At 59.8% G+C, this 57671-nt stretch carries 52 protein-coding genes (2 of these 52 running past the window's edge); 22 read left to right on the forward strand and 30 right to left on the reverse strand.

From position 1 onward, the window contains the following. Both ACILSR_RS19345 and ACILSR_RS19350 read left to right on the forward strand, forming a co-directional pair. Positions 1-1479, forward strand: the 3' portion of a protein-coding gene (locus ACILSR_RS19345; RefSeq protein ID WP_395751444.1) for a DUF1549 domain-containing protein. The gene continues 729 nt to the left of window position 1, outside the view; 1479 of the gene's 2208 nt are visible here — the last part of the coding sequence; the start codon falls outside the window, past its left edge; the stop codon is at positions 1477-1479. A 46-nt stretch (positions 1480-1525) separates the two neighbouring features. Beyond that, positions 1526-2824 (forward strand): DUF1501 domain-containing protein, encoded by a 1299-nt coding sequence (locus ACILSR_RS19350; protein WP_395751445.1) that lies wholly within the window; start codon positions 1526-1528, stop codon positions 2822-2824. 207 nt (positions 2825-3031) lie between these two features. Here the strand turns inward: ACILSR_RS19350 and ACILSR_RS19355 are convergent, their stop codons facing one another. Continuing rightward, positions 3032-4111 (reverse strand): hypothetical protein, encoded by a 1080-nt coding sequence (locus tag ACILSR_RS19355; protein WP_395751446.1) that lies wholly within the window; start codon positions 4109-4111, stop codon positions 3032-3034. 178 nt (positions 4112-4289) lie between these two features. On the opposite strand from ACILSR_RS19355, the gene xseB reads away from it, so the two are divergent. The 3 genes from xseB to ACILSR_RS19370 all read left to right on the forward strand — a co-directional run bounded on the left by xseB (position 4290) and on the right by ACILSR_RS19370 (position 8013). Then, complete coding sequence (gene xseB, locus ACILSR_RS19360) at positions 4290-4637, forward strand: exodeoxyribonuclease VII small subunit (protein WP_395751447.1); 348 nt, start codon at positions 4290-4292, stop codon at positions 4635-4637. Between the two features lie 5 nt (positions 4638-4642). After that, positions 4643-6535 (forward strand): 1-deoxy-D-xylulose-5-phosphate synthase, encoded by a 1893-nt coding sequence (gene dxs, locus ACILSR_RS19365; RefSeq protein WP_395751448.1) that lies wholly within the window; start codon positions 4643-4645, stop codon positions 6533-6535. A 680-nt stretch (positions 6536-7215) separates the two neighbouring features. Continuing rightward, entirely contained in the window at positions 7216-8013 is a 798-nt protein-coding gene (locus tag ACILSR_RS19370) for a formylglycine-generating enzyme family protein (protein ID WP_407073046.1), read from the forward strand. A gap of 12 nt (positions 8014-8025) precedes the next feature. Here ACILSR_RS19370 and ACILSR_RS19375 read toward each other — a convergent pair whose 3' ends face one another. Genes ACILSR_RS19375 through scpB form a run of 3 tightly spaced genes read right to left on the reverse strand, consistent with a single transcriptional unit; the run spans position 8026 to position 10465 of the window. Beyond that, positions 8026-8631, reverse strand: a complete 606-nt coding sequence (locus ACILSR_RS19375; RefSeq protein WP_395751449.1) for a CAP domain-containing protein — start codon at positions 8629-8631, stop codon at positions 8026-8028. Positions 8632-8647: 16 nt separating this feature from the next. Beyond that, the gene (gene pheA, locus ACILSR_RS19380; RefSeq protein ID WP_395751450.1) at positions 8648-9733 is read right to left on the reverse strand and encodes a chorismate mutase; all 1086 of its coding nucleotides are present in this window, start codon (positions 9731-9733) and stop codon (positions 8648-8650) included. Positions 9734-9754: 21 nt separating this feature from the next. Beyond that, the gene (gene scpB, locus ACILSR_RS19385) at positions 9755-10465 is read right to left on the reverse strand and encodes an SMC-Scp complex subunit ScpB (RefSeq protein ID WP_395751451.1); all 711 of its coding nucleotides are present in this window, start codon (positions 10463-10465) and stop codon (positions 9755-9757) included. A 134-nt stretch (positions 10466-10599) separates the two neighbouring features. Between scpB and ACILSR_RS19390 the strand changes: the two genes are divergently transcribed. Then, complete coding sequence (locus ACILSR_RS19390) at positions 10600-11820, forward strand: hypothetical protein (RefSeq protein ID WP_395751452.1); 1221 nt, start codon at positions 10600-10602, stop codon at positions 11818-11820. Between the two features lie 16 nt (positions 11821-11836). Here the strand turns inward: ACILSR_RS19390 and ACILSR_RS19395 are convergent, their stop codons facing one another. Then, complete coding sequence (locus ACILSR_RS19395; RefSeq protein ID WP_395751453.1) at positions 11837-12250, reverse strand: cupin domain-containing protein; 414 nt, start codon at positions 12248-12250, stop codon at positions 11837-11839. Between the two features lie 74 nt (positions 12251-12324). Next, positions 12325-12585, reverse strand: coding sequence for a hypothetical protein (locus ACILSR_RS19400; protein WP_395751454.1), 261 nt, complete (start codon positions 12583-12585; stop codon positions 12325-12327). Positions 12586-12634: 49 nt separating this feature from the next. Here ACILSR_RS19400 and ACILSR_RS19405 point away from each other — a divergent pair, with 49 nt between their 5' ends. Beyond that, complete coding sequence (locus tag ACILSR_RS19405; RefSeq protein WP_395751455.1) at positions 12635-13597, forward strand: phosphoglycerate dehydrogenase; 963 nt, start codon at positions 12635-12637, stop codon at positions 13595-13597. 16 nt (positions 13598-13613) lie between these two features. Here ACILSR_RS19405 and radC read toward each other — a convergent pair whose 3' ends face one another. The 9 genes from radC to ACILSR_RS19450 all read right to left on the reverse strand — a co-directional run bounded on the left by radC (position 13614) and on the right by ACILSR_RS19450 (position 20151). Continuing rightward, on the reverse strand, positions 13614-14309 hold the full coding sequence (radC, locus tag ACILSR_RS19410) for a DNA repair protein RadC (protein ID WP_395751456.1): 696 nt from the start codon (positions 14307-14309) through the stop codon (positions 13614-13616). A 47-nt stretch (positions 14310-14356) separates the two neighbouring features. Next, on the reverse strand, positions 14357-15367 hold the full coding sequence (locus ACILSR_RS19415) for a polyprenyl synthetase family protein (protein WP_395751457.1): 1011 nt from the start codon (positions 15365-15367) through the stop codon (positions 14357-14359). Positions 15368-15467: 100 nt separating this feature from the next. Next, positions 15468-16085, reverse strand: coding sequence for an N-acetylmuramoyl-L-alanine amidase (locus ACILSR_RS19420; RefSeq protein WP_395751458.1), 618 nt, complete (start codon positions 16083-16085; stop codon positions 15468-15470). Between the two features lie 6 nt (positions 16086-16091). Further along, positions 16092-16589: a LysM peptidoglycan-binding domain-containing protein gene (locus tag ACILSR_RS19425; protein ID WP_395751459.1), complete on the reverse strand. Its 498-nt coding sequence runs from the start codon at positions 16587-16589 to the stop codon at positions 16092-16094. A gap of 39 nt (positions 16590-16628) precedes the next feature. Continuing rightward, complete coding sequence (locus ACILSR_RS19430; RefSeq protein ID WP_395751460.1) at positions 16629-17036, reverse strand: hypothetical protein; 408 nt, start codon at positions 17034-17036, stop codon at positions 16629-16631. Between the two features lie 149 nt (positions 17037-17185). Next, positions 17186-17608, reverse strand: a complete 423-nt coding sequence (locus ACILSR_RS19435) for a type II secretion system protein (RefSeq protein WP_395751461.1) — start codon at positions 17606-17608, stop codon at positions 17186-17188. Between the two features lie 156 nt (positions 17609-17764). Further along, positions 17765-18502, reverse strand: a complete 738-nt coding sequence (locus ACILSR_RS19440; RefSeq protein WP_395751462.1) for a TlyA family RNA methyltransferase — start codon at positions 18500-18502, stop codon at positions 17765-17767. Positions 18503-18514: 12 nt separating this feature from the next. Further along, complete coding sequence (locus ACILSR_RS19445; protein ID WP_395751463.1) at positions 18515-19084, reverse strand: hypothetical protein; 570 nt, start codon at positions 19082-19084, stop codon at positions 18515-18517. A 47-nt stretch (positions 19085-19131) separates the two neighbouring features. Further along, positions 19132-20151 carry a hypothetical protein gene (locus ACILSR_RS19450; RefSeq protein WP_395751464.1) on the reverse strand — a complete coding sequence of 340 codons (1020 nt, stop codon included), beginning with the start codon at positions 20149-20151 and terminating at the stop codon, positions 19132-19134. 191 nt (positions 20152-20342) lie between these two features. Here ACILSR_RS19450 and ACILSR_RS19455 point away from each other — a divergent pair, with 191 nt between their 5' ends. From ACILSR_RS19455 to ACILSR_RS19465, 3 genes are all read left to right on the forward strand, one after another. Further along, positions 20343-20606, forward strand: a complete 264-nt coding sequence (locus tag ACILSR_RS19455) for a hypothetical protein (RefSeq protein ID WP_395751465.1) — start codon at positions 20343-20345, stop codon at positions 20604-20606. A gap of 86 nt (positions 20607-20692) precedes the next feature. Further along, positions 20693-21952: a hypothetical protein gene (locus tag ACILSR_RS19460; protein WP_395751466.1), complete on the forward strand. Its 1260-nt coding sequence runs from the start codon at positions 20693-20695 to the stop codon at positions 21950-21952. Beyond that, positions 21949-22719 (forward strand): carbon-nitrogen family hydrolase, encoded by a 771-nt coding sequence (locus ACILSR_RS19465; protein WP_395751467.1) that lies wholly within the window; start codon positions 21949-21951, stop codon positions 22717-22719. Before ACILSR_RS19460 ends, ACILSR_RS19465 begins: the two co-directional genes overlap by 4 nt. Positions 22720-22725: 6 nt before the next feature. Here ACILSR_RS19465 and gmk read toward each other — a convergent pair whose 3' ends face one another. Continuing rightward, positions 22726-23328: a guanylate kinase gene (gene gmk / locus ACILSR_RS19470; RefSeq protein WP_395751468.1), complete on the reverse strand. Its 603-nt coding sequence runs from the start codon at positions 23326-23328 to the stop codon at positions 22726-22728. 91 nt (positions 23329-23419) lie between these two features. On the opposite strand from gmk, the gene ACILSR_RS19475 reads away from it, so the two are divergent. Continuing rightward, complete coding sequence (locus ACILSR_RS19475; RefSeq protein WP_395751469.1) at positions 23420-24769, forward strand: Gfo/Idh/MocA family oxidoreductase; 1350 nt, start codon at positions 23420-23422, stop codon at positions 24767-24769. 68 nt (positions 24770-24837) lie between these two features. Here the strand turns inward: ACILSR_RS19475 and ACILSR_RS19480 are convergent, their stop codons facing one another. The 3 genes from ACILSR_RS19480 to ACILSR_RS19490 form a co-directional block, all read right to left on the reverse strand. Next, entirely contained in the window at positions 24838-27951 is a 3114-nt protein-coding gene (locus tag ACILSR_RS19480) for a protein kinase domain-containing protein (RefSeq protein ID WP_395751470.1), read from the reverse strand. A 43-nt stretch (positions 27952-27994) separates the two neighbouring features. Continuing rightward, on the reverse strand, positions 27995-28723 hold the full coding sequence (locus tag ACILSR_RS19485; RefSeq protein ID WP_395751471.1) for a sigma-70 family RNA polymerase sigma factor: 729 nt from the start codon (positions 28721-28723) through the stop codon (positions 27995-27997). Between the two features lie 95 nt (positions 28724-28818). Continuing rightward, positions 28819-30093: an efflux RND transporter periplasmic adaptor subunit gene (locus tag ACILSR_RS19490; RefSeq protein ID WP_395751472.1), complete on the reverse strand. Its 1275-nt coding sequence runs from the start codon at positions 30091-30093 to the stop codon at positions 28819-28821. Between the two features lie 123 nt (positions 30094-30216). Here ACILSR_RS19490 and ACILSR_RS19495 point away from each other — a divergent pair, with 123 nt between their 5' ends. Continuing rightward, the gene (locus tag ACILSR_RS19495) at positions 30217-31020 is read left to right on the forward strand and encodes an alpha/beta fold hydrolase (protein WP_395751473.1); all 804 of its coding nucleotides are present in this window, start codon (positions 30217-30219) and stop codon (positions 31018-31020) included. A 131-nt stretch (positions 31021-31151) separates the two neighbouring features. On the opposite strand, the gene ACILSR_RS19500 is transcribed toward ACILSR_RS19495, so the two are convergent. The 11 genes from ACILSR_RS19500 to ACILSR_RS19550 all read right to left on the reverse strand — a co-directional run bounded on the left by ACILSR_RS19500 (position 31152) and on the right by ACILSR_RS19550 (position 49415). Further along, complete coding sequence (locus tag ACILSR_RS19500; RefSeq protein ID WP_395751474.1) at positions 31152-34631, reverse strand: PAS domain S-box protein; 3480 nt, start codon at positions 34629-34631, stop codon at positions 31152-31154. A 58-nt stretch (positions 34632-34689) separates the two neighbouring features. Next, positions 34690-35556, reverse strand: a complete 867-nt coding sequence (locus ACILSR_RS19505) for an alpha/beta hydrolase (RefSeq protein WP_395751475.1) — start codon at positions 35554-35556, stop codon at positions 34690-34692. Positions 35557-35578: 22 nt separating this feature from the next. Beyond that, positions 35579-36865 (reverse strand): hypothetical protein, encoded by a 1287-nt coding sequence (locus tag ACILSR_RS19510; RefSeq protein ID WP_395751476.1) that lies wholly within the window; start codon positions 36863-36865, stop codon positions 35579-35581. Between the two features lie 65 nt (positions 36866-36930). After that, a complete protein-coding gene (locus tag ACILSR_RS19515; protein ID WP_395751477.1) occupies positions 36931-37503 on the reverse strand; it encodes a hypothetical protein in 573 nt (190 codons plus the stop codon). A 62-nt stretch (positions 37504-37565) separates the two neighbouring features. Further along, entirely contained in the window at positions 37566-43556 is a 5991-nt protein-coding gene (locus tag ACILSR_RS19520; RefSeq protein WP_395751478.1) for an alpha-2-macroglobulin family protein, read from the reverse strand. 87 nt (positions 43557-43643) lie between these two features. Further along, a complete protein-coding gene (locus ACILSR_RS19525) occupies positions 43644-44285 on the reverse strand; it encodes a hypothetical protein (protein ID WP_395751479.1) in 642 nt (213 codons plus the stop codon). Between the two features lie 41 nt (positions 44286-44326). Then, positions 44327-45469, reverse strand: coding sequence for a 1-deoxy-D-xylulose-5-phosphate reductoisomerase (locus tag ACILSR_RS19530; RefSeq protein WP_395751480.1), 1143 nt, complete (start codon positions 45467-45469; stop codon positions 44327-44329). 19 nt (positions 45470-45488) lie between these two features. Then, complete coding sequence (locus ACILSR_RS19535) at positions 45489-46403, reverse strand: phosphatidate cytidylyltransferase (RefSeq protein ID WP_395751481.1); 915 nt, start codon at positions 46401-46403, stop codon at positions 45489-45491. A gap of 238 nt (positions 46404-46641) precedes the next feature. Beyond that, a complete protein-coding gene (locus ACILSR_RS19540) occupies positions 46642-47631 on the reverse strand; it encodes an aminoglycoside phosphotransferase family protein (protein WP_395751482.1) in 990 nt (329 codons plus the stop codon). A gap of 65 nt (positions 47632-47696) precedes the next feature. Further along, a complete protein-coding gene (locus ACILSR_RS19545; protein ID WP_395751483.1) occupies positions 47697-48626 on the reverse strand; it encodes a sugar phosphate nucleotidyltransferase in 930 nt (309 codons plus the stop codon). Positions 48627-48671: 45 nt separating this feature from the next. Then, positions 48672-49415 (reverse strand): hypothetical protein, encoded by a 744-nt coding sequence (locus ACILSR_RS19550; RefSeq protein WP_395751484.1) that lies wholly within the window; start codon positions 49413-49415, stop codon positions 48672-48674. Between the two features lie 152 nt (positions 49416-49567). Between ACILSR_RS19550 and ACILSR_RS19555 the strand changes: the two genes are divergently transcribed. The 10 genes from ACILSR_RS19555 to ACILSR_RS19600 form a co-directional block, all read left to right on the forward strand. Continuing rightward, the gene (locus ACILSR_RS19555; RefSeq protein WP_395751485.1) at positions 49568-49822 is read left to right on the forward strand and encodes a hypothetical protein; all 255 of its coding nucleotides are present in this window, start codon (positions 49568-49570) and stop codon (positions 49820-49822) included. 201 nt (positions 49823-50023) lie between these two features. After that, positions 50024-50212 carry a hypothetical protein gene (locus ACILSR_RS19560; RefSeq protein WP_395751486.1) on the forward strand — a complete coding sequence of 63 codons (189 nt, stop codon included), beginning with the start codon at positions 50024-50026 and terminating at the stop codon, positions 50210-50212. A 163-nt stretch (positions 50213-50375) separates the two neighbouring features. Further along, positions 50376-50816, forward strand: a complete 441-nt coding sequence (locus tag ACILSR_RS19565; RefSeq protein ID WP_395751487.1) for an Rrf2 family transcriptional regulator — start codon at positions 50376-50378, stop codon at positions 50814-50816. Between the two features lie 21 nt (positions 50817-50837). After that, entirely contained in the window at positions 50838-52214 is a 1377-nt protein-coding gene (locus ACILSR_RS19570) for a hypothetical protein (protein WP_395751488.1), read from the forward strand. Positions 52215-52262: 48 nt separating this feature from the next. Continuing rightward, the gene (locus ACILSR_RS19575) at positions 52263-52679 is read left to right on the forward strand and encodes a toxin-antitoxin system YwqK family antitoxin (RefSeq protein ID WP_395751489.1); all 417 of its coding nucleotides are present in this window, start codon (positions 52263-52265) and stop codon (positions 52677-52679) included. A gap of 49 nt (positions 52680-52728) precedes the next feature. Beyond that, the gene (locus tag ACILSR_RS19580; RefSeq protein WP_395751490.1) at positions 52729-53439 is read left to right on the forward strand and encodes a TrkA C-terminal domain-containing protein; all 711 of its coding nucleotides are present in this window, start codon (positions 52729-52731) and stop codon (positions 53437-53439) included. Continuing rightward, a complete protein-coding gene (locus tag ACILSR_RS19585) occupies positions 53436-54146 on the forward strand; it encodes an SDR family oxidoreductase (protein WP_395751491.1) in 711 nt (236 codons plus the stop codon). The genes ACILSR_RS19580 and ACILSR_RS19585 overlap by 4 nt, the downstream gene beginning before the upstream one ends. Positions 54147-54294: 148 nt before the next feature. Further along, the gene (locus ACILSR_RS19590; RefSeq protein WP_395751492.1) at positions 54295-55089 is read left to right on the forward strand and encodes a DUF1080 domain-containing protein; all 795 of its coding nucleotides are present in this window, start codon (positions 54295-54297) and stop codon (positions 55087-55089) included. A 22-nt stretch (positions 55090-55111) separates the two neighbouring features. Further along, positions 55112-56416: a M20 family metallopeptidase gene (locus ACILSR_RS19595; RefSeq protein WP_395751493.1), complete on the forward strand. Its 1305-nt coding sequence runs from the start codon at positions 55112-55114 to the stop codon at positions 56414-56416. Between the two features lie 32 nt (positions 56417-56448). Next, positions 56449-57671, forward strand: the 5' portion of a protein-coding gene (locus tag ACILSR_RS19600; protein ID WP_395751494.1) for an MBL fold metallo-hydrolase. 709 nt of this gene lie beyond the right edge of the window; the window shows 1223 of its 1932 coding nt (coding positions 1-1223); it begins with the start codon at positions 56449-56451; its stop codon lies beyond the right edge, outside the window.

Below are 57671 nucleotides of genomic sequence, written 5' to 3' on the forward strand. Positions count from 1 at the left end.
GCTGGCATGCCGCTCGACAACCTGGCCAACACCCTCGCCGTGTTCCTCGGTACGGACGTTGCCTGCGCCCAGTGCCATGACCATCCTTTCTCTGACTGGACCCAGCACCAGTTCTATGAAATGGCCTCCTTCTTCGGCGCCACCACCACCAACATGCGCGCGAAGGAAAACCGCAAGAGCAAGGATTCCGGCATGACCGCGATGAACGCCATGCGGGACCTGATGCCCAAGATCGAAGAAATGGTCACCAAAGGCGGCGGCGACATCAAGCGCATCCGCAATGGCATCCAGAACTACATGGGCGCCAACCGTTTCATCGTCGGTGACACTGACACCAACAACATGAAGCTGCCCCATGACTACAAGTATCCGGACGCCAAGCCCAACGACCCCGTCGAGCCCAAGTTCATCATGTGGAGCAAGAACGACAAGAATCTTCCTGCCTACAAGCAGAAGATGAAGTCCGCTGAAGAGCTCCGCCCCGCCTTCGCCAAGTGGGTCACCGACCCAACCAACCCTCGCTTCGCGATGGCCATCGCCAACCGCATGTGGAAGCGTGCTTTCGGCCAGGGCATCTCCGAGCCTGTCACCAACATCGACGATCCAAAGCAGTCGGTGAACCCTGAGCTCCTCATCCATCTGGCCGAGGAAATGAAACGCGTGAAGTTCGACATCAAGGCTTTCATGCGCATCATCTACAACACCCGCGCCTACCAGTCCGAAGCCACCTCCGAGAAGATCGCCATGGGCGAGCCTTACTACTTCCAGGGCCCCCTTCTCCGCCGCATGAGCGCTGAGCAGGCCTGGGATTCCTACATGACCCTCGTGCTCGGCGACCCCGACAAGTATGCCAAGCCCCTCGAAGACCTCTACAGCCGCTCCATCGACCTCGATCTTAGCAATCCTAAGCTCGACGCCCAGACCGTGCTGATCAAGTATGACGCCTTCCGCAAGATGGCCGAGAAAGAGCGCGCCCTCAACGGCGGTTCCCTCGCTGATGCCGGCGGCGACGACATGATGATGGACACCAAGGCCAAGGGTAAAGGCAAGGCAGACACCAAGCCTGCAGGTGACATGATGGAAAACGCCACCCTCACCTACAACGGCATGATCCTCCGCCGCGCCTCCACCCTGGAGCAGCCTGCCCCCAACGGTCACTTCCTCATCGACTTCGGCCAGTCCCCCCGCGCCCTCATCGACGGCAGCGTCAAGACCGGTTCGGTTCCACAGGTTCTGATGATGATGAACGGCAAGGCTCAGCAGATGCTCACCAGCAGCGATTCTCTGATCTTCCGCACCATGGAAAAGGTGAAGTCCCCGCCTGAGAAGGTTGAGGCTCTCTTTGTTTCCGTCCTCAGCCGCCGCCCAACGCTCGCGGAAAAGGACATCGCCAAGCGCGCCCTCTCCGGTGGAGATGACGGCTACGCCAACATGATCTGGGCTCTCATCAACACCCGCGAGTTCATCTTCATCCAGTAATTTCAAACAGACCAAAACACTAATACAACGCGCTTAATTACACCCTATGAAATCCGAACTTAACAAGCTCAACCCTATCGCTCGTCGTGACTTCATGATGCGCACCGCCCAGGCTGCTCTCGGCGTGACCGTCATGCCCGCCTTGAATCTGGCTGCCGCTGGCAGCACCACCGGTGCCGGCACCCCCGGCTTCGGCAAGGCCAAAAACGTCATCTTCCTCTGGATGGGCGGCGGCATGACCCACATCGACACCTGGGATCCCAAGGACGGCCCGACCAAAGGCCCGACCGATCCGATCAAGGCGAATTCGGGTTCCGGCAACATGGACCGCCTCGGCGGCACCATGGTGAAGATGGCCAAGGTGGCGAACAAGTTCTCCATCATCCGTTCCATGAGCTCCAAGACGGGCGTGCATGACCAGGGCACCTATGTGATGAAGACCGGCTACGAACCCCGTGGCACGATCGTCCATCCTTGCATCGGCGCCTGGGCCTCCCACTTCCTGGGTCGTATCAAGGGACCAACCCTCCCGGACAGCGTCGTCGTGAACAGCGGCAACGCCTTCCCCGGCGCGGGCTTCTTCCCCACCACGATGAGCCCCATCCCGATCTCCAATCCGGAGTCCGGCCTGCAGAACATCAAGCCCACCACTTCTGACGATCAGTTCAAGAAGCGTCTGTCCCTGACCGACGAGTTCGACACCTCCTTCCGCAAGAAGTTCCAGTCCGACGATGTGAAGTCCTATTCGGAATTCTACGACGAAACCGTCAAGCTCATGAAGAGCGAAGACCTCAAGGCCTTCGACCTCAGCCAGGAGCCTGCCGACCTTCGCGCCAAGTATGGCCGCAACAACTTCGGCCAGGGAGCCCTCCTTGCCCGTCGCCTCGTTCAGGCCGGTGTCCGTTTCGTGGAAGTCCAGGCCGGCGGCTGGGACATGCACAACACCATCGACACCGCTCTCGGCAATACCGCCGCGAACATGGACAATGTCTTCGCCACTCTGATCGAAGACCTTGAAAGCCACGGTCTCCTCTCCTCCACGCTCATCGTCATGGGCTCCGAGTTCGGCCGCACTCCTGACATCAACGAGAACGATGGTCGTGACCATTATCCTCTCGCTTACTCCACCGTCTTCGCAGGCGGCGGCGTCAAGGGCGGCTTCGTTTACGGTGCCACCGACAAGGAAGGCCGTCGTGTCGCTGACAAGCAGTGCACACCGCAGGACTTCCAGGCCACCATCGGCCACGCCATGGGTCTTCCTGTGGACGAAGTCGTCATGTCCCCCTCCAACCGTCCGTTCACGGTCGGCGACAAGGGCGTGCCCGTCCTCGACATCTTCGCGTAATCCCGCGCAGGATCACCTCCTCAATGAGAACACCCGGTCGCAAGACCGGGTGTTTTTTTGTGCCTGCCCTCCGGCTCCACAGGCCGGGCGGCTTTAAACGTAGGGCGCACACAAAGGTAAGGCTCACACAAAGGTAGGGCGCTTGGTCCTCCAAGCGCCTCCGGACGTCTCCCCGCCCCCACATCGCCCAGCCCCTCCCGAGCAAGCTCACCGCCTTCTCCGCGGCATACCCAGCAGCACCGCGCCCAGCACCACCAGCACGACACCCCCAGGCTCCGGTACCGGCGTCACGGCAAAGTTAAAATCGTCAAAGCTGTGGATGTAGCTCACCGCACCATTGTCCAGCGAACCGCCCCGAAGGTCCCACTGCAGCCCCGTCAGCGCGCCGCTGACCACCCCAAGAGCCTGCTGGCTTAGCACGCTCGTGTCGCCTCCCAGCAGGGAACTGTTGTCATTGTAGGCGCTGATGTCCAGGCTGGCGGTATTGTTAAAGGTGTCCAGCAGCACGGTGATCTCAGAATACCCTGCACTGCCCATCTGATAGGCCGTGGTCTGCCAGGCGCCGCCAGTCAGGCGATACTGCAAAAAATTGTCCCCGGTGTATCCGATTTCAAACACGGGCTGGTTCGCCGCGTCCATCAGCGACAGCCCAAAGAGATTGCCTGTGTCAGGATCATCCCAGTCAGTGGGCTTCACCCAGAACGACATCTGAATCGCAGCGCCCAGCGTGCTCGCCGGATTGATCCCGCCCAGGTCGCGAGAATCAAGGCTGTAGCGGTAGCTCAGGTTCTCATCCATGGCCATCAGGTTCAGAGTCTGCGATCCCCCGTGCGGTGTGGTGTTGCGGTAGGCTACGATCGAATCCCGCGTGAACTGGCCCCCATAGTAGTAGGGCGCATCAGCATCTTCGTTCAGCCTTCCGCCGCTCATCGCTTGCCAGAGGCCTGTGTTGTCCCCAATGTCCGCTGCCGCTCCGCCCGGACCGCCATTGTTCGTTCCAAACTGCCCCGCATTGTAGCGCGTCACGTCCGGACCGTTGGTTCCGTCGCTGAAGGTGTTGGGGTAGGCGCCCCACGGCACCACGCCTGTGTAACCGCTGCCAGGGTTGTTGTTGAAATAGAACTGGGCATCCCCTGCGAACGATCCTGAAACGATCTGCCCGTTGAGCGGTATCCGGTAGCCGTCCTGCTCCTCAAAACCACCCAGATAGGCCTGGGCGTCCGGGGAGCAGGCAAAGGCTCCAAAGACGCATGCAAGGAGGCTGAGTCTGGGTACGATTTTCTTCACGGGCTAAAGCTAACCTTAGTCGCCCTGAATATAAATTCAATAATTATTGAATTATTCCATAGGTTACCCACTTCCTCCTTCTGCACCTTGTCATGCCCGGCTTTTCCTGCTTGCGGCCACCTGCGAAGCCCTGATAATGGCCGCCCTTCCTTGCCTTCTTTGGCACCGATATTGTCCCATGAGCAAACCCTCCCCCCAGTCCGACGAACCTTCCTTTGAAGACGCCATGCAGCGTCTTGATGAAATCGTCGCCGGCATGGAGGACGGCCAGCTTTCCCTGGAGGAAATGATTTCCAGCTACGAGGACGGCGTCCGCCTCCTCAAGCTCTGCCGCCAGCGCATCGACGGCGCCCGCCGCCGCGTCGATCTCATCAGTGCCGATCTCGAAGGTGGCAAAGCCTCGCTCACATCATTTGACGATGGCGAGGATAACGACGACAACGCCGAAGACACCGAAAAGCCCCGCCCTCCAGCCCGCCGCCGTAAAAACGCCGAGACAGAAGGTGGAGAAATCCGACTTTTTTAAGACCTGTGGATACCCAACTGCCCGACATCATCTCCCCCGCCGACCTCAAAGCTCTCCCGCTTGAGAAACTGCCCGTCCTTGCCGAGAAGATCCGCAAGACGCTCATCGAGACCCTCAGCCAGACCGGCGGCCACCTCGGCCCCAACCTCGGTGTCGTGGAGTTGACCATCGCCCTGCATCGCGTGTTCGACACGCCCAAGGATCGCTTCGTCTTCGACGTCGCCCACCAGGGTTACGTCCACAAGATGCTCACCGGCCGCTGGGACCGCATCCACACCATCCGCCAGCACGATGGACTGAACGGTTTTCTCCTCCGTACGGAAAGCGAGCACGACAGCTACGGCGCGGGCCACGCCGGCACCGCCCTTTCCGCCGCCCTGGGCATGGCCACCGGTCGTGACCTCGTGGGTGGAGACGAAAATGTCATCTGCGTCGCCGGAGACGCCGCCTTCACCTGCGGTCCTGTGTTTGAAGCGATGAACAACGTCGCCGCGCACACCAAACGCCTGATCTGTGTGCTCAACGACAACGAGTGGTCCATCGACCGTAACGTCGGCGCCATCGCCAAGTACTTCAATACCATCGCCACCCACCCCGCCTACGCCAACCTTCACCAGAAAGCTGGCAAGCTGCTCGAGTTCATGCTCGGCGAAGACGTGCGCCGCATTGCCAAAAAGGTCGAGGACCACGCCAAAAACATCCTCCTCCCCCAGAGCCAGACACCCTCCAACCGCAGCTCCCTCTTCGACGAGTTCGGCATCCGCTACTACGGCCCCATCGACGGCCACAACATCCCCCTCCTCATCCAGACCTTCGAGTTCCTCAAAACTCAGGATGAGCCGGTGATCCTCCACATCATCACCGAAAAAGGCCGCGGCTACACCCCTGCCCTCAACGACCCCGGCAAATTCCACGGCCTCGGCAAATACACCATCGAAACCGGCGAAACCCCCGCCAGCGACAAGCCCACCTACTCCCAGGTTTTCGCCCGCAGCGTCACCGATTTTGCCAAATCCGACACACAAATCGTCGCCATCACCGGTGCCATGCCCGGTGGAACCGGCCTCAGCGTCTTCAAAAAAGAGATCCCGGAACGCTACTTCGACGTCGGCATTGCCGAAGAGCACGCCGCCCTCTTTGCCTGCGGCCTCGCCACCCGTGGCCTGAAGCCCTTCCTGACCATCTACTCCACCTTCATGCAGCGTGCGTTCGACATGATCGTGCATGACATGGCCATTCAGAGCCTCCCGGTGCGCCTTTGCATGGACCGTGGCGGCCTCAGCGGTGACGATGGTCCCACGCACCACGGCCTCTTTGACATCGCCTACCTCCGCGGGATCCCCGGCATCGTCCACATGCAGCCGCGAAACGAAGATGAATTCGTGGATATGCTCTGGACCATGGCCCACTACGAAGCCGGCCCCATTGCCATCCGCTATCCTCGTGGGAATGGCCCGGGCATCATGCCCAAGGACAAGCCCGTCCGCCTCGAAATTGGCAAGGCTGAAGTCATTGCTGATGGCAACGACGTCGCTCTCATCGCCCTCGGAGACATGTTCCCGGTGGCTGAAGCCGCGAAAAAAGAACTCGAAGCCAAGGGCCTCTCCGTGGCGCTCATCAATCCGCGCTGGATCAAGCCTCTCGACATGGACTGCTTCAGTTCCTTTGCGAAAAAGGTCAAGGTCGTCTGCACGCTTGAAGACCATGTCCTGCGCAATGGCTTCGGCGCGGGTGTCATTGAGCAGCTCAGCGACGCCGGCATCCACACCCCGGTGGTGCGTATTGGCTGGCCCGACCAGTTCGTCGAGCACGGCACTCCGTCTGTTCTGCGGAAAAAGCATGGTCTCAGCGTCGAAAACACTGTCGCAAAAGTGCTCGAAGCGCTCGCAAAGGCGTAGTCCGACCAGAGCAAGGATTTGTAGAAAACGATGTCCCGGGGAAGTGTTCCCCGGACATTTTTTCTCAAAGTTTTCGTGAAAAGCACCTCGGGCAGCGCTAAGTGTTAGTATCATTCCTCTAAGGGAAAACTGGCGCAGAAGTGCTCAAGAATTATCACCTCCCGAACTACTCCATCGTCATGCTCTCCCAAGATGATGCAGCAGACTCTTCGCAACTCGTTCCTTCGAGTGATGGGGATCACTGTCGGCAGGAACCGGTTTGCAGTGAGAAGAAGGCGTCCTTGGATATTGAATCCGTGGTCGAAGAGGTGAGGCCATTCTACAGCCGTCCGTCGATGCGCAACAGGCGCAGACTGATTCCGTCCTGGCTTTTGGTAGCAAGCATTGCGGTATCGGCACTGCTTGGTTACTTCGCCGGGGGTCGTAATCCGCAGCAAAAGGTGCAACTGGTAGCAGCCACCCCAGCCCCCGCCACCCTTCCTCCCCCAGCCGCCGTTCCTCCGCCTGCTGCCGCCCCTGTCCCCGTTGCCGCCCCTGTTCTTGTCCCGGCACCCGTTTTTGTCTTTATCCCTGTCATTGTCCCCGCCCCTGCCGACCCAGTCCCTGCAAAGCCGGTGAAACCTGCAGCTCCTCAGCCAGCTGAACCGGAACTGGTTGCGATTATTGGGGGAGATTTTTTGATGGGAGATGTGCTGGACGACCTGGCGGATGCGCGGCCTCACAAGGTCAGCCTGTCCAAGTTCATGATCGGCAGACACGAAGTCACTCTGGAGCTATGGGACAAAGTGATGTTATGGGGGCGGGAACACGGTTATCCAGACATCCCAGCCGGGATTGGCAAAGCGTTAAACCATCCTGTCTATGGCGTGAAGTGGGGAGACGCGATCAAGTGGTGCAATGCCTTCAGTGAGAAAGAAGGACTTACACCTTGTTATTACATGGAAATCAGCCGGCAGAGGGTCGTTCGGAGCGGGCTGGCCGATGTGGGAAACCAGCAGGTCAACTGGAAGGCCAATGGATATCGCCTGCCCACGGAGGCAGAATGGGAGTTTGCCGCCCGTGGCGGCCAGGCCGGCATGCGGTTTCCGTGGGGCAACGAAATCACGCAGGAGCAGGCCAACTACCATGGATCTCCGGCCATACCGTATGACAAATGTCAGCGCACCGGTGTCTCCGCCGCCGCGCTCAGCAGCCCACCCTACACCATGGCGACAGGCATGTTTCAGCCGAACAAATTCGGCCTCTTCGACATGGTGGGCAACGTGGCTGAATGGTGCTGGGATTTTTATGAACCCAAGTACGGCAGTACTGTGGAAGTGAGCAACAACCCCCATGGCCCCGACCTGGGCAAAACCTGCGTCATCCGCGGCGGCAGCTGGCGGCATACAGCCGGCGAAGGCCGCTGTGCGAGCCGTTTCAGCCTTCCCGGAGACAGTCCGACCTCTTATGTCGGGTTTCGAGTGGCCCGAAGCCGTTGATCTTCCGCAGCCTCACGGAACGACCGACGCAAAATTCTGCGTGGCATAGATGTGAAATTTGGCGCAGGTGCAGGGACTCACACCGCAGCCGAGGAAAAGCAGGTTGGGGTTCAGGATCGTGGCCCTGTGGCTCTTCGAATTCATCCACAGTTTCACGATCTCCTCCGCGAACGCGAGATAGGTCAGGCCGTTCGAGGTGCGCATGGCGATGTTTTCCGCCCTCTCACCACTTTTCACCCCTTTGGCATCCATGCGCTGCCACGGGGTGCGCTTCTCGGATTCGAACGGATTTTCATGGGCAAAGAAATTCTCCGTCGCCATGTCCTGCGAATGCCCGTAGGCGCATGCCCTCAAGGCAAGCGACGTCTGAAACAGCGGCAGCTGGTGCTTCTCACGCTCTGCATTGGTCAGATAAAAAATCGCCGCGCTCAGCAGGCCCAGATCCAGCCTGTCACGCTGCATCACCCGCAGCACTGGCGGATGCAGGCGAAACGTCTCCGAAGTGAAACGCCCGTAGTCCTCCGTCTTCCACGGAGCGGCTTTTTCCAAAGGCTTCTCCGTGTCTTCCGCTCCCAGCGGCAGCGTGAGGAAAAGCAGGGGGAGAATCCAACGCATCATGGCGGGTTTGAATTCGTCACCTTTCTTCCACCCAGCCTGGGGCCGGATAGCTGCCGAGGACTTTGACCTGCACAGCGATGCCTTCGATTTCGAGGGCGGTGATGGCCTGCCTGAGAGTGGTGTCGGAGTGATGGCCGCTGATTTCGAGGAAAAAGCGGGCCTCATTGCCGCTGGTGGTGGGGCGGTTTTCGATCTGGCGGACGTTGACGTTGCGGGAGGCGAAGACCTGCAGGACCTCCATCAGCGCGCCCACGCGATCCTTGGAATGGATCATGAGCATCGTGTTGTCATTGCCTGAGGGCGGGCCGGAACGGCGGCCAAGGATGATAAAGCGGGTCTGCGTGGCGTATTCGCGCGGGGAGGTGGCAATGACGCGCAGATCGTGCAGCTCCGCACTCAGGGGGGTGCCGAGGGCGGCCACGGAGGGATTCTGCGCGGCAAGGGTGGCGGCGGCGCTGGAGCTGGCGGATTCGACCAACCGGGCGCCCGGAAAGCTCTGGGAGAGCCAGGGACGGCAATGGGCGAGCATCTGCGCACGGCCATGGATTTCCGTGATATTGCTGTGCGGACCCTGGGCCATGACGGCGGCATCTGCCTTCCACAGAATCTCGGCGTAGATCTGCAGAGCGCTGTCCGCCAGATGGTCCAGTGTATGATGCACCGCACCTTCGGTGGAGTGCTCGATGGGCAGCACCCCATAGTCGGCCGTCTGCGTGGCCACGCAGCCAAAGACGCCTTCGGTGCTGGCTTCCGCGAGGTATTCGACGCAGTGGCCAAATTTATTCACTGCGGCCTGATGGGTCCAGGAACCCGTGGGGCCGAGGTAGGCGATTTTGAGGCTGTCTTCCAACGCGAGAGCGGCGCTCATGATCTCCCGATAAATGGCGCGGATGGCCCGTTCGGTCAGGCGGCCGTTTTGCGCGCGGTTGATCTCGGCCAGCTTGCGCAGGAGCTTGTCTTCGCGGCCCGGCACGTAGATGTCGAGGTCATCCTTGCGTTTGATCTCCCCCACGGCATGGACGAGTTCGGCGCGTTCGTTCAGCAAACGGAGCAACTGCTGATCGATGCTGTCGATCTTGTTGCGGACTTCTTCGAGGGACATGGGCCGCAGGAGAAAAAAGGGTTAGGACTCCTCCGACGCGGCAGGAGCGACTGGTGCCAGAGAGAGCTGGTGCTCCTGTGGCTGATCGGCGGCAGGGGCTGATTCCTCAGCGGTCGGCAGCTTGACCCGGCGGAGTTCGGAGGCATTCGGCATGTCATCCAGGCTGCGGACGCCAAAGTGATCGAGGAAGGCTTCCGTGGTGCCATACAGCAGCGGACGGCCCGGGAGGTCGGCACGGCCTTCGATTTTCATCAAACCGCGGTCGATGAGCTGCTGCACCATGGCATCCACCGAGACGCCACGCACGGCTTCGATGCCCGCCTTTGTGATGGGCTGACGGTAGGCCACGATGGCGAGAGTTTCCAACGCGGGCTGGCTCAGGCGCTGCACCTTCTTGCCGGGGTAAAGCGCACGGCACCACTCCGCATACTCGCCACGAGCGGCGATGCGCCAGCCGTTGGCACGCTCCACGAGGGTGAAGGCATGCTTTTCCGCTGCGTAGCGCGCGATCAGTTCATCGAGAATGGCACGAACCTGCTCCTCTGTCGTTGCAGCCAGCGGGGCCACCCAGTCCGGGATCTGCATCTGCGGCCGTCCATCCTCACCGGCGGACTCGGCAGCTGCATCGAGAATGTCCTTGGCCGTGTCTTTGACGGCGGCACACATCTGCGGCACACCCAGGGGCTCCTGGGTGGCAAAAAGAAGGGCTTCGACGATCGAGATCAGTTCCATGGCGCGGACGGGCAATCTCAAGCGAGCCAGAGGGGAGAGTCAAGCCGTGGAACGCCTTTCGCGCCGACGGTCGAGGGCGCAAGAATTCCGCCTTGCTCTTGACACTTCAGTCCAGCCCGCGCTCTCATTAGCCCATGGCCCTGCGTCTGGACACCGCCGTCATCCGTGGCGAAATCGACAACACCACCCGTGGCAACGTGCGCGGCAAGCTCTGGCTGGTCGGCCGGGAGGATCCCGTCCTCATCGACCTGCGAGGAGACGCGTGGCGTGACGTGGCCGGCTGCAAAGTCATTTTCACCAACCCCAATCCTTCCCGGCAGTCCGCCGCCGCCAGCTTGCAGCCGAGACAGAAGGGGCATGTGGGAGACATCACCGCCTCCCGCAAAATGAAGGTACACACCGCACCGGAGGAACAGGACAAGGACAGCGCAGAGGAGGAGGACGAAGATGTGATCGGCCCTGCCTCCGCGTGGTACAACGCACTGTACATCGAGTGGTTCTCTGCAGAGAACGGCCGCGTGTTCATCGAGAGCACCGATTTCAAGATCAGCATTTCCGCGTGGGTCTGGGAGATGGACGAGGCGCAGGAGGATGCGCAAAAGATGAGCAACCTCCACGCCATGCGCGAATGGCTGGCGGGCATCATCCAGCGCCCGGAGCCGAAGGAGGAGGAAGAAGGGGTGTTCGATGACAGTGAAGAATCATGGGAGGACTCGCTCAAGCAGTCGGACCGCCTTACCGATGCAAACATGGAGGCGATCGACAAATACGGCATCGACGGGCTCCATGATGACCGCATCGCCTTCGTGATGGGCTGGGACCACATGCTTGGCGGAGGCAAAGAAAGCGGCTACGAGGAGGAGGATGAGGAGGACGCAACTGAAGCCTGGAAAGAGGACGATGAAGCGCTCCCAGAGATGGAGCCGTTCGAAGACGATGAATTCGAAGAAATGCTGGAAAAGGAAGACCGTGAAGCCCACCCGCTGCAAACCATGGCCCGAGACTTCGTCATGCGCCTGCTGACGGAGATGCCGGAAGAACGCTCCGAAAACGCCGCCACGAGCGACGGGAACACCGCGCTGGACCGATTCATCCGCAACTCCATGAACATCAGCGGGAAGCTGGCCGGCGTGCTGGGTTTTGAGGATATTGACGGTTCATCCCACACCGGCCACACCCTGGCTGTGCTACGGCGCTGCCTGAACTGGGCCAATGAGGCTTTCGCCGCGCTGAACGAACTGATGGAAGACCCGGAGTGGAACGGCCGCCAGGAACTGCTCAATGAATTCCGCAACGAGCTTTTTGCCATCCGTGACGGCATCAACGACCTGCGCAAAACTTTGCGCGCGCCGTAGGCGCCAGCCTGTGAATTTACTGCCGGAGTGACTTCCAAGGCTCTTCCTGGCTGTGATCCACAAGGCCGGGTTCATCCGCCCTGGCCGGTGAAAGAATGGCCAGGAAAACGAGCATTTCGTCCCCCACGTTCCAGGTGCCGTGGATTTCTCCCATGGGAATGAAGGCAGTGTCTCCCGGGCCGAGGATTTTTTTCTGCTGGCCGACCCATTGCTCAGCCTTGCCGGAAATGATGTAGATCATCTCCTCACGGGTGGGATGGGAATGGAAAGGGTGGCTGCGCCCCGGCTCCATGTTGGCCCGCACCATCATGAGATGCTCGTTGTTTACGATGTCACTGCGGCAAATCCATTCCTCCAGTGTCCATGGGGAGAGAAAGTCGATCTTTTCGGCAGAAGTGACGAAACGGCGGTTGGCAATGGCGTCGGACATGATAGGGGATGCTAGCGTGATGAAATGACCACGGCAAGCTGGGCGATGCACCTGCTGCTATCCGTTTTGCTCCATCAATAGGTAAACAAATCCTTCACCCCGAATGAGCGCTCGATCTCCACACCCTTCTGCTTCAGGAGGAGATTCAGGGCATCTGCCATGCGCTGCTTCATGTGCTTGGTGAGGCGGCGCCCCTTGCGGGCGCGCTGGACGGCTTTGTGGGTCATGGGCTCCGAACTGGCGGTGACCAGGTCATGATTTCCCAGCTCATGCTCCGTCATGATCCCGTCCAGAGGCTGCACGCCCAAGTTGCGTTCGATTTCGTCTTGTCCCATGTTCATTCTCTGCTTCCGCAAACCGACCTCTGCAATCTGAATTCCAGCCATGCGCATCCTTCTCACCACCACCAGCTACCAGGACACCCCCGGCGACCATCACGCCCTGCTCGCCGCACAAGGTTATGAGGTGCACCGGGAGCGCGGCCCGCTGCCTGAAAGCCGCATGCTCGAGCTGGCCGGCGACTTCGACGCCTTTCTCTGCGGCGATGATGAGATCACCCAGGCTGTTTTGGATAAATCTCTGCCCCGCCTGCGCGTGATTTCGAAGTACGGCATCGGCCTGGACAAAATCGACGTGACGGCCTGCACGGAGAAAAAGCTGCCCGTGCTCTTCACCCCCGGCGTGAACCACACCACCGTGGCCGAGCACACCTTTTGCCTCCTCCTCGCCCTCGTCCGCAATCTCGTCGATTCCGCCAACTCCGTGCGCAACGGCCAGTGGAAGCGCGTCACCGGTCATGAAATCTGGAACAAGACCATCGGCATCGTCGGCCTCGGCCGCATCGGCCAGGAAGTGGCCAAGCGCGCCGCCGCCTTCGGCATGAACATCCATGCCATGGACCTGCCGCAATACTGGCCCAAGGCCTTCGCAGATATTCACGGCATCACCCAGCACGAGCAGATCGAGACGATGCTGCCGCACATCGACGTCCTGAGCCTGCACGCCAACCTGAGCGAAAGCACGCGTAACCTAGTCAACGCCGAGCGCCTGCAACTCGCCAAGCCAGAGCTCCTGGTGGTGAACACGTCGCGCGCGGAACTCGTCCACATGCCCGACATGATTGCGGCTTTGGACGAAGACAAGGTCGGCGGATACGCGACCGACGTGCTCGACGTGGAGCCTCCGCCCGCCGACCACCCGCTGCTCAAGCATCCCAAAGCCCTGATCACGCCGCATATTGGCTCCCGCACCTATGAAAGCGTGCCGCGTCAGGCGATGCGCGCCACCTTGAATCTCGTGAACTACCTCAAGGGAGAGAAGGACGTGATTCAGGCGAACAAGTGGTGACACCCGTCACCGAGATTCACAGCATCCCATGCTCCTTGAAGCTGAAGTAGGGCAGCGCCCGTGACTCTGACGGAGTGCCGATGATCAGGTGATCCTGGAGAAACAACCCCGTGGCTTCAGAGGCTTCGCGGAGACGACGCGTGAGGCGGCGGTCTGCCTCGCTGGGGGTGGGATCTCCGGAGGGATGATTGTGAACAAGGATGTAAGCGTAGGCGTTATGAATGAGCACTTTTCGCAACAGGTCACGAGGGTGCGCCACGCACTCATTCAGACTGCCCTTGAATGCTTCTTCGCTGCGCATCACTGCAAGCTTGGTGTTCAGCAGGATGATGCGCACGGATTCCGTGCCGAGCGCCTGCATCTCAGAACCGATGTATTCATAGATGCGCTGAGGACGGTCGAGCACGACCTCCGCGTGCGAGGGCTCCTGCGCGGAACGCCGGCCCAGTTCAAAAGCAGCTGAGAGCAGGGCGGTCTTCGCAGGTCCCAGGGCCTTGATCTTTCTCAACACCGCCGGCTCCAGGCGCGAAAGGTCGCGCAAAGATTTGTAGTCCCGCAAGATGCGCTGGCCGATCTGCAGGGCATTTTCCCCTTTGGTGCCGGTGTTGATGAAGAGGGCGAGCAGCTCGGCGTCTGAGAGAGCCTGCGGCCCCAGGCGAAGCAAACGCTCGCGCGGGCGGTCATTTTCCGGAATGTCATGGATGCGGCTCATGAGTCGGTTCGCTGTTCTCAGTTCACCGTTTACCGCGATTCAAATTCTCAATGAATGGCCCGGCACTGGTCCAGGAGGCTGTGGAGGTAGCCGACGATGTCCTCAAGCGCCTGACGATGCGAGGAAGCACCGAGGCACATCAAATCCGCGCGGGCTTCCAGCAGCATGTTTTGCGCAAACTTTACCGCGCGCTCCACCGCACCCGCATAATCGGCAATGCCCGCGAGCATGCTGGTGTCCATCGGCTCGCCTTTGAGCAGCATGCGGTTGAGCTTCTGCTTCTGAGCATCGGTAGCGCCTTCGAGGAGGTAGAGGATGGGCAGCGTGAGCTTGCCACGGGCGAGATCTGTGCGGAGCGTTTTGCCGACGGTTTTTTCGTCTCCGACGATGTCGAGACAGTCGTCGTAAATCTGGTAGGCGGTGCCGAGCTTGAGACCGTAATCTTTCAATGCCGCCTGCACCGATTCAGGCTGATGGTTGAGGCGGGCGCCGAGCTCGCTGGCAGCAGCGAAGAGGGCGGCTGTCTTCATCTCGATCATCTTGAGATAATCGGTGACGGAGAGATTGAAATCGAAGCGACGCTGGGTCTGGAGGATCTCGCCGGTGCAGACATCGCGTGAGGCTTTGGCGATGGCGCGGCAGACATGGGTGTCGTCAAACTCGGTGGCGAGTTCGAGCGCGTAGGCGAACAGGCTGTCTCCCAGCAGGACACTGAGACTGCTGCCCCATTTGGCCACGGCGGTGGGCTGGGCACGGCGGATGTCCGCGCCGTCCATGATATCGTCATGCACCAGAGAGGCGATGTGGACGAGTTCAAGAATGACGGAGAGACGAGTGTGGCCCTCATGCGTGCCACCGGTGGCACCGCCTGCGAGGACAGCGAGAGCAGGGCGGATGCGCTTTCCCGAGGTTTTGCAAACGTAGCTGACATAGCCTTCGACTCCGGGATCAAAAGCTCGGGCCTGATCAAGGATGGCTGCTTCAACGCTCTCCAAATCCGCCCGCACGAGATGAAACGGGAACACAGGGTTGCTGGCGTTGATGACGGGGGCTGGCATGGGACTGGCTATTTCATCCACCACGGCAGGGGCTTCGTCAAATGCCACGCAGAAGCCTCGGAAAGGTGAATTTTCAAAAGAAATGAAAGCTGTGTTTGGTTCATTTGGTCCGCACGGCCAAAAGACCGCGGATGATGGCATCTGCCAGCTTCTGCCGGTGCACGGGATCAGCGCAGCGCCTGGCCTCGCGTTTGTTGCTAAGATAACCGCATTCAACAAGCACGGCAGGCATGTCGGTCTCGCGCAGCACCTTGTAGTCGCCATAGAAAACGCCCCGGGTGGCGCCTGGGACACCGCTTTTGAGCGAACGGCCGAGGGAGGTGGCAATGGCTTTGCCACGCGGGCTGCGGTAATAAACCTCACTGCCTGCAATGCTTGTTTTCCGCGAGCCATTGAAGTGAATGCTGACAAAGACTGAAGAGGAAACCCGGTTGGCGATGCGCGCCCGCTGCTCAAGCGCCACAAAGGCGTCGGTGCGGCGGGTCATGAGAGTCTTGAGGCCGTTTGATTTCAGGCCTGTTTCCACGCGCCGGGCCACGTCCAGACAGAGTTTCTTCTCGATGAGGCCATTCCAGGCGGAACCGCCATCCTTGCCCCCATGGCCCGCATCAATGACCACGGTGGAGAACCGCAGCGGCTCCGCGGAGGCCGAGCCGGTGGCACCGCCCAAGATCAACGCCAGGAATGCTGCGGCGAAGCGAGAGAGGCACAGGCGCACAGGGTTTCAGGGGATTTTGAGGGTTCTGCCCGCGCGAATGAAATCCGAAGAAAGTCCGTTGGCGGCTTTGAGCTTTGCCACGGTGGTACCGTTTTTTCTGGCGATGGCTCCAAGGCTGTCGCCGCTTTTGATGGTGTAGGAGCCGCCTTTGTGGGAGCTTTTGCTGGCAGTCGTTTTGGATTTGCTGCCAGACTTGGAAGTCGTTTTCTTCTTCGAAGAGCTGCGTGAGGAGGATCCGCCATGAGACGAGCGCCATGAAGAATAGTCCATGCCAGCGCCCTGCCCGCCTTGAGCAGCCCAGTCCGTTTTGTATTCGCCATTGTCCGCGAAAGGATAGTCCGCGTGGCCCATGCTGTGCGCCGGCGTGTCCGGGGAGCCATGAAGATTGATCACCGGGAGATCCTTGGGCAGTCCCTTGATTTGACCGGAGTTTTCACAGGCAGCCAGCAGCAGCAGCGGAACAACCAGGCAGGTTCTGAACAAAGATGACGTGAAATGATTCATGCGTGATGATGCGTCACTTACGCCGCTTTTTCGGGTGAATCAATTGGCAGGACGGAAACGGCTGATGCGCTGCTTGACGCGCGGGACGCCATTTTTATCCTTCGCTAGAACAATGGTGCGCTCATGGTAGTAGGCCGCGCCGCTGCCTGGCAGGCTGTAACGCCAGTTGGCCACGTCAGCGCCAGGATCGTTGCCTTCCATCGGATTCCTGATGGTGTTGAAGACCGCCCGACCGTCCATGCCCACCTGGACCATCTTGAATTTATGCTCTGAAAACCCCTGGGAGAGGCGTGTGCTGGTGGAGCCGATATGGAACATCGCATTGATGGAATCCGACACGCTGTAACCATAGCTCACGGTGAAAAACAAAACGATGAGCGCCGGAATGACGAGGATGACAGCCGGGGTGAAGAAGTACCAGTTCTTTTTAATGAAAGCAGAATTCATGAAGAGACATGCTGGTGGAAACGGCGGCGGCAGGCAAGGTAAAACACGCGCCAAATTGAACCGCCGCAGCTGGCACGGCAAGGGCGCAACGCAGCCTTTGCACAGGGGCTGCACAGCGTGAGATAGAAGGGCTGCCTCCAGAGCCGAGATCAGAGGCGCTGGCCTCCACCGGTCGAAACTACTTCGCTGGTGTACACCAGCTGGCCATCACGTACCTGGAGGTATTTCGCGGCCCCCTGCATGTCTTCTTCGCTGAGACCGGGCACCACAAACACATGACCGCGCATGGCACCACGCACAGACACACCCCCGCGAACGATCGCACGCACGGTATCCATCACACTGTCTCCCTGAACGAAGTCGAGCTGGGCCGCCTGCGCCATCATGCAGGTGGAGCAAAGTTCCTGAGCGTTCCGGCGATCACGCGCGGCATAGACGGCGTCATTCTGGCTAAGCATCGGCACGGCGATGCCAACCATCACTCCGAGGATGGCTACGAACATCAAAACTTCAAAGAGGCTGAACGCCGAGCGAACTCGGCGGTGCATCAAAGGTGGGGTAAGAGTTTTCATGGCGCGTTGTGTCTGTGATAGTATTTTATGATAATTATCACAACGTTGCAACCCTAAAGTGTCAAATTTCCGTAAAATAATCGTTCTAGCGTCTCATTATTGCGAAAATGAGTGCTAATGGCCTTATTTACTGAGACTTACCCCGCACGTGGCGAATTATGGTTGAACTGCGAACCAAGCCAGAAACTCGCGATTTCCATCCGTCCCTTGAATTGAGGACTCAATCAGCCCCCGCCATTCCAGATGGGTTTGAGAACGCACAAAGCCTTCGATACGGGCGCAGGCTTTGGCATGGAGTTCGGGTTCTCGCACAATGCCCCCCTGCCCTACCTCCTCACGAGTCAGTTCGAACTGCGGTTTGATCAGAACGAGAGCCTGCCCGCCTGGCCGCAGCACCTGCAGCACCGCGGGCAGCACCAGCGTGAGGGAAATAAAGGAGAGATCGGCCACGAGGAAATCAACCTCCTGCCCGACGTCAGCCGGTTGAAGGTGGCGGAGATTGAACTGCTCCCGCGACACGACGCGAGGATCGCTCCGGAGTTTCCAAGCAAGCTGGTTGGTGCCGACATCAAAGGCGAACACCTTGACCGCGCCACGTTGCAGCAGGCAGTCTGTGAATCCCCCCGTGGAAGAGCCAACATCGAGGGCGGTCATGCCCGTGACATCGATGTCAAAGTGCTTGAGGGCACCTTCGAGCTTAAGTCCGCCGCGGCTGACGAATCTGGGGCGCTCACGCACGACGATGGGCTGCCCCTCGCTGACCAGCCAGCCAGGCTGGGTGATGCGTTTTCCCATCACACTGACCTCACCGGCCATGATGAGGCGCTTGGCCTGCTCACGCGAGGGCACAATGCCGAGCTTCAGCAGGGCGAGATCGAGGCGTTCACGCGGCATCTTCAAGAAAGGCTATTTCCGGACGGCGTGAATCACCTCGTCCCCTGCCTCGATTCGAACTCCTGGGAGAACCGCGGAGTTGTCAATGTCCACGACTGCCTCAGCGGCGTCGATGGTGTCCCCGACGATCACACGGCCCACGAGTCCATTGCCGCGCCGCACGTCAAATTTTGTGCCGCTGGTGAGCTGCTTGTTTTTGCCAGCATCAATCACGGCAAAGCCTTCTTCGTTATGGACTTCGATAATCTTGGCAAACACGGGCATGCCGAGGACCTGCTTCTGCAAATCGGTCAAAGGTGCGGCCGCAGGAGGAGGGGAAGGATAGGCGGGCGGGGTGCCTGGCATCAGGGAGCTACCCGCCAGAGGAGGCACTGCGCTGGGCGCAGGTTCAGGCGGCGGCGGCAGGGCTGCCACCGTGCTGGGCTTGAGCGGCATGGCCGCCTCCTGAGCCGCCTGCTGCCGGCGAACAAGTTCGAGTTCCTTTCGCGCTCCTTTGGCCTCCTCCCCCGCCTCCCAGGCAAGATAGCCGGTGATGGCGAGAAGAATAACGGTCAAAGCCAGGGCATAGTGAGAAAGACGCATGGCTGCATGCTAGACGCAAGCCCGGTACGGATCAACCTCTCTCACATTCAGCGCAGCAGCCCCAGAAGCTCCCGCATGCGCAGTTCGATATTGAGCAGGCTGGCCTGCACGCCGGCCAGCCAATCCATGTCGGCACCATGAGGATGCTGCTGGACCAATTTGTCCGTGGCATTCAGCGCCGCGGCGAAGAGGGGCAGGCTTTGCTCCAGATCGACCACCAGAAACTGCCACTGGTCCTTTTCCGCCTCTGCAAACTGGCGCAGCACATGGACCAGGTGGGCCGCCAGATCCGCGACGGTGGAGAGAAGCCGCAGGACTGCAGGCCGGGTGCGCACCTCTTCATTGAAGACCAGCAGGCCCTGAAAGCGGCGCAGCTCCTTGGCGAGTGCCGCAGAGCGCGGGACGGGATCCATCTCGGCGCTGCCCTTGGGCTTGGCCGGGGTTTTGCGCGGTGGCTCGACGGCGTGATCCATGCTGACCGCAGCAAAGGGATCGCTCCCCGGTTTGGATGGTTGAAAAGGATCGTCAAAGCCGGGGCTGTGCAAAGCGTCCGCGGATTTTGAATTGCGGCTGGAACCCAGCAGGAAATGCTTCCGCCGGGCACGATTCTGCCGCAGCAAAGCCGCCTCGTCATCCTTGCTCAGCTGCCAGCGCGGTGAGGAAACCCTCAGTTGCAAATGCCACGACTGAATCAAAATGCGCTGGTGCTCCTGATTGAACCACTCAAAAAACAGCAGATTTTTCAATCCGGGAGGTTCAGGCAAAGTCATCACCGATCCCGACTGGGACCTGCGGCGAGGAAGCTTTGCCACGCGATAGGAGGCGGTCATCAGCCCACCGTAGCCATGCTGCATGGGTGCGATGGCGTCCACGTGGCCCTCATTGGCATCAGGCAGAGGATTGTGAAAATCCACCCGGCAGCCGGCGATATCGCGCAAAAAATTGCCCACCAATTCGACTCTCACGGGCTGGTTCTCACCAGCGAGATGCAGTACACCTGTAATCAGACCGGGCACTTCGTTGGAAAGGTACCCGCCCAGGATGGACGATTCGAGACAAATAATCATTAAATGTCATATAAACTAGAGGCCGGAAGCTTTGGCCGCAAGCGGACAGTGTCTGTCTGAAGCCAAAAAATGCCCCTCAATTGGGCGGAACGGCTTTTTGTGGAACTGTGGCAAGATTGCTGCTTGTTCCACAACCGATGTGATGGTATGGCCCAGTCCCCCTAACCTAAAACTCAATAAAAAAACACTCCATGAAAGACCTCGTATACCTCAGCCGCTCCTTCGTTGAATTTGGCCCCTTCGCTAAGAAGGAAATCATCGATTTCCAAAAGCGCGGCCTACTCGCCGAGAGCGACTACCTCCGTGACGAAGGCAGCGACAGCTGGGTTCACTATCAGGAATGGCTGACCGTCGTCCCGATGCCTGAGCCAAAGCTCGTCAAAAAGCCTGCAGTGAAGGAAGCCGAGCCAAAAGCCAAGGCCCCTGCAACGAAAAAAGCCAAGAAAGCCGCGTAAAACGCCCCGGAGGCCGCCAAGCCTCCAAACGAAGTGCCCTTCTCTGATGCGCGTCCCGCCTCCGTGCTGGACGCGCATCTTTGTTCATGCGAATAGCCCGCGTGACTGAAGCCGATGCCATCACCACCCGGACGCTGCGCAATGAACTGTGGCGCTCGATTCCGTCCGGGGTGATCGACACGCTGACCGCCACTTTTGGCATGCTCATAGCCGTGCGGGTGTTTCACATGAGCGATACGGCAAAGTCCGTTTTCCTCAGCGCCACCAGCGGAGGCATGGTGGCCAGTTTGTTTGTGGTGCCACTGCTGCTCCGTGCCCGGAGCACCATAGCGCGGACTGCGGCAAAGGTGCAGCTGCTTGGTGGAGGCTGCATGGCGGTCTCCGCGGCATTTCCGCGTGACCCGATGCTCTACATCGGCGGTCTCAGCCTGGGATTGTTCTGCTTCACCATGCAGATCCCGCTGATGACGCAGATTTACCGCATCAACTACCCTGCCGCCAAACGCGGAAAGCTCTATGCGGTCACGGGCGTCACCCGTGCGGCGGCGGCCATGTGCTTCGGTTTCGTGGGAGGAAAAATGCTCGGCTGGGACATCGACAACTACACGTGGCTGCTGTGGGCCTTTGCCGCGAGCGGGTTCGTCTCGGGTTTCTGGACCTACGGTCTGCCCGTCACGCCATGGGAGGCTCCTGAGAATTCCAGCACCAGCCTCTGGAGTTCCATGCGCTGGGTCAAAGAAGATCCCGATTTCCGCACCCTGCTCATCTCGTGGATGATGATGGGCATCGGCAATCTTGCAGCAGCCTGCCTCTTTGTGGAATACCTCGCCAATCCCCGGCACGGCATCAACCTGCCCGAATTCGAAGTCGCATGGATCACCGGCGTGGTGCCGGTGCTGGCGAGGGTGGTGTTCTCGTATCCCTGGGGTTTGGTGTATGACCGGTTCCACCTCTTCACCGTGCGTGCGGTGCTGAATGTCTTCTTTGCCCTGGGCATTTTGTGTTTCTTTCTGGGCCACAGCCTCTTCTGGTGGACCTTTGGCATGGCTCTGTGGGGAATGGCCAACGCCGGCGGTAACGTGACGTGGGCGCTGTGGGTCACCAAACTCGCCTCCAAGCACGCCGTTGCAGAATACATGAGCGTCCACACCTTTCTCACCGGCTTGCGCGGACTCATCGCTCCCACGCTGGCTTTCACCATGATCAAGGTGATGTCGTTTGACGCCTTTGCCATCGTCTGCGGCATCGCCATTCTCTCTGCCAGCGGTTTTATCACCGTGCGTGCGCGCAACAGTTCTGAATCCGCCGACCGACTTCGTCCGGGCGCCAGCCAAGAACGTCTATGAACCTCCATCTCGTCCAAATCGATTCCGTCTGGGAAGACCGCTGTGCCAATCACGCCAAGGCGCGCGACCTGATCGCCGCTGCCAGCCCCGCCCCAGGCTCCCTCATCATTCTGCCAGAGACGTTCTCCACAGGCTTTAGCATGAACCTCGAAGTTACCGCCGAGCCTGAAGGTGGGCCCACCGAGCAGTTTCTGCGCGAAATCGCCGTCCACTATCAAAGCTGCGTCATCGGTGGCGTGGTCACGCAGGCCGCGGACGGGCGCGGCAAGAACCAGGCTCTCGCCCTCGCTCCCGATGGCAGCATCCTCGCCCGCTACACCAAAAACTATCCCTTCACCTTTGGCGGCGAAAGCACCGTCCATGCCGCAGGCACAGAAGTCGCCCTCTTCGAATGGCAGGGCCTGCGCATCGCCCCGCTGATCTGTTACGACCTGCGTTTTCCCGAACTCGCACGCACCGCCGTCCGCGCCGGCGCCGAAGTCCTGATCTACATCGCCGCCTGGCCTGTGAAACGCATCCATCACTGGATCTCACTCCTCCAGGCCCGCGCGATCGAAAACCTCGCCTACGCCATAGGAGTCAACCGTTGCGGCACCGACCCTGACTTCACCTATACAGGACGCAGTCTCGTGGTCGATCCCCATGGCCTCATCATTGCCGACGCCGCCGAGCAGGAGCGCGTCGTCAGCGCAAAGATCGATCCCGCCATCGTCCGCGCCTGGCGCGCTCAATTTCCTGCGCTCAGGGATGCGGGAATGCAGCCTTGATCACCCTCACATCAAGCTCGTCCTCATTCTCCCCGCTTCCAAAATCGCGTCAAATCTCCGCGCATCCGTCTCACGGTCGCCGCTTACCAGGACGAAGTCATACTTGTGCCAGTGCTCCATCTCCGCTGCGGCGTTTTGCATGCGCAGCTCAAAAGCGGCGGCATCCTCCGTGTTGCGCCCGGAGAGGCGGTTCCGCAGTTCCTCGAGGCTTGGGGGAAGCACGAAAATTTCCAGCAGGCAGTGCTTCACCAGTTCATCCTCGCAAGCGCGCACCTGCATGGCACCCTGAACATCGATGTCCATGATGACGTCGACTCCGCGCCGGAGGTTTTCATATACATAACTTTTCAGCGTGCCGTAGAGCCGGCCATGAACGCGGGCATATTCAAAGAGTTCGCCACGCTCTACGCGCGCGAGGAAGTCCTCCTCGGTAAGAAAAAAATAGTCTTTGCCGTCCACCTCGCCAGGCCGAGGGGCACGCGTGGTGCAGGAAACGGAGAAGACAGCTTCACCGCGGTCACACACTTTTCGCGCCAGCGTGGTCTTGCCGGTGCCGGACGGGCCGGAAACGACGATGAGCTGGCCCAGGCGCTGTTTTGAATATTCCATCCTGCCGAATACTCACGCGAACACCGAGTGCAAGAGACTTGGCAAACGGACAGTAATGCTCCACCCTTCCCCCCCAATCCGAAAATCAACCATGCAAACCGCATCCTCACGCCGTCAGTTCGTCAAAGTGGCCGCCGCCTCTGTGGCCGCCCCCTTCATTCTCCCCTCACGCGTCTGGAGCGCTGAAACCGCCCCCAGCGAGCGCCTCACCCTCGGCTTCATCGGCGTGGGCAAGATGAACAGCGGCCACCTCAACAGTTTCCTCGGCCGCAAAGAAGTCCAGGTCGTCGCTGTCTGCGATGTGGACACCAACCGTCGCGAAAACGCCAAAAAGACCGTCGAAGAACGCTACGGCAAGGACAAGGACGCCGGCTTCAAAGGCTGCGAAGCCTATGCTGACTTCCGCAGGCTGCTGGAGCGCAAGGACATCGACGCCGTTGTCATTGCCACGCCTGACCACTGGCATGCCTTTATCGCCATCGCCGCGCTGAACGCCGGCAAGGACGTCTATTGCGAAAAGCCGCTCACGCACAACATTCACGAAGCACTTACGCTGATCGACGCCGTGCGCAGCAACAAGCGCATCCTGCAGACCGGCTCCCAGCAGCGCTCCAGCAAGGAGTTCCGCGTCGCCGCAGAACTCGTGCGCAACGGCATCATCGGCAAGATCGACCACGTCGAAACCGCTTTCGGCTCGCCCGCCAAGCCCAACGCCAACCCCGAAGAACCGATGGAGCCCGGCCTCGACTGGGACATGTGGTGCGGCCCGGCTCCGCTCGTGCCTTACAGCAGCGTGCTGAGCCCGCGCGGCGTCCACAATCACTTCCCCGCGTGGCGCATGACCCGCGAATTTGGCGGCGGCATGATCACCGACTGGGGTGCGCACCACATCGACATCGCCCAGTGGGGCCTTGGTGAAGATGAGCACGGCCCGGTCGAAATCATCGCCCCTGAAAAATATGCAGATGCCTCCGACGGCGCCAAGCTCATCTACGCCAGCGGCATCCCGCTTCTCCACAATGGCAAAGGCAGAGGAGTCTCCTTCTACGGTGCCAACGGCGAAGTTCACGTCAACCGCGGCAAGTTCGAGCTCGTCCTCGGTGGCAAAACCATCCACAAGTTCTGGGACAAGGAAACCGACAAAGGCACCTCCCTGGACCGTGAAGTCGTCCTAACCGAGCGCGAATACCTCGCCGATGCCAAGGTCAAGCTCTACAACTCCAAGAACCATCACGAAGACTGGATGAACTCCATCAAGACCCGTGAAAAGCCCATCTGCGATGTCGCCATCGGCGCCAGCACCGCCATCTCCTGCCACCTCATGAGCCAGGCCTACTACCACGGCGGCTCCATGAAGTGGAACCCCGAGAAGCACGAGTACGTCAGTGGCGGCGATGCCAAGTGGCTCACCCGCGACTACCGCGCCGGCTGGAAAGTCTAACGAGATACGGGCTGCCAGCCCGTTCTGTCTTCCCAAAGGCGGCCTCGCGTGAGGCCGCCTTTTTTGTGCTACGGCTTGTCAGAACCTTCGCCAGATCGAAGAGAGGGTAATGCCGCTCTGATCTTGTCAGCGAGCGCTCTAGCCTCCTGCTCGCTGAAGCTCCCGCTGATCTCCACCTTCCCGCCCATGATCGGAGCCTGGATCATCGGTGCGGCATAAAGCTGTCCCGCCAAGATGATCGCGAGTCGCCTGCCTCTGCCTTCGAAGGTCAGGTTTCCAAAACGTTCGCCACCCTCGCTTGTAAAAGAAAGGCCGATCCGCAGTCCGCCCCTCTCCTCTCCTTCACTGCCGACGACGCCGACGAGCTGCACATCGTCCTGGGTCATCCGGATTGTCTTTTCAACATGAAAGACCTCCCACTGGCCCGTGTTTCGGTGCCTGTTTACCAGCTTCATTTCCTCCGTTTCATCCGATGGGGCATCACGCACCCAGCGCATTTGTAAAACATGCGCCGGCTCCTTGCTGGCGGCCGGCATGGACACTTTCGCCGTGGGGTGAACCAACGCCCATATTTTCTCATCAAGCGCCACGCATTCTTTCTCAGCCATCTCACGTTGCTTTGGATCAGTTGGAGTGAGTGAGCCTGACATTTTGCGATCAAGCTCATACCCGTGGACCATCAGCGCCTGTGCTTCTGTGCCTTCCAGCAAAACAGCGAGTTCCTTCATCTGAGCCAGCCTCTCGACATTGACCGCTATGCCTGCTTCGGGCAGCCCCTTTACTTTGGGGGACGACTGCACCAAGGCCTTGATCGAATTCATCACCTGGCTGGCCTGCCACGGCACCGGCTTAAAGGACTGGCCCGCCTTCTGATAAACCAGCGCCAAGATTTTTTGTTCGATAAGATCAAACGCCTCGACGATCGCCTCATGACGCGCGGGGTCAGGACGTGTGCTCAGATTCAAAAGCTCGCGGTCCAGCGTCTCTCCACGCTCCATGAGATCCTGCGCCTCAGTGCCTTGCAGCACCATGGCCAGCTCTCTTCTCCTGCTGCTGCGTTCCGCGAGAATGGTCTGAAGTGGATCGCTTGCATTGTCAGGAGGCAGCAGAGATTCGGGAAGCGCTCTGATCGTGTCCAGAATCTCCACAGCAGCGCGCGGAATGGGCTTGTACTTCCGACTGACAGCCGAGGAACCCTGTACCAGCTTGTAACGAAGCCTCACCCCTGCGTCGGAAGCGCTCAGGATCTGCAGCACGCCAGCCACACCCTCGCGCGTCTGAAAAGCATAGGCCTCGGATTGCGTTTCACCTGCATACAGCGTTTGGGACAAGCGGCTGATCGTGCCAAGAAGCTGAGGCTGAACCTCCGCAGGCGTCATTTTTCCCCACGCAGCACTATCCAGCGCCACGGTCTTCAGGCCAAACACCACCAGCCTCCCCGCATCTCGCGCAGGAGCATGCACCGCATCCATGCCGAACTCCATCTCCCACGAGAGACGCCTGTTCATCGACTGCGGCAAAATGTTCCCAGTCTTGCCGCTGTCAAAATCGAGCAGCACATTCGGTGCGAGCTCTTTCTCGACCACCGGTCCGAAGTTCAAGGTGGAGGCCGGCGTTGCCGCCTGCTTTTTTCCGACCTCTGGCGGCACATCCTGGCCAAAACTTAGCACCAGTAACAGCGGGAGAAATCGGACAAGAATCATCAGCGCCAAACAGCCGGCGATCCACCAGCCCATCGTGCGAGCGGGCTGCCGCGCCGCACGCCGCTGAGACCACAAAAAGATGGCGATCACCAGCATTACGTGCAGCAGGTTGCTCACGTTGCTCAAGCTCGAACCCAGGTAGGCGAGATACTGCGGATCCTGCTTGCTGCGCAGGGTTTCGTTCACACTTAGCATGCCGCTCATCAAGTTTACCGGTGTGAATCCGACATAGGCGATCATCCAGGCGAAGAGCGCCCGAGCCATCGGATTGAGGGCTTTGCCCTGAGGCTCTTTCCAAACACGCCAGAAGGCGATGATTCCCGACGTGAGGTAGGCAACGGCCCCTATCTGCACTAGCCCCTCGCCCCAATGCCGTCCGCCCAATATCGTAGCGTATAGTTTATAACTCGCCAGAGCCATGCACAAACCTCCCATCACAAGGCATACCACGGCGAGCAAAGGCCAGCGCCAGACTTCCATGAACGATTGCTTGCGTGCCGCCACCACCAGCGGAGGCGACGTGGTTCCCACCGCCTCCACTCGTGTGCGAAATTCCACCGCCGTCTGATACCGCAGCTCCGGCGTCTTCTCCAAGGCCCGCAGCACAATCTCATCGATCCGCACATCAATCTGCACTTTTCTCGAGGGCGGCACCATTCCCTCCCCCGGCCGCTCTCCCGTCAGCATTTCATAAAGCACCACGCCGAGGCTGTAGATGTCCGCACGGTGATCCGTCGTCGCGGCACCATCATGCTGCTCCGGCGCCGCATAGTCAGGCGTGCCAAATCCCAGTGATGCGGGCACTCCTCCCCGCAGTTCCGTCCCGCCTTCCACAGCATCACACTCACCACGGTATATTTTCGCAATCCCAAAGTCCGCGATCTTCACCGTCCCCGCCTTGTCGATCAGCAGATTCTCCGGCTTGATGTCCCGGTGAACGATGCCGTGATCATGCGCGCATTGCAGAGCCTCGCACACCGGCGGGATGATGCTCAGAGCCTCCTTGGGCGTGAGATGTTTCGTTTGCAGCAGCTGTCGCAGGTTTAAGCCATCGACAAATTCCATGAGAAGAAAGCAGAAGCCGCCCGCCTGGCCGAAGTCATACACTCCGACAATGTTCGGATGATTCAGTGCCGCGAGCGCGTGCGCCTCCCTCTCAAACCGAGCGGCAAACTGCGGATCATCCGCCCTCTCTGGTGCCAGCAGTTTCAAGGCGACAAGGCGGTTCAGCGACTTCTGCCGCGCCTTATACACCACCCCCATGCCGCCACGCCCCAGGCACTCCATGATTTCCAACTGCGGGAAATGCGGTGCCAGCGCCGCAGGGGTCAGCGGAGTCTGCGGCAATGCACTTTCGCCTGCCTGCGTTGGCTCGATGATCTGGGCCATGAGGCAGCGCGGGCACAGGCCATCCAGAGATCCGGGGGGAAGTTCTGCGGAACATTGCGGACAGTGTTTGACGGCGGAAGAGTCGCTCATGTCGAATACCTGAAGGAATGGAGGTCAAACCTTACCGATTATTTCACCCGCCGAGTGCTGCGAAGAGAGTCTGCATCTCATCCTGCACGCTGGCAGGATCTTCCAAAGTGCCCGCCACTTCGTCCTTCACGCACTGGCGCAGGCGCTTTTTGAGACGATGCACGGCCACACGGAAAGCCTCCACCTTCATACCGCAAACGGCAGCGAGAGCGCCTTGATCGCCATAATTTGAGTCGCCGGTCAGCAGGGGCCGCACGCTTTCAAAAAAATCTCCAGATCCCTCAGCATGACACTCGGTGCGCAGTGCCTGCATGCCCCGCTCCAGCACTGTGACGGCCCACTGCCTGTCAAACTCGGCATCCGGAGATGACACCCGCACATCCGGAACTGCGTGTGCTTCAGGATGATCAAGCGTCACACAAACCAGACCTCCGCCACGCTTCAGCCGTCGTGCCGCATCCCGCTGATTGGCGAGGAAATGCTTCACTGACCCCAGAAGGTAGGAGCGGAACCGACCGCGGCCGCGCTCAGCCGAGTGGATGGTGCCGCCACCGAGCATTTCAGCAAAAAACGCATGGCTCGTCTCCCGTGCCGCATCGGCGTCTCGCAAGACCATGCGCAGGTAGGCCACTACCGGTTCATAATACGCGTCGCAGAGATCTCCCAGCGCCCTGCGCCCGTCTTCAGAGTCCGCCTTGGCCATGGAGACCCGGGTCCAGCGGGTGGTGTGAAACGAAGCGGCTGGGTGCTCGGCTGCGGGTGCTAGGGTCATGGTGATTATGCATGCTGCACAACTGGATGACGTTTGGGAAGAGGAAGCTTACACACAAACTGCAGGCACGGGATGCAACAAGCGGTGCCCGGCCTTCATTTCGGCAGTTCACGCTTCACCACCTTGGTGCCATTCCGCACGGTGTCCGGAGGATGCATGAGGACTTCATCTCCTGCCTTGAGGCCTTCGAGCACCTGGGTGAGCTTGCCATCCGTGCGCCCTGCCTTGACCACCACGGCTTTGGCGCTGCCAGCATCAAAGACAAATGTTTTCCAGTCGCTGCCCTCGCGAAAAAGCGCTCCCGCAGGCACGAGGAGCGTGTCATCGCTGTGCCACACCGCCACGCGCACCTCCACACGGTAGCGATCTCCCAGCGCCTTCAATGCCGGCGTCTGGTCCACAAAGTCACTGAGCACCAGCACGCGCTGCTCTTCGACACCGAGTGCTGACACCTTGGTGAAAGCCGCGGGCTCCACGCGCCGCACGCGTGCTTTCGCAGGCTCATCCCCACCCCACTGCTCCACCGTGACCAGCGCCCCGGGCTTGATGCTCACCGCATCACGCGAGAGGATCTCTGCCTCGATCTCGAGGTCCGTGGCATCGCCAATTTCTAAAATGGGGGCACCAGGAGCCACGATGGTAGCGCTCTCCTGCTGCACCCGCAGCACGACGCCGCTTACCGGTGCACGAACTTCAATCAAAGCACCACCGGCTTCCGGTTTGTCGATCTGCTCCAGGGCAGCCCTGGCCTGGGCCAGTTCGAAATCGGCCACCTGGAGGGCAAACTCAGCGGAGCGCACCTCACGCGTCTTCATTTCAGCCTCGCGCTCAAAGGTGTCGCGATCGGTGGCGCTGATGGTGCCTTTGTCCGTGTTGTTCTTCACCCGATCCCAGTTGGCCTGCGCGTATTTGAGCGAGGTGCGGGACATCTCAACGTCCTCATTGCTGCGGCTGCGGGCTGCCAGTGCTGCATCCACTCGAGCCTGTGCCTGAGTACGGGCCCGGGCATCCAGCAACGGTGAAAGCGCCGGCTCGATGCGGGTAAGCACGGTTTCGCCCGCCTTTACGGCGTCCCCCGGCTTCAAAAGCACGCGCTGCATGCTGCCCGCCACGGGCGCGGCGACGATGTGGCGGTTGCGAATGCGAGTCTTGCCTTCCTCAGAGACATACACCGTCAGCGGCCCCCGGGCGACCAAGCCTGTCTCGACCTCCACCGGGCGGGGCTGCAGGGCGTAAAACATGACGAGCACCAGCGCACCGACCATAGTCCAGAACAGCAGCTTGCGAGACAGGCTGCGGCGGGTAATCGGAGCTTTTGCTTCCCAGGGTGGAGCGGAGGCTTTCGGTGTTTCGGTGGGAACTTCTGGCATGGGTGCACCCACTATGCGCGAAGTTCGTGCAGCGGCAGGTGATTTTTACTTGTCGCGCTGGTGCTTCCCTGTTCAAATTCTGGACTCTTTCCACAACCACGCACAAACCAGCTCCAAAACGCCATGCCCCACGTCGAAACCAACGGAATCAAAATGTTTTACCAAGAACGAGGCAGCGGCGAACCGCTCGTCTGCATCATGGGAGTCACGGCGCCGGGCGGAGTCTGGGATGCACACGCGCAGGCCTGGGAAAAGCATTTCCGCTGCATTCTCGGCGACAACCGTGGCGTAGGCGAAACGGACAAGCCCGCCGGCCCCTACACCACCGCCATGATGGCCGATGACTACGCCGGCCTCATGGACAAGCTCGGCGTCAAGCAGGCCCGCGTGGTCGGCTGCTCGCTCGGCTCCGTCATCGCCCAGCAGCTGGCCCTCCGCCACCCGGACAAGGTGAAAAGCATGATCCTCATGTGTACCTGGGCCCGGCAGGACCGCTTCGGCCTTTACACCTGGCAGCACCTCATGAAGGCGAAGGCGAACATGCGCCCGGAAGATTTCATGCAGTGGATTCAGATGCTCATCTTTACCAAGCCCTGGTTCGACAATGATGACTGCTGGAACAACATGCAGCAGGGCCTCAAAGACGCCGCCACCAATCCCGCCCCGCAGCCCCTCCATGCCACGGAGGCCCAAAGCGCCGCCGCCATGACGCATAACACGCTCAACGAACTCAAGAACGTGAAGTGCCCCACCCTCGTCATCGGTGGCAAGGACGACACCTTCACTCCGCAGTGGATGAGCAAGGAAGTCGCCGCCGCCATCCCCGGTGCCGATCTCCACCTCTACGACAACGCCGGCCACGCTTTCCACTGGGAATGCCTTTCCGACTTCAATCCCCGCACCACCGAGTGGCTGCTGAAGCATTGATCTGACTTAACGAAGCCAGGCAAAGCTAAAACAGGCACGCGTCCCACCCGGGACTGCGTGCCTGTTTTTTTGAGATTCGTCATCCTCCGAGACGGTGCCATCCTGAGCGAGTTGCGGCATCTCCCGCACTTCTACTTCTTCTTCGACGAGTCATACGGAAACCGGCAGGTCACCACCACGCCTTTTTTTGACTTGGCCTTCACCGTCAGCCGGGCGCCGATCAAGTTGGCGCGGTAATCCATCACACGAACGCCGATGCCATTTCTCTCCTTTGCCTTGGACTTTTTCAATCCGGTTCCATCGTCTTCGATGCGCAGTTCGCATTCGGTCTGGCTCACGAGCTGGAGGGAAAGCTTCACCTGCGTCGGCCTGCCATGGCGCAGCGCGTTGTTTACCGCCTCCTGCGCAATTCGGAAGAGATGGGTCTCGATGTCGCTGGACTGGATCACGATGCTGGCATCCACATCGCACACGCAGGGCGTGCGGAAGTTTGTGCGCACGGTTTCAGCCAGAAGCTGAAGCGCACCGACGAGGCCGCGGTACTTCACACTGGTGGGGGAAAGGCCGTGAGACATCCGGCGCACCTCGGAGATGGACTGCCGCAGCAGCTCATGAATGCGCTGAGCCTGCTGGCGGGGCTCGCCCTGAAGGTCGGATTCCAGAGCCTCCAACAGAGAGACGATGCCCGTCATGGTCTGGCCAACACCATCATGCAAATCATGCCCCACGCGTGCCTGCTCCTGCTCCACAACGCGCAGCACCTCCTGCTGCAGGCGATTGCGCTCCGTCATGTCCGTGCCAGTGACGACGATGCGGTCCACGGTTCCATCCGGCTTCAGGGTCACTGTGCTGCGCAGCTCGACGCTGCGCCATTCGCCATCCTTGGTGCGCAGCCGTGAATCGGCGGGCGGATTGGTTTCCCCGCGAAGCAACCGCTCAAAGCGCTCCTTGGAGCGGGCCGTCTCGGCTGCGTCCATCAGTCCAATCTCCCAGGGGGTCCTGCCAACAATCTGCTTTTTGGAGTAGCCCATGGTGGTGTTAAACGCTGCGTTTGCATGCACGAAGCGCCCCTTTAAATCCAGCACCACAATGAAGGCGGATGTGTGGCTCACGAGAGCCTGATTGTAGGCCAGTTCACGGCGATAATTCAGCTCCGCCTGCTTGCGCTCAGTAATGTCCTCCACCACGGCAACGTGACGGACGGGCGGCTCTCCATGCCGCCACATTGGCGAGACGGTGAGATTCACCCATGTCAGCACTCCGTCGGGCGCCATGATGCGCTTCTCCATGTTGAAGCTGAAGATGCGTCCAGCCTTGAGATCCTCCATCTGATTCAAATCATCCGGAAGATCATCCGGGTAAGTGACATCCATGAAGGTCAGCTGCAGCATTTCCTCACGCGTGCGGCGGTTGATCTCGCACATCCGCTGGTTCACACTGAGATAGCGGCCGGTGAGAGTGTGGATGACGGCCACGCCCACCGCAGCCTGCTCGAAGATGGCGCGGAATCCCTGCTCACTCTCCAGCAGCGCCTGCTCCACGCGCTTGCGCTCCGTGATGTCTTCGATCACAGCCACATGACGCAGCGGCGGCTCGCCGGGCAGCCACATGGGTGAGACGGTCAGATTCACCCACTTGAGGCTGCCATCTGGCAGAACATTGCGTTTCTCCAGGTTGTAGCTTCGAACCTTTCCAGCCTTCAAATCCTCCATGCACTGGAACGATTTCGGCAGGTCTTCCGGAAAGGTCACGTCCTTAAAGGTCCGCTGCAGCATCTCTTCACGCGTGAGCTGATTGATCTCACAAATGCGCTGGTTCACGTTGAGAAACCGGCCCGTGGCGGTGTCCATTTCAGCCACGCCCACGGCGGCCTGCTCAAAGACCGCGCGAAACCGCTGCTCACTTTCGCGCAAGGCATTTTCCGCTTTCTTGCGGTCTGAGATGTCCGAGATGGTGCCGGTAATCCGCACCGCCTCGCCCCTCTCATTCCAATCGGCCTCGCCGCGGGTGAGGAACCAGCGATACTCGCCGTTTTTGTTGCTGAGCCGCAGTTCCACCTGATAGGGCACTCGCTGCTCAAAATGCGCCTTGCGCGCGGCCTGCACTCGCGGCCAGTCATCCGGGTGCAGGCGTGACATGAACGACTCCTGATCCTTCCCCAGGTTGTCGGCCTCTGAAAATCCCAGCATCTGCTTCCAACGAGGGGAGAGATAAGTCTCCCCGGTGACAATGTTCCACTCCCACAGGCCGTCCGTCGTGGCGCGCATGGCGCGCGCATAGCGCTCTTCGCTGACTTGCAGCGCCTGTTTGCGCTCCTCATTTTCGATGGCCAGGGCGGCGAGACGTGCCGCGGCTGTGATCGCCTGGATTTCGGCTTGATGGGGCGAATAGACCTCGCGACGGTAGCAGGCGAAGGCGCCGAGCACCTGACCCGCGCCACTGATTATCGGCTCCGACCAGCAGGCCAGCAGCTTGGCTTTTTCCGCGAGTCGATGAAATGATTCAAGGCGCGGCTCCGCCAGAACATCAGGACAAATGACCCGCCTGCCACAGTAAGTTGCCACACCGCAGATGCCAATGTCTGGCGCGATGGGAGTGCCGTCCAGCGCCTTCCGCACATACTCCGGAAGGCTGGGCGCAGCCCGTAGATGAAGCCGAGTGCCGGTTTCGTCCGCCAGCATGATGCTGCAGCGCATGCCAGGATGCCCTGCCTCAATACTGCGCACAATTGCCTCCAGCACGGCCGCGCATGGCGCCCCTTGCACAATGAGCTGCAGGTTGTGCGCCTCGCGCTTCTCGGCCTCCTTGCGTCTGGAGATGTCCTCCAGAGTACCAGTCATGCGTACAAACTGCCTCTGCTCATCACGACTGATGGCCTTGCCACGCCCCATCACCCATTTCCACGAACCGTCCTTGCAGCGCATGCGGAACTCCCGGGCAAAACTGTCAGATTTTTGAACCTGATGATCATGCATGGCGGACTCGATGCCTGGCAGATCCTCCGGATGCACCGCAGCCCTCCAGCTTTCGGTTGTGTCATCCATGGGTTCATCGGAACCGTAACCCAGCATCATTTTGTACTGGCTGGAACGAAAGATTTTGTCGCGGGCCAGCTCCCAGTCCCACACACCAAAGCCCGAGCTCTCAAGCGCAAACTTCCAGCGCTGCTCACCCTCCTGGAGGCGTTGCTCCGCCAGCACACGCTCGGTCACATCACGGCCCACGGACTGGGTTTCGATCAGTTCTCCGCGCGCGTCAAAAAAGCCACGATTGACGAACTGCATCCAACGCATGTTCCCTTTGCCGTCGTAAACGCGGTTCTCGATGACCACGACCGGATTGTTTGGCGAGATGAGCTTCAGCCGTGTTTCGATCAAAGACAGATCTTCCGCCACAACGACAGGCCTCCAGGACCTGCCGATAAGATCATCCCGTTCCTTGCCAAAAAGACGGCAAAACACTTCGTTCACATACGTGAAAGTGCCATCGGGAAGAAAGCGGCAGATCGTCTCCGTGAGATCCTCCACCACCAGGCGATAGGGATCGGCAGCCAGCATCGAAGGCGATGCCGCAGGCTGTGGCTCAGGAGGTCGGGGCTTGCGAGTCTTCATGCTGGCACAGCGCAATCATACCCCTGCATGGCGCACAAGCTATCGCAGAGATGCACGATCAGGGGATGTATCCCATCGACTTCATCCACTCCGCCACACGGTTCGCCCAGTCATTCACCGGACCGCCGCTTTTGCGCATGCCAAAGCCATGCCCGCCCTTTGCGTAAATGTGCAGCTCGCAGGGGATGTTCAGTTTCTTGTACTCAAGGTAAATCAAAGCGCTCGCGCTCGCTGGCCACGGATCATCACCCGCGTGCACCAGGCACATCGGCGGAGCTTTTGCCGTCACCTCAAAACCTGGCAGAAGATGCGTAATGTCCTCTTTGCTAACAAGATAAGCAGGATAAACCGGCACCGCAAAATTCGGCGTCGCATCGTCGACATCCAGCGCGGGGTCCGTCTGATACGTCCGCTCATTCGCATGCAGCGTCGTCATCACGGTCAGATGACCACCCGCAGAAAACCCAAGAATGCCAATGCGGTCCGGCTTCAGGCCCCACTCGGCCGCATGGTGGCGGATGATCCCCATCGCGCGCTGGGCATCTTGCAGCGCCTCACGGCCTGGGTCTTTCGGATCACGCTTTGGCACCCGGTATTTCAGCAGAATGCCCGTCACCCCATGCTGATTGAGGAAATCACACACCATGGAGCCCTCATGCTCATAGGCCAGAATGCCGTAGCCTCCGCCAGGGCACACCAACACGGCGGTGCCGTTGGGCTTTTCCGGTCTAAAAACCGTGATCATTGGATCAGTGACGTTGGTGATGCGCAGCACATCATCCGCCGATTTTTTCGGAATTTCCTTTTCAGCCTCGATCTTCACCCCCGGCTTTTCCGGTGCGCCGCCGGGCCAGAGTTTCACGACAATCGGTTCCGCGGCAAAAACAGAGGTCGAGAAGAATAGAAGGGCGGGAAGAAGCTTCATGGTGCCGCTAATGGAGCGGAAATCAGCGCGCAACGCAAGGCAGCATCATCGCATCCCGCATCCCGTGCAGGATTTTTTTGTCTGCCGGGCAGACCGTGGCCAGCACTCCGCCCAGCGCGGGATCATCATCCTCTTCCGACGTCGCAAAATAATACGGGCAGAGCCGCACCCGGCTCTGCATCGCTCGTGTCGCCTGCCTGGCCTCGTCCCAAGCGGGATGCGTCACCACCTTGGCCCGGTGAAATTCCTGTAACACGAATGGATTCGTTGGGAAACTCGCCAGTGCCTCATCGATCGCCGCACCCCACTGTTCCTGAGACAGGTCGTGACCGATGAACACGCCGCGCGATCCCCAGCCACGCTCCGAAAAACCGCTGATTTTCAGCACCAGCTGACGCTGCTTGCCGCCAAACGATTTCATTTCATGCCAGCTCTGGATGTCGAGCTTCGGCCACACAGCGAAGGGTGGCAGTTCCACCGGATCCACCACCCAGCCCATGGGGATGCACTGCTGCAAGAGCTGCAGGTGCTCCACGCTCAAAGCAGAGCTCCAGTAGGTTTCCAGTGCGGGAGACCAAAACAATGCGAGCCACAGCTTCTCTTCAAGGAAGGCTTTGATCGGCGGGGTGAAGCTCAGTTCTCCGCGCTCCGCCATGCGCAGCATGGCATCGGCGTTCTCCACGTTCGCGAGATCAAACAGTTCAAAAAAACGATAAATCGCCGAGCCGCTCAGCTCGTAGGGCTGCACGTCCCAAGGACGCAGCACGCGGCGGCCCAGCCTCTCGGCCAGCCAGCTCATCTCGGGCAGATAATCGCCCGACTCCCGCGAGATCAAAATGTCCTCGCTCGGAAAAGCGGCCGCAAATCCCTCGATCATTCCTCCGGTGCCACCGATCACGTCCTTGCCCAGTGCTGCATACGTCTCATTCAGCCACGCGGTCAAACCAATGCCACCGGGCAGCGAATCCAGCTCTGAGATCGTCACACCGGTCTCCGTCAGCACCAGGTCCGGGCGCAGCACGCGCGGCAGATCTTCGTGCCAGCGCGGATTGCGGCCGAGATCGAGCACACGCTGCGGCTTTCCCTGATCCAGCAGCTTTGCCACCCAGGGATAGGATTCATCGAAGTACAAGCGGTTGCAGGCCCGCTGAAAAGCACGCAACGCCGGGCCGAGTGAGCGGATCAGCCCCACGGTTTTCTCATCCAGCGCGAATGCTTCCGGCGAAAGCACCCACTCTTTCTCAGCGAAAAAGCCCTGCTCTGGGAAAGAGGCGCGGATATGGGCAATGGATTCAGCGGATGACTTCAACGCTCTTCCTCCGATAGCTGGTCGATTTTTCCTTCATTTGGATGGGGGAGATGAACACAAGGCCCTCAATAATCAAGCCGGCAAAGCCACCAGAAGCCCAAGAGATGTTCGAAGTAGCATGGGCCAAAGCCGGAGGGCTGAAGAGGTTCTGCACCGCTCGGAACATAAGCAAAGCCTGCTGCATCTGTGACAGTATTTTCAACGGTGATCACCAGGGCCTGAGGGCTGCCGTCTTTGGCTTCAGAAACGATTAAATGACGTATTGTGAAGCTACCGACAGCATCTTCACGCCGCTGTTTGAAGATCTCCTTCGGGGTTTTGCCCCGACTTTCTTCCATCTGTGATTCGACATAAGTGGTAAGGGCTGGCCTGCTGGCGAGAAACCGGGGCAAAGTGAACACATGCAGGTGATATGCGAACAGAGATACGCCGATGACCAGCGCATCGCCGCACCAACCAAGTGCCAGCCCCTTTTCGGGAAAGCGCCAAAGACGAACCAACGCAACCAGCAAACGCACGCCGCACCACACGCCGGCGGAGATCGTCAGGCACGAGACAATAATGAGGCCGTCCCATGTAATCTCGGCATCACTGCAGCAGGCAACGCCTGCGGCCACAAGGAGGGTGATCCAGCCCAAACTGGACCACCCAAACCAAGGACGAATCTGTCTGCCCATATGCCCTATGAGAAGAGTGAAGGCTACTTCACCTCCGCCACCTTCGCACCAGGAGATGGCAGCGTGCGAACTCGCTGCGTCGGGCTGAGGCCATACTTGTCAGGCTGATACATGGCCTCGATGCGCGCAGGCGGAGCTACGGTGTCCCCCTCGGCGATGACGCGGGCCAGATACTGCAGGCTGAACTTGCCTTTCGCAGGTGCAAAGTCGGTGAAGAACAGGGCGCGGTCAGTGCGGATTTCACGGTGGTCGCAGAACCATGGCTGGGTCCCGTCGGGCAGTTGGTCGCCTTCGCGTTCGCTTTGGGTGCCGAACTCGGGATTGATGGCTTCGAAGACGGCGGGCAGGGCGTCATCGATGGCGAGGTAGCGGTCACCACCGCCAATCTCGATCTTCAGCGTAACCACCACCATGTCCCCGACGCGGAGGTCTTCCGTGCCGGAGGTCGATCCATCCATGTTCAGCTTTTCATAACTGCGCTCGATGGCGTAGCCTTTGTTTTCACCCGCAAAGTCGCGCTTCGGCGGAAAGCTCCGCGCCTCGATACGCCCATAGATCTCACGACCCGCTGGCAGCTCAACACTGAGCGGCTTCGCGCTCAGCGCCTGATTGAGCGCAAAATTCACGTGCGTGCTGGAGAACCCCGCGCCCAAGTTGAGCGGTACTGCCTGCGTGTCCCAATGACTGGTCGCGGTGAGCGGCTCGCCGACTTTCTTGAGGCTGCGTTCATAAGCGGCCAGCGCGGTCAATGTCCAGGCATTGGTGAAGGTGTTGCCCCATTCCCCGCGACCGTTGCGGGATTGGAGAATCGATACCGCAAGACGCTCCGCATCTTCGGTGAGGCCAAGGTGGGTGTAGCAAATAAGGCGCAGCGCCTTGTTCGCCCCGTTGCCGGCCCAATGACTCCACACCACCGGGCGCGGCGCGGGTGCTGGCGCAGGTGTCGTGGACTTGGCCTTGGTCTCAGTTTTTTTCTTGGACGCGGCGACTTTGGCCTTGCTGTCGGTTTTTTTGGCTTTGCTGTCCGCTTTGGCTGGAGCAGGAGGCTCGACAGGCCTCCAGCCGAGGGTATCCTTGATCTGCTGTTCGGGAGCATTGCTCAGGCACATGGAAAGCGCGAGGTAAAGCCTGGCTGTTTCCGGGAGGTGCTCGCGTTTGCCGAAGAGCAGGGTCTGATAGGCAGGCTCTGGCTTCCCTGCCTTCGCGAGGGTGTAAAGCGCCAGGGCGGAGTCAGTGATGATGTAGAGGTCCTTTTCCTCTTCGAGGCCGCGCAGTTTCTTCGAGAGATATTCGACGAGCTTGTTGATCGCATCCTCCGGGACGTTCGCGCCCTGATCGCGTGCCCGCAGCAGCAGCAGGCCGCCATACGCACTGCCCCACAGACTGGACTCCGTGCCGCCAGGCCAGTAGGCCAGGCCGCCTTCGTCCGTGGTCATTTGCAGAAGCTTGTCCACACCCGCCTGCACGACTCTTGCTGTCTTGCCTCCGCCGAGCTGATCAGGAAACAGCGGCTCGTATTTTCCAAGCGCGAGCCAGGGCATCGTGGCAGACGTCGTCTGCTCCACGCAGCCATAGGGATATTGAAGCACATAGTCCAGCGCATCCCGGGCTTCATAGAGACGGCTGTTGCTGATCCCGAGCGAGAGCGAGCCTTCACCTTCAAGCAGTGCCGGATTGACGTCCTTGATGAGATTCTCCTGCGGCTCATCCGCCTTGAGACGGGTGTAGCTGACATACCTTAGTTCGGGCACGGGATGGTTCACTTCAAAGACAGATTCGGTGCCATCGCTGACAGCCTCGGGCCAGTTCACGCTGCGCGCGCTCCATTTCCACTTTGCAGTGCCTAGCTGCACGAACTGCACCGGGAAGGCCGTCGCCGCAGTTTCACCCCCTTTGATTTGCAGAATGACTTTCTGCTGCTTCGCGCTGCCGCCGGCGTCTGCCTTGAGGGAGGCAGGAATGAAATCGCGCTTGTCCTGAATGAAATTCGCCGTGCCATCAAGCTCCAGCATGACCTCCACAGCCCCTGCATTCGGCGTGGTATTGTGAACGACGGCCTTGACGAGAAACTCATCGCCCAGGCGTGCAAAACGAGGCACTGCTGGATCGACCATGAGAGGTTTGTTGATTTTGAAGGCGGACTCAGAACTGCCAAAGCGGTCCGCTCCATGCGCGGCCACGGCCATGATGCGATAGCGCGTGAGATTGTCCGGAGCGGTGACGCTGGCGCTAAGCCTGCCCTGCGCATCCGTGGTCCCGGAGGCAAGCCACAATGGCGTTACGACGAAGTTTTTGCGAATGCTCATTTCCGGCCCGTTGCCATCCCCGTCCCCGCCGCCTACAACGAATCCCTTGTTGCCGCGATCTCGGGCGCTGGCCTCTTCCGAAAGCAGGCTGTCAAAGGAGGTGAAACTGTCGATGGCCAGTGGCAGCTCAGCATGAAAAAACGCGGACGGGTCCGGCGTCTCGTGCTTCATGAGGCTCAGCACCCCTTCATCGACGGCATAAAGCGTCACATCCGCCCCGGGCACAGCAGCGCCTTTGGCATCCGTGATCGTCGTGGTGATGTTCACCGCCTCCGCAGGACGCACTTCTTCCCGATCAGGCTTCACCGCGAGTTTAAGCTCCCTGGCGTCTGACTCCACGGTGAGAGCGCAGTAGCCCATGCGATACTCCGGCATTTTGTGCTGCTTGGTGCTGGCGGCGGAGCCACGGATGACGATGACGGACACAAAGACGTTCGGGAATTCGTCCTCGCCCAATGGGATGCGGATGATTGGGTTTTCGAGCGTGAGTTCCGTGACAAACTGGCGGTGCAGCTTGTTGCGCTCCAGCGTGACCAGAGCGGTTCCCGCAATGGGCGTTTTGACCACAATGACGGCGTCTTCACCGGGCTTCAGCGTCGTCTTTTCCGGCTGCAAGTTCATGCGATTGCCATCTTCCATCGCCCATGGAAATTCTTTACCGCCGATGGCATAGAACGGCATGCGCGAGAGCACCTTGGTGCCTTTGGCGTCCACTGCCTCGGCTGTCACAAAATAAACACCGCCTGCGGCAGGCGTAAACGCGACTGTGGTCGATGGCGCCGAGCCAGCCGTCGTGGCTTTCAAATCAAGGCTCTGCTTCAACTCCTCGCGCAGCACCACCTGGTCCTTCGTCGTCGAGCCCCCGCCCGCGGTGGCAATCTTGAGTGTGTGGTATTCCTGACGCTCCACTTTGAGATCCACGCGCACATTGCCCGCTGCGGGAGCGCCTTTGGAATCAATCGCCACCACCTCCAGCTGCAGCGCCTTGCCCGCGGTGCCGAAATACTCCGGCCCTTTAAGGCCCAGCAGAAAATCTGCTCCCGGCACTTCAAACTCCGTCGCTGAGCTGATGGTCTGCTCATTGATATCTGTGACTTCCGCATTCACCCGCACACGCTGCGGCAGCGCGGCCCGGTCCGGCGGAGGCTGGGGCATTTCCAGCGTGGCGGTGCCGTCTTCCGCCAGGAAAAGATTGCCGTTTACGAACCACTCGTTTTCAGTTTCGCTATTGGATCCGCCTTCGTAATCGCCATCAGCATCACGATCCTGCCCATAGTGCGACCACGCATCAGCCTCGCCAAAATGATACCGGCGATAGGCCTCCGGTGGTTCGTAATTCCGCTGCGAGTTTGCGCTCCACTGCACTTTGGCCACGGACAACGCCTTGCCCATGTAGTAGTTTGCGCTGAGCGGCAGATGGATGCGGTCTGGCTGAAATTTCAGCGCCTTCGTGTCGAGTTTCACTTCAAACGTGTTTGGCTTGTAGTCGTCAATGCGGAAGGACATGCTGCCGCCGTCATTGCTCTGGCTGTTGCCATTTGCCGACTTCAGATTGATCGAAAGATCATACCAGCCTGCCGGACCGGTCGGCAGCACCAAATCGTCCGCCCACGCCCCGTTCGCGGTAAAGGTGACCGGTTTGTCGATGACGATGCGATAACGTGGATCCCGGACCACCAGACGTCCCTGCGGAGGCGCTGGATCGAGGCTCAAATCGTCGCCGGTGAGGAGACGGGTATGTGCCTTGAAGTGCGCGGTGTCTCCGGGCTTGTAGATCGGCCGGTCAGAGAACACAAAGGTGCGCCGCTGAGGCTGCCAGACGTCTTCATACGACCGCGAGATTTCATACGGCACGCCCACTGAGCTGTCGCTGCACTCGATGACGGCGCAGTCTCCGTTTTTTTCAGCAAGGACGAAGGCCGGCGAGGCGCCCGGCGAGGTGGCGATGCCGCTGGCGTCGGTGTCTCCATAGCCGATGAGCTTCAGATCGCTGTCTACCAGCGTGAGGCGCACACCCGAGACTGGCTTGCCCGTTTCCAGCGATGTCACGAACACCATCGTCTCGCGCCCATTGCTCTTCTGCATGATGCCGAGGTCGGTGAACTGCACCAGCGTCTGGGTCACGACACCTTTCTGCGTGAGGCCGGCGGCAGCCGTGCCCTCCAGCTCGATGAAGAGCGGGGCCGCGGCAAAATCGCCCAGCACCTCGCGCCAGTTCAGTTTCAGGATCTCACTGTGGTCCAAAGGCTTGTTCACCGGAAAGCTGCGGTCAAACACCTGCGTGCCTGGATAGGTCTCGATGGACTGCATCTTGTAGGCCGCCTTTTGCTTGTCGTTGCCATAGTAGGCGCTGCGATAGGCGCGGTATTGGTCGAGAGTTTTGAGCAGTTCGGGGCCGTTGAGGCGTCTGGCACGCACACGCACCTGGGTCACATTGGCGGCGCTAAATTCATAATTCCCGTCCCCCTTGGCAAGCTGTGCATTGAGGAAGGACGGTGCCGCAAGGTAGGGCGGATTCGGGACGAACGTGACTTCGTTTTTGTAGTTCGCCTGCAGCGGCAGATTGTCCCCCGAGGTCATCGCCATGGCCACGGACACGCTGTATTTTTTGTTCACCTCAAACGGTCCGGAGAAGCGCAGAGTGCTGCCGAGAATTTCCACCTTGAGCCCCGCAACCGCCGCCTCGTCCTTGGCCCCGGACGCCTTCTTAATAGTGACGAACGGCGCGAGCTTCTTCGCCAGGGCATCCGTCATCTCCTGTGTCACTTCGTCATTCGTCGGCGGCAGCAGGCGCTTGTTGAAATCGACATCAATGTAGTAGTCGCTGTCAAAGGGCGTGTGCGCCTCGACCTCCCTCACCTCAAACGGCTTGATCTCCCCCAGCTGGACTTCACTGGCAGCGGCGATCTGATTGATGCCCGTGGCATTGCTGAGAGTGGGTGCGATGACCAGACGCCATTTGCCGATGGCAAGCTGGGATTCAGGCTCGACAATGAGCGCGCTCAGGCGTGCGGCATCATCCGCCACGGCAGGCTTGGCTTTGGAAATTTGCTCCGCCCATGTCGCCTGCGGATCGGCGCTCATGCGCGTGAAATCCTTGCCCGTCGCATGCCGCACCTTCGCGCCCACGGTCGCTGGTGGAGTGGCGTCGGAGACGAACTTCATGGACTTCGCTGCTTCGGCGGGCACCACGCTGTCATTGAACTCAAACAAAAAGCGCGGGCTGCGGTTCTGCGCATCGTCATCAAACCACCGCGGATGCTGGTCCACGATGAGAAACCGCGCGCTGTTCACAGAATCCAGCTTCTCGGCCGAAAGCGGTTTGCCCGCGAGATCTGTCAAACCGCTGCGCAGTTTGAAATCATAGCTGGCCGCAAACTTCGGCGCCTGCGTCAAATGATAGTGGCCGCTGCGCGTGCTCGTCCATTCAAACGTCCCCGTCAGTTCCGGCACCACCACCAGCGGCGAAGTGGCCGCCGTCTTGCCGATCTGATCCTTCGCCACCATCGCCGTCGGAAACACGACTTCGATGGTGGATTCCGGCGCGAGTTCCTCAGGATTGATGGTGATGTCCGCATGCAGTTCCTGCACAGGCGGTGTTTTGGCTGGGGCAGCGGTCTTGGCCGGAGCCGCATTGGCCGTGGCAAAAGCGGCAACGAACGCCAGCGTCATGGCTGGCAGCAGCACGAGGCTGAAAGTGTTTTTCATGGCGAACAGTGGGTTCGCCCGGAGATTAGCACGCCACCCGCACGGGCGAGGACATTTTTGCAGAGTTTTTGGAAACAGGGGAAACCCTTAATTCAGCCGCCACACCGTCACGTTATCAAAAGCGATCTCCTCCCCGTCACGGCCACCCACCCAAAAAATCAGCCCGGGCTTTTTCACATGCATGTCCGCCGCCTCAGCCTTGAGCGGCTCTTTCCCGGCGACTTGCGCCACTACCTTGTCTCCCTTGCACTCCACCATCAGCGTGTAGATCTTGGCCGGATCAAACGCCGTGTCCTCGCCGCTCAGCATCTTGTTGACACTGTAAATGTTCGAATTGTCCTTGTTGCTGATGATGCTCCAACGAGTTTTGCTGATCTGGATCGAAAACAGCATGCCCGTTTTTTTCAGCTCCCCCTGACTCGGCTCAAAGCAAAGAATAAAGTCCCGGGCTTCACCGAGCTTGAAGTCGATCTGAGCCACAAAATCCTGCAGCGGCACGTCATAGTGAAACTCGCCGATGTGCAACTCAGCACCTTTCTCTGCCCCCAGCAAAACACCCTCCGACACCCTCAGTGCTCCCTTGCTGACCCTCCACCCCTCCGGGACGCCAGCTCCCGTAAATTCCTCATCAAGCAACTTCTCCCCCAGCCCTCCAAGCTTTGGCACCAGATCAGCAGCGCTCACAAAACCGGAGACGATCAGAAACCAAAAGACACGTGCGGCATTCATGTTTGGATGTAACGCCGCCCCGCTGCAAAATTGCGTGCCGTTTAGAGCAACTCGGCGGCTTTGCGCCGCGCCCAGGCATCCGCCTCGATGAGCGCCTCGAGCCCGGGATGCCCCACCACCTCATGCGCCGTCATGACCCGCTCCACCGTCTCCCAGATCCCCGGAAAGCTGCTGCGGCCGTTTAGAAAGGCATCCACCGCCACCTCATTGGCCGCATTCAGTACCGCAGGCAAGGTCCCGCCCACAGTCCCTGCATGCCGTGCCAGATTGATCGCCGGAAAGTCATTCACCCGCGGCGCTTCAAAATGCAGCGCCCCCACTTTGGCAAAATCGAGCGGCTTCAAATTGTTCGGCACCCGGTCCGGCCACGTGACTGCATACTGAATCGGGAAACACATGTCGCTGTGGCTGAGCTGGGCGATGACGCTGTTGTCCTCAAACTCCACCATGCTGTGCACGATGCTCTGGGGATGCACGACGACTTCTATCTTGTCCATCGGCACGTCGAAGAGCCACTTCGCCTCGATCATTTCGAGGCCCTTGTTAAAGAGGGTGGCGCTGTCGATCGTGATCTTGCGGCCCATGGTCCAGGTGGGGTGCTTCAAGGCCTGGGCGACAGTGACGGAGGGAAGCTGATCCGCAGGCAGGGTGCGGAAGGGGCCGCCGCTGGCGGTGAGCAGGATGCGCTGCACACTGCTGTGGCGGTGGCCTTCGAGGCACTGAAAAATGGCGTTGTGCTCGCTGTCCACGGGCAGGATGTCCACGCCTTTGCGCCTGGCGGCCTCGGTGACGGCTTCGCCGGCCATGACCAGAATTTCCTTGCTGGCGACGGCGAGGTGCATGCCGCGCTCGATGGCGGCGAGAGCCGGGGCGAGGCCGGCAGTGCCCACGATGGCCACGAGCACCATGTCGGCGTCAGATTCGTTTACGAGATCGACCAGCCCCTGCGCTCCGGTGTGCAGCGCCACATCCCGGGGAAGCAGGGTCCGGGCCTTTTCCGCAGCGGCGGCATCGGTGAGTGCGACCTGCTTCACGCCGGTTTCACGCACCTGCTCCACCAGCGCCTCCACACTGCAGTTGGCGGCCAGACCGACGATCTGCATTCGATCGGGAATGTCGCGCGCCACCTTGAGGGCGCTGGTGCCGATGGAGCCTGTGGAGCCGAGGAGGAGTACTTTGCGCATCGCTAAGGCTTGCTGTGGCTCATCGTGCGATGGCGGACAAGTAAAAATAAAAGACGGGCGCGGTGAAGAGGAGGCTGTCCGTGAGGTCCAGAATGCCGCCAATGCCGGGCAGCGCATGCCCGCTGTCCTTGATCGCCACGCAGCGCTTCAGCACGGACTCCGCCAGATCCCCCGTGATGGCTGTGGCGCAAAGCACCGGGGCCAGGATCATTCCGTGCATCCAGGTCAGAGGGGCCAGCTTTTCAGGCGGAGCGGCCCACAGCACCACGGCGGCGGCAACAAACGATCCCAGGAAGGCTCCGGCAAAGCCCTCCCACGACTTCGCAGGACTGATGTGCGGGATCATCTTGTGCTTCCCAAACAGCACGCCCACAATATATGCCCCCATGTCGCTGAACTTTGTCACGGCGATGAGGAACAGCACCAGCAGGATGTCCGTGATGCCTTTGCCGTCCGGATGGAAATACATCAGCCGGATCATGAAGCCGAAGAAGATCACCGTGTAGACCGTGCCAAACACCGTGTTAAATATTCGCTGGAGAGTCGTGGCCCCTTCCAGCTGATGCCGGTAGCAAAGAATGAATGAACCGTGCACGCTGGCTGTCAGCGCCGCGAGATCAAACTCCATCGGCGGCGCCTTGTGGTGCGTTGTCGTGTACCACAGCACGACGCCCCAGTAGGTAATGCAGATCACAAAGCCCAACGCGTTAAAACTGCGCGCCTGCGGGTCATTGCGCAGAAGCCGGAAATACTCCACCGCACCCGCCACACCAAAAAATCCCGTGATCGCGATGATCAGCCAGTTGTTGTTCTGCCATTGCAAAAAAGCCACCGTGATCAGCGACCACAGCAGCAGCGTGCTAAACAGTCGGGAGATGAAAACGCGACGCTTGCTGGGCGCGGGGGTCGGCTTGGCGGCGGCGGTTTCAGACATGCGGCGGGTTGGGGGGTGGGGCATTTAGAGCGTATCCCGCTGGTGAGAGCAATGCGATTTCGCGTTTGGCGCCTCTTCCTGCCCTGTAAAATGCCCATCTTGAACCGCCGGTGCCGGTCCCTCTGATGCCCGCCGCGGCCTGATGCCGGCGAAATCGCAGAAATCGTTTACCCGCCCGAGCACCGTAACCTCGACTCATTTCATCGGCTCCCTCCCCAAAATTCTGCTGAAAACCTGATCACAGCCCTCCGGCAAAGAACGAGCGCAACTCGTGAAGCCCCTGCCCTTCCGCGCAGACTTCGGCGAGGTTCGAAACCGCCGCGGGAATATGCTGCTCGTAGTGAGGCTTGCCAAGATTCCGGCTCAGATTTGCATAAGCGCCGAGCGCCTGCATCAGGCGCTGGGCGGCACAGAGGTAAAACACTTCCCGCAGATCGCTGAGTCCCAGCCCCCGGTGCTCCGCATAATACTGCAGCAAACAGGCGCGTTCCGCAGGAGTGAGTGTCACATAAGGGTCGTAGAGCAGGGAGGCGAGATCGTATTCGGCGAGCCCGAGGCGCAATCCTTGGTAGTCGACCAGCCAAGCTTCTTCCCCACGAATAAGCACATTCTGACTTTGGAAGTCCCGATGGACCAGACACCGCGGCAGGCGGGCCAGCCGGCGGCGCAGCTGCTTGAGCGCTTCGTGCGCCGCCTGGTACTCGTCGTCCGCAAATTCGCGCCCCAGATACCCGCCCACGAAGTGCTCCAGAAAATACTTCTGCTCCCACTCATACAGCGCTTCATCAAAACCCGGCTCCAGTTCTTCGAGGTCCGCCGCCATGAGCGACTTTTCCCCTACTCCGTGAAATTTCGCCGCCTCGCGCAGAGTCGCCTGATACAGCGGATATCTTTGGTCCCACGCATGCAGGTGGAAGGATTGCAAGTCCACCCGCCCCAGGTCCTCCAGCCACACGCAGAGGCGCTGCTGGTCAAAGGCATACACCTGCGGCACATTCGCGCCGATCTTCCGCAGGCGGTAGGTGGCTGGCACAAATTTGGGATTATCCCGGCGCGCCAGCGTGTAGACCATGAGGATCATTGGCTGGCGCTCAGACTGCCAGTTCAGGCGGTAGAAATGGCGGTCCGAAGCCCCTTTGAGTATCACCTCGACATCGCACGGTGTGCCATTCAGTTCCGGGAACTGTTCGCGCGTGAAGATCAGCAGGGCCTCGTGTTCAGGGAGCATGGTGGGTGGGGAATGCAGAATGACGGATGCAGAACACCGAATGTCCAACGCAAAGCCGCAATTCCTTAAAAATCGACGTCCTCTGCCTTCCCGGATGCCACGATCCCGCAGCGGACGATGCAGCGCTTCAACTCGGCGCCCGACTCCACCCGCCCCCCTGGCCAGACGATGCTGTCCTCCAACTGGACACCGGCCTCGACGACCGCCCCGGCACCAACCACATTGATGCCGCGCAGCACCGCACCCGGCTCGATGTGCGCCGCTGGATCGATCGCAGCGCCATACATGCCGTTCAGCGCCGAATGCGCGGACAAGTAGGCGGTGCGGCTGCCGAGGTCCCACCAGCTGCCTTCGTCAATCACCACCGCCCCCAGTTTCGCACCAGCGCGGATCATGTTCAAAAAAATCGGAATCACCGACTCCACCTTCCCCGGCGTGATCCACTCATGGATGGCCGGGTCACAGGCGTAGATACCGGTAAAAAGGTATTTCCCTTCGTCTCCCGTGCCAAGCTTGTTGCGAATGTCCGTCACGCGCCCGCTCTGCTGGTCAAAGGCGATGTGCAGGGAGGGTCCATGGCTGCGAAGGACCAAAGTAACGAGATTGCCCTTCTCACGGTGCTCGGTCAGCAGCGGCTGCAGCGGCAGGTCCGTCAGAATGTCTCCGTTATAGACCAGGAAGGGTTCGTCTCCCAGAAGGTCGCGCACGTTGGAAATGCCCCCGGCGGTTTCCAGACGCACCGGGCTCTCGTTGCGGAACTGAACGGGCACTCCGCAGTAGCTTTGCTCTGGAAAGGCCTCGGCATAGGCTCCCGGGATGTGGTGAGTATTCACCACCAGGCGTGAGACCCCTGCGGCCAGGAGGTGGTCAAACGCATAGGTGATGAGCGGCCGGTGAAATACGGGCACGAGCGGTTTCGGAAGCTGCTCCGTCAACGGTTTTAGCCTCTCCCCAATGCCTGCGCCCAATACAAATGCCTGTTTCACGCGCGGCATTTACGCGAACGCGGTGCCCGTGCAAACAGAAGTTGCCACTGCGGGTCAGGCCGGGCGCTTCTTTCGCATGTAGGTGACCAGCGCCACGATGCCTGCCACAGACGCCGCCACTGGCAGGATGTAGGTATCCCCTCCACTGGTGCCGCAAAGGGCGCACATGGGGTCAGAGTCCGCCGCCGCAGTCTGCACCGAATCTGCCGTGATGGGCGGAGGAGCTGCGGTGCGCGGCAGGTACGTCTTCAAATCCAGTATGTAGCTCGTTTCCCCGGGAAAGCGGATCTGCTCCCGATCCACCTTCTTCCCCAGCGCCGTGTTCTGAAAAAGCACGCTCAGCGGCACGCTCTGCGTCTCCATTTTCAGCGCCTTGATCGAATACCCCGTCGTCCCGGCGGGCAGCTTCGAGCGCCACGTCCCCGTCAGCATCACCGGATCCTCAGGAATCTTCAGGGGCGCATTTTCCATGGCTGTAAATTCCCACACAAACTCCGGTTTCACCTCCGCCGCCGGCTCCAGCACCACCTCCACGGCTTTCTTGATGTACTCACGTGCCATCGCCTTCAGCTTTTCCTGCTGGTCCACCGGGGTTACACCCAGGTCGGCATTCGTCAAATAGGGGGCCACATTCGGGTCCGGCTGAAAGCTCCGCGGATCGATCTCGACCTGAAGCGTCCACTCCTCGTTCTGCTCAAAACTCGCCCTCACCGCTATATCTGGCAGTGGATGCGCCAGGCTGGGGGCAGCAAACGCCAGAAAGGCGAAAATGGTTAGGTTGGATAGCGCGTTCTTCATGCTCCCAGCGTGGCACAGCCCAAGCCCGTGTGACGAGCTTTTTTCAAAAATCCCACATTTTTTGATTGTCAGGGGGATCGACTATCGTTTTGAATGCGTGCAAATCCGCTCGGTCACTTCCCTGACGGAAAGCTACCCACCCTCAACTCAACATGAAATCCATCCTCACCACCCTCGCCGTTCTCGGCCTCTCCGCTTCCGCTTTCGCTGGCTGCGGCAAAATCGACACCACCTCCGGCAAGCTCAAGTCCGTTGACGCTGACTCCAAGTCCATCGTGATCGAATCCGAAGGCAAGGACGTCAAGCTGACCCTGACCGCAGCCGTCAAGGACGCTGACAAGCTCGTCGGCAAGAAAGTGACCGCCACCAGCTCCCACAAGAAGGTGGAAACCCTCAAGGAAGGCTGATCCATTTTGCGGTGATCTTTCACCCGTGAAGCCCGGAAGCGACCCTTCCGGGCTTTTTTATGCCCCGGTCCGTCAGGCTGCCCGCTGGGAATTTGCATTTATTCTTGCAGTCCGATGAAATAATTTGTTTGATTGAACCTCTTAATGCCAGGCGGGGCACCAATTCCTGCTTCGCATCAAGACATACCACACCACACATCCATGAAATTGTTTCTCACTCTCGCCCTCGCCTCCTCCAGCCTCCTGCTGAGCAGCTGCGCCAACGGCCATTGCATCTTCGCAAAGAAAAGCGCGGCATCTTCCTCCTGCTGCTCCACCGGCTCCAGCGCGGGTGCCTCCTGCTGCTCCAGCGCCGGCCACAGCCACGCCGCCCCTGCCAAGAAGAAATAAGTTCCAGACGAACGACTTTGCCATAGCCCGGAGGTATCCCCTCCGGGCTTTTTTTTTGGCGCCGTTTCCTCAAATCTTGTCCGCCCTTGGGCCTCTCTTGCTGCGCACGGCTTAAACATGCACGGCAAATGCAAGTTTAACTTCCTTCACCCGTAGTCGAGGCATGCGACTCAGCCTCTTCACCGACTACTCCCTTCGCGTGCTTATGTTTGCCGCGCTCAAAGGGGGACCGTTTTCACTTAGCGAAGTCGCCGAGTCTTACGACGTCTCTCGCCACCATCTGGTCAAGGTGGTAAATTTCCTGGCCAAGCTCGGCTACCTCGAAACCCGTCGTGGTCGCGGGGGTGGGATCGCCCTCGGCATGCCGCCAGAGGATATCAGGATTGGCATGGTGGTGCGCCGCACCGAGGACAGTCCATTCATCGTTGAGTGCTTCGACAAGCAGCACAACACCTGCCCGATCAACGGCTCCTGCAGACTCAAAGGAGCACTCTCCCAGGCAGTGAACGCGTTTTACGAATCTCTCGACCGTCACACCCTGCATGACCTCGTCGTTGGCCCTGCAGGTCTCACGATGAAAAAGAAACTTCTGCCCCAGCAATGACGAAACCCGCATTGTTAAACCATGAACTCCGCCATTTTGCTCTGCAGTCCATCACTCACCTCATGCTTGCGCCTGAAATCCGTGCTGCATGCTTCGTTCGTTGTTCTCTCGACGGGACTGTTCTTCACCTCCGTCACACAAGCCGAGGACGAATACGAAAACGCTCCCATCCGCTACTCTGACACGGAGCCAAATGATGCCGCCCAGCGCCTCGAACGCCTGATGGCGGCAGGCAAGGTCAAGATCGATCGAACGGATGCATGGACCGTGCTGCGCGACGTGATGAAGCAGTTCGGCATCCCGCAGGAGTCCCAGGTCATGGTCTTCTCCAAGACCAGCAAGCAGAACGACCGCATCAGTCCGCAGACGCCGCGGGTGGTGTATTTCGGCGACAACGCCTATGTGGGCTACTGCCTGGGCGGCAGCATTGAGGTGGCCACGGTGGACCCGAAACTGGGGCCCATTTTTTACCTGCTGGATCCCTATGAGGAGCCCTCCAAACCACTGCAATTTCAACGGGACAACAGCTGCTTGAGCTGCCACGGCGGCCCCTTCTCCCCCGGGGTGCCGGGCGTCATCGTGCGCTCGGTGTATCCGGGGCCAGAGGGCCACCCGATCATGAGCCAGGGAAGCACCGTGGTCGATACCACCACACCCTTCGGTGACCGCTGGGGAGGCTGGTACGTGACCGGCAGACACGGCAGCATTCTTCACCGTGGCAATGTGACGGCCACTGAGAAGAACGACCAGACCATCGACATCAACTTCAAGGCCGGCGCAAACGTTTCCAATCTCGGCAAATTCTTCGACACCAGCCCCTACAAGCGCAAGCAGAGCGACATCGTGGCCCTCATGGTGCTGGAGCACCAGACCAGCGTGCAGAACATCCTGACCAAGGCGAACCAAACCTCCCTGCGCGCGATGTACATGCAGACCAGCCTGCAGAAGGAACTTGGGGAACCCGTCACCCTGGAACCCACGGGGAGTGCGCGACGAATCATCGACCACAGCGCCGAGGACGTGATCGAGGCCCTGCTCTTCAAAGACGAAGCCGAATTGCCCGAAGGTGGCATCGAGGGGGATCCCGCCTTTCAGACAGCTTTTGCCAAAAATGCACCGCAGAGCAGCGACGGGCGCAGCCTGAAGGACTTTCAGCTGCTGCACCGCCTCTTCAAATACCGCTGCAGCTACATGGTTTATTCCCTGACCTTCCAGCATCTCACCGCCCCGCTGAAGCATACGGTGCTCAGCCGCCTGTGGACCATTCTGGACGGCAAGGACACGACCGGCCATTTCACCTACCTGTCCGAAAAGGAGCGCGGCCATATCCGGCGCATCCTCGCCGAAACTCTTCCCGGTGCCCCCGCCGAATGGAAGAAAGCGGTGGCGGTGAAGTGAGACATGCTGCGGGGTTGAAAATTTGCACACCATCTCCACCCTGCGTGCATGAAACGTCTGCTCGCCCTCCTCCTCTGCGCCCTCTCCCTCACCTCCTGCGGAGACAAACCGTCCGCCGAAAAACAACAGCCGACCATCGAAAAACAACCCGCCGAAGTCGAGTTCTCCGACAAGAATGTCGAAATTCTCAATGACGGCAAAGAGGCCACCTACAAGGGCAAACCCTACACCGGCCTCATCCGCAACAAACACTCCAACGGCAAAACCGCCGGAGAGTACCCCTACATCGACGGAAAAATGCACGGCACCATGAAAGAGTGGTATGACAACGGCCAGCAATCCGCAGAAACCAACTTTGACCATGGCCAGCGCCACGGCCTCAACCGCTACTGGGATCTCAAAGGCAAACAGACCAAGGAGCAGATCTACGACCACGACAAGTCCCTCAGCGAAAAGCATCTTTGATCAGCTGCGTTTGTTAAGCTGATTCTCCTGATCGTCTTTTTACTCCCAAATGGCCGCCCCAGTCATCGCGCTCCTCGTCATCGCCCTGCTTTCTCTGCTGGTGGTGCGCGTGGGTTCGACGGCGCTGATGATGACCGGGATCAGCTGGGACACGGCCAGTTTTCAGGCCTATTCCGCGTTTTTCGGCGTGGGCTTTACCACGAAGGAGGCAGAGCTGGTGGTCAATCATCCGGTGCGCCGCCGCATCATTCGGGATTTGATTTTGGCGGGAAATGTCGGGCTGACCTCTGCGCTGGCGACTCTCATCGTCACGCTGCTGCAAAGCAGCTCTGGCGGAGACACGATGCTGATGCTCGCCTGGCTGACTGGCGGGCTGGTGGTGATGCTTTTCGTCTCACGCCTCGCCTGGTTTCAAAAAGTGCTCGACCATCTCATTCAACGCACGCTTGAGAGAACCGGAATGGTGCGTGCGCTGGACTACGAGCTGCTGCTGCGCATTCAGCATGGTTACGTTGTTTCAGAGATCGAAGTGCTGGCGGGCACCTTTCTGGCAGAACGAACGCTGCGTGAATCACGCCCGTGGGACCGCGGTGTGGTGATCCTTTCCATCAAACGAGACGGCCATACCCAGTCCGGCATTCCCGCACGAGATGACCTTATCAAACCGGGCGACATCCTGACCGCCTATGGCAAAGAAACTGATCTTCTGGCCATGACTCAGCCCTTTGAGCCAACCCCATCACCCACTTCAAAATCATGAATCTCACCAACCAAGTCTGTGCCATCACGGGCGGTGCCAAAGGAATCGGCCTCGCCACTGCTCAAGCCCTCCTCGCACGCGGCGGGCGCGTGGCCTTGCTCGATCTCGAAAACGTGGCGCTCGATCACCCAGATGTGCTCTCTGTCCGCTGTGATGTGTCCCGTGCCTCAGAGTTACAGGCCGCGGTGGATCAGATCACGGAGCGCCTGGGGCCGATCTCCGTCTGGGTGAACAATGCAGGACTCGCCCGCCATCGCTGGATTCCCGACTACACGGAGAGTGAGATCGATCTGATGCTGGATGTGAATCTCAAGGGCACGATCCTCGGCTCCCAGGCCGCGCTGAAGGCCATGATGCCGCACAAGCGGGGGCACATCATCAATGTGATCTCAACCGCCAGCCTGCGCGGCATCCCGAGCGAAACGGTGTACTGTGCCGCCAAGTGGGGTGTGCGTGGTTTCACTCAAGGGCTGGCAGAAGAGGCCGCACCCCATCGCATCCGGGTGACTGCCATCCTTCCCGGTGGCGTGGACACCGCTTTCTGGGACGATGCCTCCCAGCGTCAGGCCCCAAAGCAGCTTTTTCTCAAACCGGAGCACATCGCCGACGGCATTGTGCGCTGCCTTGAGATGGATGACTTCTGCGTGCCTCGCGAACTGGTGCTGCGCTCTCTGGATGACAGCGACTTCACCGTGAAGCCGTCCTAATCAAACTGCCGCACGATTCATCTCACGCGGCATGATTCCTCCTTAAGTTACGTATCCTGTACCGGAAATGCTGCCTTCGATTTTCTGACGCCGAAGTCGGCGTTGTGGCTCCAGGCACTTTCAGGTTCTGAACCTTGGCCACTCAACCATGAGCAAAGTAATTCTCGAACAGGCTTCCCGACGTGCATTTATCAAAGCGACATTCCTGGGTGCCCTGTCTGCAGTTGTCGCCTCCAACAACTTCCTGTACAGCCAGTCGACCGGAGGTTCCGGCAATCTTGGCGTAGATCCGCCACCAGCCGGATTCATCTCTCTTTTTGATGGGCTCACCTGGGCCAACTGGCAGCATGAAGCACATCTCGACGGTGTGTGGGAGATCGCCGATGGCGTGATCCGTCTGCGCACCGACGAACCGCCCCGCGTGGCCGGCAAGGACTACAATCTCTCCACCGCAAAGAAGTACAAAAACTTCAAGCTGATGCTCGACTGGCGCCTCACAGGAAAGCCGGTGGTGAAGCCGCACCAGTGGCTCATGGACGACGGGCAGTTTCACACCGATGCGGCTGGCAAGGTGCTCATGAAGGACAACCTCACCTGGGGGGACAGCGGCATCTATCTGCGCGGCGTTCGTGCGGCTCAGGTGAACATCTGGTGCCAGCCCTGCGGCAGCGGCGAGGTGGGCACCAAATTCAAGGACACCGAAGCGCCCAAAGAAGAGCGCATGAAAACCATGCCCAGTGTCCGTGCCGACAAAGGTCCGGGCGAGTGGAACCGCTTCATCATCACGCTGCGTGGCGAACGCGTGGATGTGACACTGAATGGACAGGACGTGATCCGCGGAGCGCGTGTGAAAGGGATTCCCGCCGAAGGACCCATCACTCTGCAGAACCACAAAGATGGCGTGGAATTCCGCCGCATCTTCATCAAGGAGTTGGAGAAGTAGTTTTCGGCACCACCATTCCCACATGAAGCCCTTCCTTTTCGTTCTACTCCTCGTCACCAGACTCCAAGCGGCGGACACCCTCGACACCTTCATCGAAGAGCAACGGCCCTCGCTGATCCAGCTCTATGAGCACCTGCATGCGCATCCTGAGCTTTCGCTGCACGAGGAGAAGACCAGCGCCCGCATGGCGGAGGAAATACGCAAGGCAGGCTTTGAGGTGACGGAAAAAGTGGGCGGTTTTGGCGTGGTGGCCGTTTTCAAAAACGGGCCGGGGCGGACGGTGCTCGTCCGTACGGATCTGGACGGGCTCCCGGTGCGCGAGATCGGCTCTGTGCCCTATGTGAGCAAGGCGACCACCAAGGACGACGCGGGCAATGACGTCTCCGTCATGCATGCCTGCGGACACGACATGCACATGACGTGCTGGCTGGGTGCGGCAAAAGCGCTCGTGGCTACCAAGGATCAATGGAAAGGGACGCTCGTCTTCATCGCACAACCGGCCGAGGAGCGCGGGATGGGTGCGCTGGCAATGATCGAGGACGGCTTGTACCAGCGCTTCCCCAAGCCGGATGTCTGCCTGGCGCTGCATTGCGACTCCAGCCTCGCAGCGGGCACCTTCGGCTTCACCAGCGGTCCGGCCACGGCGAGCACGGATACGGTGGAGATCGTCGTCAAAGGCATTGGCGGGCACGGCGCCATGCCGAATCTGACCAAGGATCCGATCGTGCTGGCGTCACAGATCGTGCTGGCATTGCAAACGATCGACAGCCGTGAGCTGCATCCGGTGGAGCCAGTCGTCGTCACGGTGGGCAAATTCAACGGTGGCACTAAGAGCAACATCATCCCCGACAAGGTGGAGCTGGGACTGACCGTCCGAACCACCAGCCCTGAGACCCGCAAACAGGTGCTGGACGCTATCAAGCGCATCTGCCATGGCCTAGCCATCGCCGCCGGTCTGCCGGAAAATTTGCTGCCGGAAATCACCCTGATCGGGCCGGGCACTCCGTCCGTGCACAATGATCCAGCACTCACCACGCGGGTGACGCAGGTGTGGGCGGAAGCCTTTGGCAAGAGCAGCCTCATTGAACGAAAGCCAACGATGGCCGGCGAGGATTTCTCCCGCTACACGATGACCTCTGACAAGATCCCCATCTTCCTCGCCTGGCTGGGCACTGTGGCACCCGAAAAGTTTGAGCGGACGAAAGCTAATGGTGAAATTCTGCCCAGTCTGCACTCACCGTTTTATCGACCTGAACCCGTGCCCTCCGTCACCTTCGGCGTCAAAGCGATGACGCTCGCCGTGCTGAGCGAACTCAGGAGGCAGTGAGCGAATCGTCTGTCCGCTGCGTTGGTAGCTTCATGAGTCGTCTCCTCGCCGCATTTTTGATTCTCCAAAGTTTCGCGCAGGCCGCGTTCCAAGAACCGGCGCCGGACGTGTACTTGTGGCAGGACACCTGCAATGTCTACGTGCTGAAGCACGATGATCACGCCCTTCTGATCAATCTCGGCGACGGTGAGGTGCTCGATCATCTCCATGAGATCGGAGTGAAGCAGGTCGATTGGGTGCTCTTCACGGACCACCATCGCGAGCTATGCCAGGGAGCGCCAAAGGTGGATCGCGCGGGAACCCAGATGGCCGCTCCGAAAGAAGAGCAGGCATTTTTTGAAACCCCCAATGAGTTCCGCCACTGGAACCCACGCCTCAGTGACAAGTTTACCGTTCATGGGTCCAGCTATCTCCGCCCGCCTGGGAGCCCGGTGAAGATCGACAAGGCGCTGAGCGATGGAGAGACATTCACGTGGAATGGCTTCACCCTCAACTGCGTCAGCACGCCGGGACACTCCCCCGGCGGCATGAGCTTCGTGCTGAAGAAGGACGGTCGCACGCTCGCGTTCACGGGCGGAGTTATGCATGACGGCTCAAAGATGACGAACTGGTTCGACACAGAGTGGGACTATGGCTTCGCCAAGGGACTCGATGCGCTCATCGCCACCGTGGACAAATTGATCGCGATCAAGCCGGAGACCGCTTTTGCATCCCAAGGTCCGGTCATCGCGAATGCGACCGGACAGTTCGAAACCTACAAGAAGCGGCTGACTCAATTTCGTCCAGATTATGTGCGCGGCTATCCCGTCGATAATCTTTCCAAACGCGGACCGCATCCCGCGACAAATCCGACGCAGGCCCACTATATCGTGCAGGTGACGCCGCACCTCTACATGTTTGGGCCGGAGATGGCGGGAAAGAACTTTGCCATCATCATTGCCGACAGCGGCCATGCGCTCCTGCTGGACTGCGGCCTCTTTCCCAAGCTCGTGCTCGAGCGCATCATCAGCGACATGAAGGAGTTTCTCGGGCTGAAGCAGATCGACGCCTGCTGGATCTCCCACTCGCATGGCGATCACTTCACTCTCTTCCCTGCGCTGAAGGAGCACGGCGTGAAATTCTGGACGATGGACAGCATCGCCGACAAATGCGAAAACCCACGCTACTATGACTACCCGGCGATGATCGGCGCTTACAACGCCGGATTCGAGCAAGCGAAGATCGACCGCATCCTCAAAGCCGGAGACGTCATCGA

It is taken from the genome of Prosthecobacter sp., assembly GCF_044222565.1.
In the GTDB taxonomy this organism is placed as follows: domain Bacteria; phylum Verrucomicrobiota; class Verrucomicrobiia; order Verrucomicrobiales; family Verrucomicrobiaceae; genus Prosthecobacter.

Coding starts and splice junctions, on each gene's coding strand:
- ACILSR_RS19350 (WP_395751445.1), top strand. CDS start 1,526: ATGAAATCCGAACTTAACAAGCTCAACCCTATCGCTCGTCGTGACTTC.
- xseB (WP_395751447.1), top strand. CDS start 4,290: ATGAGCAAACCCTCCCCCCAGTCCGACGAACCTTCCTTTGAAGACGCC.
- ACILSR_RS19370 (WP_407073046.1), top strand. CDS start 7,216: ATGGGAGATGTGCTGGACGACCTGGCGGATGCGCGGCCTCACAAGGTC.
- ACILSR_RS19375 (WP_395751449.1), bottom strand. CDS start 8,631: ATGATGCGTTGGATTCTCCCCCTGCTTTTCCTCACGCTGCCGCTGGGA.
- pheA (WP_395751450.1), bottom strand. CDS start 9,733: ATGTCCCTCGAAGAAGTCCGCAACAAGATCGACAGCATCGATCAGCAG.
- scpB (WP_395751451.1), bottom strand. CDS start 10,465: ATGGAACTGATCTCGATCGTCGAAGCCCTTCTTTTTGCCACCCAGGAG.
- ACILSR_RS19390 (WP_395751452.1), top strand. CDS start 10,600: ATGGCCCTGCGTCTGGACACCGCCGTCATCCGTGGCGAAATCGACAAC.
- ACILSR_RS19395 (WP_395751453.1), bottom strand. CDS start 12,250: ATGTCCGACGCCATTGCCAACCGCCGTTTCGTCACTTCTGCCGAAAAG.
- ACILSR_RS19400 (WP_395751454.1), bottom strand. CDS start 12,585: ATGGGACAAGACGAAATCGAACGCAACTTGGGCGTGCAGCCTCTGGAC.
- ACILSR_RS19405 (WP_395751455.1), top strand. CDS start 12,635: ATGCGCATCCTTCTCACCACCACCAGCTACCAGGACACCCCCGGCGAC.
- radC (WP_395751456.1), bottom strand. CDS start 14,309: ATGAGCCGCATCCATGACATTCCGGAAAATGACCGCCCGCGCGAGCGT.
- ACILSR_RS19415 (WP_395751457.1), bottom strand. CDS start 15,367: ATGCCAGCCCCCGTCATCAACGCCAGCAACCCTGTGTTCCCGTTTCAT.
- ACILSR_RS19425 (WP_395751459.1), bottom strand. CDS start 16,589: ATGAATCATTTCACGTCATCTTTGTTCAGAACCTGCCTGGTTGTTCCG.
- ACILSR_RS19430 (WP_395751460.1), bottom strand. CDS start 17,036: ATGAATTCTGCTTTCATTAAAAAGAACTGGTACTTCTTCACCCCGGCT.
- ACILSR_RS19435 (WP_395751461.1), bottom strand. CDS start 17,608: ATGAAAACTCTTACCCCACCTTTGATGCACCGCCGAGTTCGCTCGGCG.
- ACILSR_RS19440 (WP_395751462.1), bottom strand. CDS start 18,502: ATGCCGCGTGAACGCCTCGATCTCGCCCTGCTGAAGCTCGGCATTGTG.
- ACILSR_RS19445 (WP_395751463.1), bottom strand. CDS start 19,084: ATGCGTCTTTCTCACTATGCCCTGGCTTTGACCGTTATTCTTCTCGCC.
- ACILSR_RS19450 (WP_395751464.1), bottom strand. CDS start 20,151: ATGATTATTTGTCTCGAATCGTCCATCCTGGGCGGGTACCTTTCCAAC.
- ACILSR_RS19455 (WP_395751465.1), top strand. CDS start 20,343: ATGAAAGACCTCGTATACCTCAGCCGCTCCTTCGTTGAATTTGGCCCC.
- ACILSR_RS19460 (WP_395751466.1), top strand. CDS start 20,693: ATGCGAATAGCCCGCGTGACTGAAGCCGATGCCATCACCACCCGGACG.
- ACILSR_RS19465 (WP_395751467.1), top strand. CDS start 21,949: ATGAACCTCCATCTCGTCCAAATCGATTCCGTCTGGGAAGACCGCTGT.
- gmk (WP_395751468.1), bottom strand. CDS start 23,328: ATGGAATATTCAAAACAGCGCCTGGGCCAGCTCATCGTCGTTTCCGGC.
- ACILSR_RS19475 (WP_395751469.1), top strand. CDS start 23,420: ATGCAAACCGCATCCTCACGCCGTCAGTTCGTCAAAGTGGCCGCCGCC.
- ACILSR_RS19480 (WP_395751470.1), bottom strand. CDS start 27,951: ATGAGCGACTCTTCCGCCGTCAAACACTGTCCGCAATGTTCCGCAGAA.
- ACILSR_RS19485 (WP_395751471.1), bottom strand. CDS start 28,723: ATGACCCTAGCACCCGCAGCCGAGCACCCAGCCGCTTCGTTTCACACC.
- ACILSR_RS19490 (WP_395751472.1), bottom strand. CDS start 30,093: ATGCCAGAAGTTCCCACCGAAACACCGAAAGCCTCCGCTCCACCCTGG.
- ACILSR_RS19495 (WP_395751473.1), top strand. CDS start 30,217: ATGCCCCACGTCGAAACCAACGGAATCAAAATGTTTTACCAAGAACGA.
- ACILSR_RS19500 (WP_395751474.1), bottom strand. CDS start 34,631: ATGAAGACTCGCAAGCCCCGACCTCCTGAGCCACAGCCTGCGGCATCG.
- ACILSR_RS19505 (WP_395751475.1), bottom strand. CDS start 35,556: ATGAAGCTTCTTCCCGCCCTTCTATTCTTCTCGACCTCTGTTTTTGCC.
- ACILSR_RS19520 (WP_395751478.1), bottom strand. CDS start 43,556: ATGAAAAACACTTTCAGCCTCGTGCTGCTGCCAGCCATGACGCTGGCG.
- ACILSR_RS19525 (WP_395751479.1), bottom strand. CDS start 44,285: ATGAATGCCGCACGTGTCTTTTGGTTTCTGATCGTCTCCGGTTTTGTG.
- ACILSR_RS19530 (WP_395751480.1), bottom strand. CDS start 45,469: ATGCGCAAAGTACTCCTCCTCGGCTCCACAGGCTCCATCGGCACCAGC.
- ACILSR_RS19535 (WP_395751481.1), bottom strand. CDS start 46,403: ATGTCTGAAACCGCCGCCGCCAAGCCGACCCCCGCGCCCAGCAAGCGT.
- ACILSR_RS19540 (WP_395751482.1), bottom strand. CDS start 47,631: ATGCTCCCTGAACACGAGGCCCTGCTGATCTTCACGCGCGAACAGTTC.
- ACILSR_RS19545 (WP_395751483.1), bottom strand. CDS start 48,626: ATGCCGCGCGTGAAACAGGCATTTGTATTGGGCGCAGGCATTGGGGAG.
- ACILSR_RS19550 (WP_395751484.1), bottom strand. CDS start 49,415: ATGAAGAACGCGCTATCCAACCTAACCATTTTCGCCTTTCTGGCGTTT.
- ACILSR_RS19555 (WP_395751485.1), top strand. CDS start 49,568: ATGAAATCCATCCTCACCACCCTCGCCGTTCTCGGCCTCTCCGCTTCC.
- ACILSR_RS19560 (WP_395751486.1), top strand. CDS start 50,024: ATGAAATTGTTTCTCACTCTCGCCCTCGCCTCCTCCAGCCTCCTGCTG.
- ACILSR_RS19565 (WP_395751487.1), top strand. CDS start 50,376: ATGCGACTCAGCCTCTTCACCGACTACTCCCTTCGCGTGCTTATGTTT.
- ACILSR_RS19570 (WP_395751488.1), top strand. CDS start 50,838: ATGAACTCCGCCATTTTGCTCTGCAGTCCATCACTCACCTCATGCTTG.
- ACILSR_RS19575 (WP_395751489.1), top strand. CDS start 52,263: ATGAAACGTCTGCTCGCCCTCCTCCTCTGCGCCCTCTCCCTCACCTCC.
- ACILSR_RS19580 (WP_395751490.1), top strand. CDS start 52,729: ATGGCCGCCCCAGTCATCGCGCTCCTCGTCATCGCCCTGCTTTCTCTG.
- ACILSR_RS19585 (WP_395751491.1), top strand. CDS start 53,436: ATGAATCTCACCAACCAAGTCTGTGCCATCACGGGCGGTGCCAAAGGA.
- ACILSR_RS19590 (WP_395751492.1), top strand. CDS start 54,295: ATGAGCAAAGTAATTCTCGAACAGGCTTCCCGACGTGCATTTATCAAA.
- ACILSR_RS19595 (WP_395751493.1), top strand. CDS start 55,112: ATGAAGCCCTTCCTTTTCGTTCTACTCCTCGTCACCAGACTCCAAGCG.